Source organism: Streptomyces geranii (genome assembly GCF_002954775.1).
In the GTDB taxonomy this organism is placed as follows: Bacteria; Actinomycetota; Actinomycetes; order Streptomycetales; family Streptomycetaceae; genus Streptomyces; species Streptomyces geranii.
On record NZ_PJME01000021.1, the window covers coordinates 1 to 56,021 of the forward strand.

Genomic DNA, 56,021 nt, shown 5'->3' on the forward strand with positions numbered 1-56,021 from the left:
AGCGCTTCACACTGAACGCCGTGACCGCGCTGGGCAACAGCCACGACTACCAGCTCGTCGCCGTCAACAGCGGCAAGTGCGTGGACGTCAGCGGCATCTCCACCGCCACCGGCGCCAAGGTCCACCAATGGACCTGTGACACGGGATCCACGCTGACCACCAAGAAGAACCAGATCTGGCGGCTCGCCGGAAAGGACTGAACCACCGACACGAACATCACCTGAACGGGTGTGTACGGACTATGGCCGTGCACACCCGTTCAGAACTCACTGGGCGGATGGCTCAGCACCAGTCGGTGTAGAGACCGAAGTGGGTGATCTTGTCGTTGTAGTCGTTGCCCACGAACTTGAACGTGTAGCCGGGGGGCAGGCAGCGGTGCGCACCCGAGGCGTTCCAGATGTGGCCGTAGTACGGCGTGTTGTTGATGACCGACGAAGCGGTCCGTGAGACGTCGAACGATCTGACGTCCAGCTTCGTCGACAGCGGGACCCCGTTGTCCCACCAGAACGTCTTCTGCCCCTCGAAGTTCGAGTCGGCGAAGAAGCAGAACTGAGCCTGCTTGCAGTCGGACGCCTTGGCCTGGGCGGCGGGCGCGCCGAACCCAAGAACTGTCATGCACATGCCGAATGCGACAACGAGGGGGTACGCGAGCTTCTTCTTCATTGAGGTGCTCTCTGGGTCGGGGCGGATTCCTTGCGGACCTTCGGACGCAGGTCCCGTCACGCGGGACCGATGTCGCGGGGATTCCAGACCATGTCGTCCGTGGTGGCCACGTCACCCGTGACGCGGCGGGTGCTGTAGCTGCAGTTGCTGTTGCGGGTGGTCACCTCGCTCTCCACACGCCAGGTGCGGATGGAGCCCGTGACCGCGACCACTCGCCTGGCGGGCACCGAGATCCGGGCCTGCTGAACACCGCTGATGGTGTGCTCCTCGACAACCGACCTGGAGACGCCGGCCGTGAACGCGCCCTCGAAGAGCTTCCACTCGGTACGGAACTCCTTGCTCGTGGTGCGCTTGTCAATGATCGACCGTTCGATGACCAGCATCTGTGTCTCACTGGTTCCGTTGCGCAGCTCGCCGCTGGCGACGGGGTTGAGGATCTCGCGCTTGCTGATCACCGAGACCCGCTTGAAGCTGCTGCAGTCGGCCGTCGTGGCCGCCTGGGCGGGCACCGCCAGTCCTGTCAGGGCGACGCCGGTGAGAACACCGCCCGTCAGGACCACACGGAGGGCTTTGGGGACGTGGGGGGTCATGGCCTTCATTCATGTCTCCTGAGGAGTCGAAGGATGTGCATACGGGAGTGCGCTCCAGAGCGCTGTGACACGTCGCGGCGTCAGCAGGCCGGGAAGCCGCCGTTCCAGCTGGTCACGATGATTTCGCCGATGTTGTCGTTCACCGGGGCGCGCAGATCGGCCTCGCGGCCGATGCCGACGTAGCAGGCCTGGCCGCCGCCGTACGGCTTGACGTGAATGAAGCGCCCCGTGAAGTTGGTGATGCTCGAACCAGTCGTACGCGTGCGGTAGTTGATGCGGTAGGTGCCGTCCTCAGCAGCGGTCCACACGGCCTGCCCACCGTGGCCCGGGTGCTCGAAGACACAGACCAGACGCAGGCCTTTGCAGTCGTCGTAGGGGGCGGCGGAAGCAGGGGCCGCGGCGAGCCCGACCAGACCGGCCACGGCTATGAAGCCCGCGAGCGCAGTGCGCACCCGCAGTCTCCGCGAACCGCTTCGCGAGATGTGTCCCATGGTCATCGGCCTCAGAAGGTGTAGTCGCAGGTGGAACTGGCGGGCGGATCGATCTCGATGACACTCAGCTTGTCGTCGAAGCCGTCCGGCAGGTCACGGACCGCCTTGCCCCGGCTGATGCAGTAACCCAGGAACTGGTTGGACCCGACGATCCGGATCTTGTACGCGGTTCGGTTGATGACCGAGGTGGTTCCCCGGATCGAACCGGTGAAGCTGTAGTAGCCGGGGCGGCTCTCGGTCCACACCGGCTTTCCTCCGTAGTTGACGTCCTTGAAGGCGCAGACGACGCCGAAGTCGGGGCAGTCGGACACTGCCGCGGCGGACGGCGTCGCCGTACCCGCGATCAGGGCGGCCGCGGCGATGACGGTTCCGGCGGCCGCGGTCAGGGCTCTAGTGGGTCTCACAGAGCTGGCTCCTTTCGATGCCTGGTTGACGTGAGTACTCCAACACGCTGCGAGGCGAGAACCCTTAAAGGAGGATTAAGGGATATCTGACGAGCCATCGGGAAGGACGCGGAACCAGCCGGTCAGGACTGCTCGTCACAGGCCAGCCGGTAGCCGATGCCTCGCACGGTGACGATGAGCGTGCGGGACGAGTCCGTGAGCTTGCGGCGCAGGTTGCAGATGTACGCCTCGACGATGTTCGATTCGCCATTGAAATCGTGGTGCCAGACACAGTCCAGGATCTCCCCCTTCGACACCACCTGACCTGCGCGTTCCATCAGTACGTGGAGGATGTCGAACTCCGTCGCGGTGAGCTGGACATCCTGACCGTGGAGCAGGACTCGCCGGTGGTCCGCCAGAACCTGGAACCCTGGTGGGAGAGGTCTTCGTCCGGGTGCACGAGACACCTCTGGCGACTGCCTGGCCAGCATCACCTCGATACGGAGGGCCAGCTCGCCGGGCGAACAGCCCTCGTGCGCGTGGTCGTCGCCGAGGCTGAGATCCGCGGCCCGGCACGGGCCGTCGACCAGAAAGAGGATGCCGGGCCGGAGTGGCTCACTCCGTAGACCCTGCGCCAGCGTGACAGCGCTGGACGTGCTCCTGGACGACTCGACCGCCAGGAGCACCACATCCGGCGTGCAATCGTGAATCTGCCGCAGCAGGTAGGCATCGTCTCCGGAACGGAGTGCCGCGACCCGCAGGCCCTGAGATCGAAGCTGCCGGCACAAAAGCGTCTCCTGAGAGCGCTTGTGGTGAGCTACGAAGACCAGTGCTGGCTTGTGGCCGCTGGACGTCGAAGCGGGGGTTGTACCCATCTGGTTCACCGGTTCATGTCGAGATGGCCCCGGCGAGACGCCGACAAGGAGAAGGACCGCTCGCGTGGGGGGGCGGGACATTGGGGGACTCAATCGATCGGATCAGCACCACAATGGCGCTCACCGCGCCCAGCGAAGCCGTAACGCTTCAAAGGCGCTTCACAGGATTATCAGACGGGGATCAAAAAAATCTACAGCGAGAATCCGTGAGATCGCCGACCCTGCCGTCTGCCGCTGAGCCGACTTGAGTAAAGACTTCACAAGAGTTCCTCTGGTCGGGGTACTTCACCAGGGCTTGAGGTATCGGACCAGGGACCGGGCGCGGACCCGGTCGACGGAAATTCGCGTGTCGGACACGTACCCGTACGGCTGGCCGCCGGGCGACGTCGCCCGGCGGGCGCAGGGTATTGCCTCGTGCTTTTCGCGAGACTCAAGATGAGTTCGGACGCCCAGAGCTTCGGGTGCCCACTGGACGATATCGAGAGGGAGCGATGGCAGCCCTACCCTCGATGCGGATCCTCTTCTTCATGGGAAGCGGTACAACTCCCCTCAAGCACATGGCCTTGGCCGAACACCGCACTGGTACCGCAGTACCACTTCCGCACCCAACAAAGTCCCCCTTGGCCCCAGGGAGCCCGCCCGATCCGCGCCTAGCTTGGTGCCACGGCCGAGCAGTGGCCGTGACGCGAAGGCGGACCGCCCGTCGATTCGCGCGGACAGATCGGCGCCCTGGAGGACCGGCACCCGTGATCGAAGTACAGCAACTCACCAAGCGCTACGGCGACAAGACAGCCGTCGACAACCTGACCTTCACCGTCCGTCCGGGCCGCGTGACCGGCTTCCTCGGACCCAACGGAGCCGGCAAGTCCACGACCATGCGCATGATCATCGGCCTGGACCGGCCCACCAGCGGAACAGTGACCGTGAACAGCAAGCGGTACGCCCAACACCGCGCGCCCCTGCAGGAGATCGGCTCACTGCTGGAGGCGCGCTCGGTCCACCCCGGCCGGACCGCCCTCGCCCACCTGATGGCCCTCGCCCACACCCACGGCATCCCGCGCCACCGCGTCGACGAGGTCATCGAACTGGCCGGCCTCACGAGCGTGGCCCACAAACGGGCCGGTGCCTTCTCCCTGGGCATGGGCCAGCGGCTCGGCATCGCCGCCGCGCTGCTCGGCGACCCGGAGATCATCATGCTCGACGAGCCGGTCAACGGGCTTGACCCGGAAGGGGTGTTGTGGGTGCGCAACCTGCTGTCCGGGCTCGCCGCGGAAGGCCGTACGGTCATGCTGTCCTCGCATCTGATGAGCGAGACCGCGCTGATCGCCGACCAGCTTGTCGTCATCGGCCGGGGCCGACTGCTCGCCGACACCACGGTCGAGGAGTTCATCCAGCGAGCCGGGGGACGGGGTGTGAAGGTCGCCACCACCGAGCCGGAGCGGTTGCGGGCCGCACTGTCCGGGCCGGAAGTCACCATCACGTCCACCGACGCGCAGGAGCTTGTGGTCGACGGCATGGACTCCCGCCGGATCGGCGTGACGGCCGCGCAGCATGGCATCCCCCTCTACGAACTCACCCCGCAGACCGTCTCCTTGGAGGAGGCGTTCATGGAACTGACCAGCGACGTGGTGGAGTACCAAAGCTCCACCGCCACCACCCTGAAGGCAGCCTGATGACCACCACGACCATCACCTCCCGCCAGGGCGATCGGGCCCCGTACAGGGTCACCGTGTGGCGGGTGCTGCGCTCGGAGTGGAGCAAGTTCTGGTCCGTACGCTCGAGTTGGGTCACCCTCGGCCTGTCCGTGGTCGTCCTGGTCGCGATCGGGACCATCGCGTCGGCGGCCTACAGCCCCGGCACCGCCGACACCGGCGGACCACCCCTCGGCGACAGCCCGGTCGCCCTCGCGCTGACCGGCATGACCTTCGCCGCCCTCGCCGTCGGAGTGCTCGGCGTCCTGGTCTCGGCCGGTGAGTACAGTACGGGCATGATCCGCTCCACGCTGGCGGCCGTACCGAAACGGCTTCCGGTGCTGTGGTCGAAGGGCCTCGTCCTCGGCGTCGTCACGGCCGGCGTGACCGCGGCGGGTGCCCTGGCCGCCTTCCAACTCGGCGGCCTCACCCTCAAGGACACTGACATCACGCTCGCCCTCGGGGACGACGGGGTGCTGCGCGCCCTCACCGGTGCCGGTCTCTACCTGGGGCTGATCGGCGTGTGGGGCGTGGCCCTGGGCGCGCTGCTTCGGTCCACCCCGTCCGGCATCGCCGTGCTGGTGTCCGTGCTGCTCATCGTGCCGGGCCTGACCTCGCTGCTGCCGGACTCGGTGGGCGACGCCGTCACCCCGTACCTGCCCAGCAAGGCCGGCGAGTCGCTGACGGCCCTGCACGGCTCGGCGGATCTGCTCGCCCCCGGTGCCGCTCTGGCCGCGCTCGCCGGATGGGCGGTGCTGACGCTGACCATGGCCGGCGTCCGGCTGACCCGGACCGACGCCTGACCCGAGTGGACGGTACGCAGATGACGAGCAGCACGCCGAGGACTCCGGGTCCGGCCGACCACTCCCCGGCCGGACCCGGGCAGCCCCCGCCCGCGGGCCTTGAGTCGGCCTGGCGGCTCCCCGTGGTGGGCCGCATGCTGCGGGCGCAGGCCCGGGTGCGCCGGATAGACCGGCGGCACCGATGGCTGTTCGACTCGCTGGTCCTGCCGGTCATCGTCGCCGTGACGCTGCTGGACGTGCTGTTCGGTGACGACAGCGGTCCGTTCGAGACCTCGGCGGCGCATGCGGCGCTGCCGGTCGGGCTGCTGGTGGTCGTCACCGCCGTCATGGTCGTACCGCTGTGGTGGCGGCGCCGGAAACCGGCCGTCGTGTTCGGTGTCGTCGCCGCGTTCGCCGTAGTGCCGTGGGCGCTGGATCTATGGCTGCTGGCCGCCGCCTGTCTGCTCGCCGCCCTGCACAACCTGGCGCTGCACGGGCCGCTGCGGATGCTGGGCCGGGCGACGGCGGTGGCGCTCGTCGAGATGTGCCTGGCGGTCTGGTTCCTGCTCCCCACCCAGCAGCCCTGGCTGGGGCTGCTGCTCCTGGTCAGCCAGGTGATCGCCGCGGTCGCCCTGGGGCTGGCGCTGCGTATCCAGCGGGTGTACCTGGCGGCGCTCAAGGAGCGGTCGGCCCGGCTGGAGATCGAGCGGGACCAACGCATGCAGATCACCGCGGCTGCCGAACGCTCCCGGGTGGCCCGGGAGATGCACGACATCGTCGGCCACAACCTCTCCGTCATCGTCGGCCTGGCCGACGGCGCCGCCTCGCTCAGCGCGCACCAAGACGACGACACCTCCGAGGCACTGCGCATGATCGGCGACACGGGCCGGCAGGCGATGGACGAACTCCGCCGAGTCCTGGGGGTGTTGGGTTCACGGCGGCAGGAAGAGCCGCCGCTCGGCCCGCAGCCCGGCCTCGGCGACCTGCATACGCTGCTGTCTCGGGTACGTGCCGCCGGAGTGGCCGTCTCCTACCGCACGGAGGGAGACCTCGCCCCGCTGGGAAGCGGAGTGCAACTGACCGTCTACCGCATCGTGCAGGAAGCGCTGACCAACACCCTCAAGCACGCCGGCCCGGGTACGAAGGCCGAGACGACCGTGGCCGCCGGCCCGGCCGGCATCCGCGTCCGGATCGCCGACACGGGCCCGCCCACGGGGGCGCCGTCGGCGCGCCCCGGCGGCGACGGGTCCGGGCACGGTCTGGTGGGCATCCACCAGCGGTCCGCGATGTACGGCGGTACGGTCACCGCGGGCCCTCGCACCGACCGGCCCGGCTGGCTCCTGGACGTCACGCTGGACGTACCGGAGTCCGAGGCTCCCGGCGAGTCCGCTGCTCTTGCCCCTGCTCCGGCCTCGGCCTCGGGAGGCCAGCCCTCATGACCACCGTCCTGATCGTCGACGACCAGCCCATGCAGCGCTTCGGCTTCCGGATGCTGCTCAGGAGCGCCCCCGGCATGGAGTGCGTCGGCGAGGCCGGACATGGCGCGGAAGCGGTCCGCATGGCCGCCGAACTACGCCCGGACGTCGCCCTGATGGACATCCGCATGCCCGGCATGGACGGCATAGAGGCCACCCGCCGCATCGTCGCCGCCGGCGGCCGCACCCGCGTCCTGATCCTCACCACCTTCGACCTCGACGAGTACGCGCACGCCGGCCTGCGGGCCGGAGCCAGCGGCTTCCTCCTCAAGGACGCCCGCCCTGAGGAACTCATCGCCGGCATCAACGCGGTGGCCACCGGGGACGCGGTGGTGGCCCCCCGCCTCACCCGGCGCCTCCTGGACGCCCACGCCCACCGGCTCTTCTCCCCCGGAACAGCGGCCGACCCTCGCCTGAGCGCGCTCAGCGAACGCGAGCACGAGGTGCTGCTCGCCATCGCCCGGGGCTGGACCAACACCGAGATCGCCGACCGGCTCGTGCTGACGGAATCGACGGTGAAGAAGCACGTCGGCCGGGTTCTCGCCAAACTCGGTGCCCGCGACCGCGTCCAGGCCGTGATCCTGGCATACGACGCCGGCCTGGTCCAGCCGCGGATCGACTGAACTCACCCCCGCACCAACCCCGTTCGCCGTCACTTCCCGCCGGGCCGTGGCGGAGCCATGCCCCTATTCACCCACCGACCCGCAAGGACCTCACATGAGCCTCGCCAGCCACGCTCTGCAACGCCTGCTCCACCTCTCCCCACCCCGCACCCGCCGCCTGACCGTCGAACGCGACCGCCCGGTGACAATGCGGGACGGCACCGTCCTGCTCGCGGACCGGTGGATCCCGAGCCTGGGCGGCGACGGCCTGCCCACCGCCCTGCTCCGCAGCCCATACGGCCGCACCGGCATGATCGCCACCCAGCTCGCCCGCCCGCTCGCCGAGCGCGGCTACCAGGTCGTCGTGCAGTCCACCCGCGGCACTTTCGGCTCCGGCGGCGACTTCGACCCGCTGCGCCGGGAGCGCGAGGACGGCCTCGACACCCTGGACTGGCTGCTCGCCCGGTCCTGGTGCGGCGAGGGGGTCGTCCTGTTCGGCGGCAGCTACCTCGGCTTCGTCCAGTGGGCGGTCGCCGACGCCGTACCGGACCGGGTGCGGGCGATCCTGCCGTCACTGTCAGAATCGGCTTTCACCCTGGAGCAGTTGAGGACCGACGGCTTCTCTCTGGAGGCGCCGTTCGGCTGGGGCGTGCAGGTGGCCGGCCAAGAACGGCAGAGCTCACGGCTGGGACAGTTTCTCGGCGCGGGGAAAGTGCGCCGGGCGATGACGACACTGCCGCTCACGGACGCCGACTCGGCCGTCCTCGGCCACCCGTCGCCCTACTTCCAGAACGTCCTGGCCCATGACGCCGACGCCCCCTTCTGGCAGCCGGCCGACCACCGCGCCCGGGTCTCCGACATCACGGTGCCGGTCAGCACGGTCGGCGGCTGGTACGACATCTTCCTGCCCGGCCAACTCCGCGACTTCCAGGAGCTCCAGAAGGCCGGGAGAAGAACGGCCCGGCTCACCGTCGGCCCGTGGTCCCACATCTCCATGGGCGCGAGCGCGGCGGCGACCGCCGAGGCCCTCGACTTCGCGCTGCCGCTCGCACGCGGCGAGCAGCCGGAGGAGAAAGCCGCCGTACGCCTGTACGTGATGGGCGAGGAGCGGTGGCGGGACTTCGCCTCCTGGCCGCCGCCCGGGTACGAGCCGAAGCGGCTGCGCCTCCACCCCGGCGGGGTGCTGTCCGCGGAGCCGCCCGTCTCCTCGGCAGCGGACGGCTACACCTACGACCCGGCCGACCCGACCCCGGCCGTCGGTGGTGTCCGGATGGCCGTCGGAGTCAGGGCGGGCCGGGTCGACAACCGTCAACTCGAAGCCAGAGAGGACGTGTTGACATACACCACCGAAGCACTGGAACAGGACGCGGAGGTGATCGGCGAGGTGAGCGCCGAGATCTGGTTCAGCTCCTCCCTGCCGTACTCCGATGTCTTCGTCCGCCTGTGCGACGTCGACGAGAAGGGCCGCTCGACCAATGTGTGCGACGGGCTGGTGAGCCTCACCGGCGCCGACACGCTCTCCCGGGCCGAGGTGCGGCTGTGGCCGACGGCGTACCGGTTCCGGCGCGGTCACCGCATCCGCGTCCAGGTCTCCAGCGGCGCCTTCCCGCGCTACAACCGCAACCCCGGCTCCGGCGAGCCGAGGGCGACGGCGACCGCCCTGGTCCCCGCCGACCAGTTGGTCTTCCATGACCCGGACCACCCTTCAGCAGTGGTCCTGCCGGTACGGCGGGGAGACTGACGTGACGTCAGAAGTCGGCGACGGCCTTCGCCTCCTGCCGGATCTCCCGCGCGTCGTCCGGCAGCAGCCAGCCCTGCCGCTCCAGCCGGTTCGCCTCCCGGACGACCTTCTTCACGTAGGACGCCTTACTCCCGTAGAGCGACTTCAACTGCTCCTGCGTGAGAGGCTCCTGGGCTCCCGCGCTGGCACAGATCGAGTAGCGCTGGTCGGTGGAGTTGGCGAAGTAGCGGGCGGTGGGCAGATCGGTATAGGTGGATCGGACACCACCGAGAGGAATGCCGTACGCGTCGAGCTTCGCGGTGCCGTCGGCGTTGCGCTCGAACTGCTGGGAGGGCGGCGGGGTTTCGCGCTTGTCGGACCAGTTCTCCAGACGGGTCAGCGAGGACTGGAAGAACTGGTTGAAGGGGAAGCGGCTGACGTCGTAGTCACAGGCGAAGGGGCCGGTGGTGAGGAAGGACTCCGGAGTCTGACCATAGGCGCGGGCCGCGCGCGGGGCTGCGGTCGAGGCGCCTGCGACCTCGTAGACCCGGTAGCCGGGGCCGTCCGGACGGCGGCGGTTGTCATCCTGGGGGCCGGTGAGGAGCACGACGACCGGGACGTCGAGATCGCGCACCTTCTGGCGTGGATCGTCCTTGGCGACGGCCGGTGCGGTCGAGTTGACCGGCTGGTAGTCGCCTGCGTTCCCGATCAGGTAGCCGTCGAAGATCGGACGGCCGCCGGGCATGCGCAGACGGTCGTGGAAGCCCTCGCCGGTGTACGTCAGCCAGACCGAGGCAGCGAAGGCCCAGCCGTTGGCGTACACCTTCCGAACCCCGTAGCCGTTCAGCGGGTTGTCGGCGGTACGGGTCTTCAGCAGCCGCCCCACCTGGCTGAGGATGTCCCAGTTCTGGCCGAACTCCGGGAGGCTCAGGGCGTCGTAGCGGACCGGGTCGGCCGTCTTCATGCGCTGCGTGGAGGAGGACAACGCATGGGTGAGGACGGTGACCCAGGCATCGCCGTCGGCGAACACCTTGTCGGCGGAGCGGGACAAGCCGTCCAGGCCGGAGGGTCCCGCCTCCAGGTGGACATTGCCGCTGAAGTCTCCGGGGTCCTTGGGCATCCGCACCAGCACCCGGGTCGTGTAGGGGACGTCGGACTCCTTGACGCGTACGTCACCGTCGGCGCCGTGCTCGTACACGTCGGCGGTGCCGGAGACCAGGAGCTCCTCCTCCGTGTAGTTCGCGGGGAGTTGGAGCTTGCCGCTGTAGTCGATGATCGGGTTGTGGTGGAAGGCCTTGCCGTTGCCCTCCGGGGGCGCCGTGACCGCCGTCGGCAGGGCGGCGGCCTTGTACGCGATCGCGCTCGCCACGGCGGACGGCGGCGCCGCCGACGCCGGTGCGGTCGGCAGGCCCACCGTCAGACAGGCCAGCCCGATCACCACGCACACGCTCTTCTTCCTGGACGTTCTCATGTCGTTCCCTTCCTCCAGTCCCCGAGGTCGTTACAAGTCAACACAGACCTGGATAACCGGGGCGTAACCACCGAAGAGGGAGGCACAAGGTGCGCGTCCTGATAGCCGAGGACGAGAGAGTCCTGGCCGACGCGGTCGCCGAATGGCTGCGGCGGAAGGCTTTCGCCGTCGACGTGGTGTACGACGGGGCTCAGGCGCTGGAACATCTCCAGGTGCACGCGTACGACGTCCTCGTGCTGGACCGGGATCTGCCCAGGGTGCACGGCGATGCGGTGTGCCGTGTGGTTGCCGACTCCATGGCCTCGACCCGGGTGCTGATGGTGACCGCTGCCGCGACGGTCGATGACCGGGTCAGCGGACTGGCCCTGGGCGCCGACGACTACCTGCCCAAGCCGTTCGCGCTCACGGAACTGACGGCCCGTGTGCACGCGCTCGCCCGACGCGCCCGGCCCGCCGCTCCCCCGGTACTGGAACGGTCGGGCCTGCGGGTCGATCCCGCCCAGCGGGAGGCCTTCCGGGACGGACAGCGGCTCCGCCTGGCGAACAAGGAGTTCGCCGTCCTCACCGAACTCCTGCTCGCCGAGGGCGCGGTGGTCTCCGCCGAACAACTGCTGGAGAAGGCATGGGACGAGAACATCGACCCGTTCACCAACACCGTCCGCGTCACCGTGATGAAGCTGCGCAAGAAGCTCGGGGAGCCGCAGGTGGTCGAGACAGTGGCCGGCGTCGGATATCGGGTGCGGTGAAGGCCGGTGCTTCAGTAGACAGCTCCGGACACATCCACCACAGCCGAACCGGAAGAACATCAACACCGATACTCAAAGCGAATTGGAGATGTCCTGGCCGTTGGTTGCATGCCTCTTGGACGGTCGCTAACCAGCCGCGGGTGATTCTGGAGTCACTTCCACCGCGGAGGACGCGAAGGGAGTAACCCGTTCCAACCGCAATGGAGTTGCGATGACCAACAAGACCCGCATACGCGCCGCTCTCGTCACAGCCGCTGCCGTCGCCACCGCGGCCACGGTGACCGCCGGTGTCAGCTCGGCCGGCCAAGAAGCCGGTTACTCCGCCAAGCCGACGAAGAAGCAGATCGCCGCTCTGTTCGACGGCTGGAACAAGGCCCTGCAGACGGGCGACCCGAAGAAGGTCGCGGACCGCTACGCCAAGGACGCGGTCCTCCTGCCCACGGTCTCGAACAAGGTCCGCACCGACCGCGCCGGCATCGTCGACTACTTCGAGCACTTCCTCCCGAACAAGCCGGTCGGCAAGAAGGTCCAGACGATCGTCAACGTGCTCGACAGCAACTCCGCGATCGACACCGGCGTCTACGAGTTCGCCCTGACCGACCCGGAGACGGGCGCGAAGCGCGTGGTCGAGGCCCGCTACACCTACGAGTACGAGAAGCGCAACGGGACGTGGCTGATCGTCAACCACCACTCCTCGGCGATGCCCGAGGGCTGATCAGCCACGCGTCTGCCAGGCCCCGACCCGCCGTCGTCCGGCACCAGTTGTCCGAGGACGGCGAGGTCGAAAGTACAGACAGCTCCCGCCCTTGCCGTTGAGCACTAGCACTACCCACGCGCGCCAACCCTGCTGAGGCAACCTCGTTGTGGATCATTGCCACCTCCGGACGCGCGCGCCGTCCGAGGAAGACAGGGTTCTGTCGAACCCCCACCGATGTCCGGAGGAACAGTGGATGTGTCTCTTGCCGCTTGGGCACTGACCGTCGGAGTGCTCTGCGTGCTCGTGGCAGTCGACTTCTTCATCGGCCGCAAGCCCCACGACGTGTCGATCAAGGAAGCCGGCATCTGGACGGTCGTCTGGGTCGTACTGGCCTGTCTCTTCGGTATCGGACTGCTGGTCTTCAGCGGCGGAAAACCGGCCGGTGAATTCTTCGCCGGGTTCATCACCGAGAAGTCGCTCAGCGTCGACAACCTCTTCGTCTTCGTCCTGATCATGGCGAAGTTCGCCGTGCCCACGCAGTACCAGCAGCGGGTCCTCATGGTCGGCGTGCTCCTGGCCCTGGTGCTGCGTGCCGGGTTCATCGCGGCCGGCGCGGCGATCATCTCCACGTTCTCCTGGGTCTTCTACCTCTTCGGCGCCTTCCTCATCTGGACCGCCTGGAAGCTCGTCCAGGACGCCAAGAAGGGCTCGCACGAGGAGGAGTATCAGGAGAACAAGCTCCTCAAGATGGCCGAGAAGCGCTTCGGCGTGGCCGACCGCTACCACGGCACCAAGCTGTTCATCGAGGAGAACGGCAAGCGGATCATGACCCCGATGCTGGTCGTCATGCTCGCGATCGGCTCCACCGACGTACTGTTCGCGCTCGACTCCATCCCCGCCATCTACGGCCTCACCGAGGACCCGTACATCGTCTTCACCGCCAACGCCTTCGCCCTGATGGGCCTGCGCCAGCTGTACTTCCTCATCGGCGGCCTGCTCAAGAGGCTCGTCCACCTCAGCTACGGCCTGTCGATCATCCTCGGCTTCATCGGCGTCAAACTGGTGCTGCACGCGCTGCACGAGTCCGGCGTCCATGTCCCCGAGATCGGCATCCCGTTCTCACTCGGCTTCATCGTGCTCGTGCTCGCCGTCACGACCTTCACGAGCCTCAGGGCCTCCAGCAAGCAGGAGGAGCGGGTCTCGTAGCTGATCATCTGCCGGAACCTCCGGACGGAGGACGCGCGTCCCGACGCTGAACGTGTTCAGCGTCTGCTCCAGGGAACGTGCCCGTCGGCAGGGGTGGGGCGAAGTCGGTGCGCAAGGGTGTCCTGCGTGGAAACCGGGGGCGGATCTGCCAGGCGGACCAGGCGGCGGGCCCTCTCTCTCCGTTGTTCCGGCCAGGCCAGTGTGCAAGGGACACAACCGGGTGACCTCAGTATCGACGAAGGCGGCATCGGCTGGGTACTGTCCGCGATCGCGCTCGGCACGGTGGGCCGGGTGCCGCCCCGCGCATAGCAGGCGGGGCCGGGTACGGTGCCCGCCGACTCCGGGCCGACACGAAGCCCGTCGGCCTCCGCATGGGCGATCGAACCACCGCCCGCGCCGATGGTGTGAAGGTTGACGAGGGGCACCAGGACCGGGAATCCCTCGGCGGTGCCCTCGTTGGAGATGTCCGGGCGCCCGTCGAGGACGAGGGAGACGTCGAAGGCCGCGGCCTCGCAGCGTTCGCATCGCGTGCGAAGTCCACTCGCACCCGGTACCGCAGCACGGCGAGATCACCGAAGACGTCCGGTACAGGCTCGGAGGCGTGGAGCTTCTCCTCGACCGGCCCGTCCCCCGCCGTCGGCCGCTCGTCCCGGAGCCGGTCCAGGTCCCCCTTCCCGAACAGCAGCGGCTCGGCGGCCGAATCCCGGACGGTCGCATCAGGATCGAGCCGTGCGTCGATCCCGGCCCGGTCGCCGGCCTCGTACTCCCGGTGATCACTTTCCAGACCGCCGAACCGTCTGCGGGCGATGCTCCGGGGCGGGCGGAAGGAGCGGACGAAGACGACACGATCCCCGGCGCGGACACGGCAACCCCCTGAAATGTGCAAGTGACTGGGCATGCTGATGAGTCAGCCCTTTACAGCATGGCAGCGGTCGTCGGCTGCCTCTCACCTCCGGAATCCTCTGTCCGCATGCCCGGGCACCGCGCGTGGAGACCGCGCAGGCCGGAAGGGCGGGATCAGCGCTCGTGGTTGTGCATGACGTGCTTGGTGCGCGAATAGTCGTCCAGGGCGTAGATCGACAGGTCCCGGCCGTATCCGGAACCCTTGAACCCGCCCCACGGGACTTCACCGGCCAGCACGAGATGGGAGTTGACCCAGACGGTTCCGAAGTCGAGGCGCGCAGCGATGTCGTGGCTGCGGCGCGCGTTCTCGGTCCACACGGACGCCGACAGACCGAGGGGGACATCGTTGGCGCGTCGCACGGCTTCCTCCTCGTCGGTGAAGGTCTCGACCGTGACGACCGGGCCGAAGATCTCCTCGCGTGCGGCTTCGGCGCCTTCGGGGACGTCGACCAGGACGGTCGGGGCCACGAAGTAGCCCGGGCCCTCGATCGCGCCGCCTCCGGTCACCACCCGGATACCTTCGGCCTTCGCGCGCTTCAAGTAGCCCGTGACGCGGTCGAAGTGAGCCTTCGAGACCATGGGGCCCACCTCGACGTCCTCGCCGGCAGCCGGTTCACCGACGAGCAGGGACTTGACCTCTCCGACCAGTTGCTCGATGAACTTCTCGGCGACCGACTCGTGGATGAGGACGCGGCAGGCAGCTCCGCATTCCTGGCCCGAGTTCCAGAAGCTCGCGGTGCGCAGGGACGAAGCGGCGGCCGTGAGGTCAGCGTCCTCGAAGATCACGACTGGAGCCTTGCCGCCGAGTTCTAGGTGGACCCGCTTGAGGGTGCCGGCGGCGGCCCGGGCGACAGCTCGGCCGCTGGGGACCGAGCCGGTCAGGGCGATCATGTCGACGTCCGGGTGTTCGGCGAGCCGGGCGCCCACGGTCGGGCCGTATCCGTTGACGACGTTCAGCACGCCGGGCGGCAGGAGATCGGCGACGATTTCGGCGAACTTCAGGGTGGTCAGCGGGGTCTGCTCGGAGGGCTTGAGGACGAGGGTGTTTCCGGCGGCGAGGATGGGTGCGATCTTCCAGGCCGCCATGAGCAGGGGGTAGTTCCACGGAGTGACGACACCGATCACGCCGAGCGGTTCGCGCAGGATGACCGAGAGGTGGTTCTCGGCGTAGTCGCCGGCGGCCATCGAGGTGGTCGCGCGCACGGCACCGGCCATGAAACGGAAGGTGTCGATGGTCATGGCGACGTCGTCCCGCGACACCGCGAGCGGCTTGCCGGTGTTGGCCGACTCCAGCCTGACCAGGACGTCGGTGTGCTCGGCGACTCGGTCGGCGATGGCGTGCAGCACTTCCGCCCGGTCCTTGGGGACTCGCCGCGCCCACTCCCCCTTGGCCGCGACCGCGGCATCGACCGCCCGGTCGACGTCCTCGACGGTGCCCTCGGGTATCCGGGCGATGACCTTCTCGGTGCTCGGGTCGACCACCTCGATGACGCGGTCGGTCGCGCCGTCGAGGAACTTCCCGTCGACGAAGTGCCGGGCCGGGGGCAGGTCGGCCTCGGTGATCAGAGGCGACGCCTTCGTGGCACGTCGCACACCGGACGTGCGGACGGTGGTGATGACCGGGGACTCCTTGCGGGCGGGGGGCTGCGGGAGCGTCTCGACCAGGGCGGCGATCCTGGCGGTCGTGGCGGCGTCGAGGCAGACCAACGGCTCGCGGGGCTCTCCGACGGGGATTCCTGCCGCGTTCAGCGCGGCCTTGACCGCCGGGATGAACGGGGCGGACATGATCGCGTCCATGAGCGGGTAGATCGCGGCCCATTCGGCGCGTGCCCGCACGAGGTCGCCGTCGAGCAATGCGCGGTGGATCGAGACCAGTTGAGCCGGCATCACGTTGGCGGTGCCGGCCATGACACCGGCGGCACCCTCGGTGATGGCCTGCAGCAGGAGGCTGTCCCAGCCGATGAAGGTGGAGATGACGTCGCCGTGGCCGTGGATGAGCTGCCCGGCCTGGGCCATGTCGGCGCTGGTGTCCTTGATGTACTGGATGTTCTCGACCTCACGGGCGAGCTGTCCGACGGTCTCCGGGGAGAGGTTGACGCCGGTGGCGCCCGGGAGGTTGTAGAGCATGATCGGGACGTCGACCGCGTCGGCGACGGTGCGCAGATAGCGCAGTGTCTCGTCGAGGGTGAGTGGCTCGTAGTACGGGGTGACCAGCATCAGCACCGATGCGCCGGCGTCCTGCGCGTGGCGGGAGAGTTCGATCGCCTCCCGGGTGCTCACCGCACCGGTCTGGGCGATGACCGGCACCCGTCCGGCCGCCTGGTCGATGACGGTCTCGACGACCAGTCGCCGTTCCGCCGCGCTCATCGCCGCGAACTCGCCCGTGGATCCGCAGGCGACGACGCCGTCGACCCCGCCCTCGATGCTGCGGTCGACCAGGCGCCGCAGGGTCTTCTCGTCCAGTTGCCCGTCCGCCGCGAAGGGCGAGGCGAGGGCGGTGAGGACACCGCTCAGTTGTGACGACATGCTGGGGACTCCTTCTGAGTCTGACGACTGGTTCCTACGACGCGACATGCGCCGACGTCAGGCCGTGCGGGGTGGTCTGCCGGTCGGTCGCCAGCAGGCTCCGGACCTCCTGAGCGGCGGACAGGCCGGTCTGGATCGCGGTCTCGGTGTAGAGGGTGCCGAGGTAGTCACCGGCCAGGAGGACGCGGCCGGTGCGGCGGGTCAGTGTCTGCTGCAGCCTGCCCCGTCCGGGAAAGCAGTACGGGGCACCCGTGGGCCAGCGCTGGATCTCGGCCTCGACGACGTTGCCGGTGAAGCCGGGCAGGACCTGGTCCAGGTCGTCGAGGTAGATCCGGCGGATCTTGTCGTCGTCGTGCTCCAGCAGTTCGCGCGCCAGACTGCCCGGGGAGAAGGTCATGATGCTGCTGCCGGCCCGGCGTTCGGCCTCGTAACCGTGCACGACGTTGGACATGTTCAGCGCGACGTTGAAGGACCGCTTCGGCGTCGCGATGCCGTAGGCGTCGTCCCAGACCTGGCGTCCGGTCTCGTCGGAGAGGAACGCGGCGCTCACGTAGGGGCCGTAGACGATCTTCGACAGGGCCTCGCGGACGTCGCGGTCGAGGTCGACGGCGACCCGGTGGCTGACGGTCGCGGGCGTGGCCAGGACCACGCAGCGGGCCGCGACCTCCTTGTCGACACCGCCCTCCCGGTAGCGGACCACGACGTGGTCGCCCTTCTGGACGACCTCGTCGACGGTCGCGTTCAGCCGCACCCGGTCCGACAGGGCCACGGCGATGCTCTCGGTGAGGGTCGACGGGCCACCGAGGATGCTCTCCGACAGCCCGGCACCGATGTTCCACACCAGGCTGAAGTAGCCGACGCCCGCGCCGGCCGACAGTTGGTCGATGTCGGCGGCGGAGCGGGTGACCGTCGGCTTGAACAGGGCTTCGGCGTCCTCGGGCAGGTCGCCGATGAAGTCCTTGAAGGAGCGGTCGTTCATGAAGTCGTAGATCCGCTGCTGGCGTTGGGCCTCGCTCTCGCCCCGCCGCCGCTGCACGATCCGGGCGTAGCGGGCCACCGACAGGGCGACCTTGGCACCTGCCCTGACCATGCCGACCCGCGCCGACATCGGCATCGGGATGCGGAACGGGTAGCTCTCCACGCGGCCCTTGAGCAGCAGTTTGCCGTTCATCGACAGTCCGGCCAGTGAGCCGGGCACCGGTATCGAGTCGACCCCGGTGCTGTTCAGCAGCCACGACGTCGCGGAGTTCCCGCCGGCGTAGACGTGCCCGCCCCAGTTGAGGAAGTACGGTCCACGGCGCTCCGAGCGGATACGTCCGCCGACGCGTCCCTCGGACTCCAGCAGGAGGGTGTCCCAGTGCCGTAGGCGCCAGCCGGCGGCCAGTCCGGCGATGCCGCCTCCGACGATCACTACGTCTTTCATCAGTGCCCTCCGGCAGAACGCAGAAATACGGGTGGGATTGGTGGTTCGTGGAGCCTCGTCACTCAGATGCGTGCCGGGCGACCTGCGGGGTGGGAAGTGCGCGGTGTCAGCGAGGCGGCTTCGTGCAGAGCCATGCCGCGGGTCTCGGGTGCCCACAGGACGGAGACGACGGCGCCGACGGCGTTGATGGCGGCGGCCGCGAGCATGGTGCCGCCTACGCCCCAGCCGGTCAGGGCCATGGGGACGAGGTAGGTACCGGCGGCGGCGCCGATCCGGCTGGCCGAGGAAGCCAGACCGACGGCGGAGCCACGTACTTCGGTCGGGAACAGTTCGTTCGGGTAGACCCACTGCAGGATCTGGGTGCCGCCGATGATGACCGCGTACAGGGCGAAGAGGGTGAGGATCACACCCGACGGGGCGTCGGGGAAGATGCCGAGCAGGAGCAGGGCGAGGCCCGACCAGATGAAGCTGTGGATGACGAGGGGGCGCCGGCCCATACGGTTGACGCAGAACAGGGCGACCACACAGCCGACGAGGAACATCACGGTGATCATGGCCTCACCGATGTTGGCCAGGCCGCCTTCGAGCCGGAGCGCGTCCAGGATCTTCGGGCCGAAGGCGTAGACGGCGAAGAGCGGGATGATCGAACAGGTCCAGAAGGTGGAGATGTAGAGCATCCGGCCGCCGTAGCCGGACCGCAGGATCGCCTTGAGGTCGACGTTCTCGCGCTCCTCCGCCTCCTCCGGCAGATCGGCGATCGTCACGTCGGGGCCGTACACCTTCTTGAGGACGGCTTCGGCCTCCCTGGTGCGGCCCTTGTTCGCCAGCCAGCGCGGGGACTCGGGGGTGCCCAGCCGGAGCAGCACGATGACCGTGGCGGGCAGGGCGGCGCTGGCCAGCATCCAACGCCATCCGTTGTCACCGATGTTCAGCAGGATCTCGCCGACGAGGTACGCGGTCGCGGCGCCCACGAACCACATGACGACCAGGCCGCCCAGGAGCGGGCCCCGGTAGCGGCGCGGGGTGAACTCGGCCAGCAGCGAGGTGGCGATGGGGTAGTCGGCGCCGACGGCCATGCCGATGAGCAGGCGCAGGATGAACAGCCAGACCGGATCGGTGGCCCAGAACTGCGCGACCGAGCAGACGATGATGGCGATCAGGTCGATGGTGTACAGGACCTGGCGGCCGAACCTGTCGGTGAGCCGGCCGCCCGCGAAGGCGCCGAAGAAGATACCGATGAGCGCGGACGCCCCGATGAGGCCCTCGGCGGAGTCTGAGAGGTTCATCTGCGGACTGATCTGCGTCATGGCGACACCGATGACGCTCAGCACGTATCCGTCGAGGAACGGGCCCCCGGAGGAGTACAGCGCCAGCTTCTTGTGGAACCGCGACAGGGGTGCGTCGTCCAGTCGGTTTCCTGTGTTCGCGGTCATCACGGCCTCCGGGAGCGGATCCCGGCTCGCTCTTCCAAGGGCGAGTCCGGGCCAGATGGGAGTTGATGTGTCAGCGGGGCGTGGGGACGCCGTCATGCGATGCCCGGAAGGGGGCTCCAGTCTCAGCCGGATTGCCCGCCACCTTAAGATGTGATCACAGATCACACAATAGGCTGAGAGTGGGAATCATGGGCGTTCGTCGAACCTCTGCCGCCGACCAGGCTGTTTATGATTCAGTCGTGCGTATGTCCAAACGTGTCGAGCCGTCGCCCTCCCTGACCGACAAGGTCTACGCGGTGCTCCACGAGGCGATCACGAGCGGCGAGTATCCGGCCGGCTACCGCCTGCGCATCCGGGACATCGCCGCCGAGGTCGGCACGAGTGTGATGCCGGTGCGCGAGGCCATCCGGCGCCTCGAAGAGGCGGGCTTCGCCGAACGCGTCCCGCACAAGGGCTCGGTGGTCAAGGGCCAGCACCTCGCCGAGCTGCTCCACATCTACGGCACCCGCCAGATCCTGGAGGTCGAGGCCGCACGCCGCGGTACCGCACAGATCGACGAGGCGGGCGTCGCCCGGATGCGCGAGGAGTTCGAGCTGATGCGGCGCGCGATCACCGAAGGCGCCGTCGTCCGGTACCTCGACCACGACGAGGCCCTCCTCACCGTCCTCTACGAAGCGGCCGGCAACCCGGTGCTCGTCAGCACGATCCGCACCCTGTGGCAGCATTGCCGGGCCTACAAGATCGTCGGAGCCCGGGCCTCCCTCGACACGCCCGGCGACGACTCCCTGTGGCGCTACCAGGAGGATCTGCTGAAGGCCGCCCAGTCGCACGACGCCGATGCTGCGGCCGCGATCAGCAACGAATCTCTCGCCAACGCCACCGACCGAATCAAGGCGCAGCTGGTTTCGCGGTAGACACCGCGATCGCGATTGGCATTGCCGACGCGTCACGGAGCACGATCGACCCCGCCGATTACCGGCCGGTTGCCGACACGCTACGAATCACTCCCGACGACCCGGCCGGGTCGGGCGGTCCCCGACCTTCCTGGTCGGCGCCTGTGATCACCCCCACGCGCTCGTCCAACTTGTTACTCGAATCTTTTTCCCAGGTCAGAGCTGTCCTCATACGCGACCGTTCGAAAAAGATCTGTGATCACATCTTGTCAGACCTCGACGAAGGTGCGAAGTTACCTGCCATCACCCAGCCCTGAAGACTTCCGAAACGGGGCCTATGCCGTGATTAACCGCTCGGGCATTTCAGCCACAGGGAGAGTCATGAAGCGTCTACGCGATTCACGTCCGGTCCGCTTCGGGGCCATCGCTGCTTCCGTCGCCGTCATCGGGTCGACAGCGGCGTGCGGTTCGTCCACCACCGATTCATCGACCACCGCGGCGGACGAGGTGTCGAAGAAAGTCGACGCCATCGCCGCGCTCGTACCCAAGTCGATCGCGGACAAGGGGACGTTGACGATCGCCGCCGCCACCTACCCGCCCGCGGTGATCGAGCCGGCCGACGGCGCGACCCCCACCGGCTGGGACATCGAGAACGTGCGGCAGATCGCCGCGGTCCTCGGCCTCAAGGTCAACATCAAGATCGCCCCGTTCAACGGCATCGTCGCCGGACTGCAGGCGGGCCGCTACGACGGCGCGACCGGGGAGATCTACGCGACGTCCGAGCGTACGGCCGTGGTCACGTTCGTGACCAACCACTCGTCGAGCGACGCCCTCATGGTGCCGGCCGGCAGCGAGATCACCAGCGCCGCCGCCGAGACGGACCTCTGCGGTCACACCCTGGCCGCCTCGCTCGGTTCCGCCGAGGCCGCGCTGGCCGCGAAGCTCGCGGACAAGTGCAAGAGCGCGGGCAAGGGCGCGATCACGGTCAAGACCTTCGACTCCCAGGCCAACGTCAACCTCGCCCTGCGCGGCGGCCGGGTCGACGCGGCGGTGAGCAGCGCGAGCCAGGTGGCCTACGTCATGAGCCAGGCCAAGGGCCAGTTCAAGCTGGTCGAGCTGCCGTGGGCCCCCAAGTACAAGACCGGCTTCGTACTGGCGCGCAACAGTGACACCGAGAAGTTCGCCCAGGCGATCCAGGCGGCCACCGACCACCTGATCGAGAACGGCGAACTGCAGAAGATCCTCGACAAGTTCAACGCCGGCCAGGGGCTGATCGAGAAGGCCGAGATCCTCTCGTCCGCCGCCGACGGTTCGACGGGGAGCAACTGATGAAGGCAGCCACCGTCACGGACTCGACCCGGGTGGACCCGTCGGCCACCCCGCCCTCGGAACTCGTGCCGATGCGGCATCCCGGCCGACGTCTATCCGCCCTGCTCGTGCTCCTCGTCGCAGCGAATCTGGGCTACTCCGTGATGACCAACGACAACTTCGAGTGGCCGGTCGTCGGGGACTACCTCTTCAACCCCGAGATCATGGCGGGCCTGCGCACCACCTTGATCCTCACCGTGGTGTCCATGACTCTGGGCATCACCCTCGGCATCGTGCTGGCCGCCTGCCGGATGTCGGAGAACCGGGTGCTCTCCACGCTCTCGGGCGCCTACCTGTGGTTCTTCCGGGGCACGCCGCTCCTGGTCCAGCTGATCTTCTGGTTCAACCTGTCAGCTCTCTATCCCCGGCTGTCGCTCAGCGTGCCGTTCGGCGGTCCTGAACTCGCCGGCGCGGCGACCAACGGCGTACTGAACCTGTGGGCCGTGGCCGTCATCGGCCTGACCCTGAACGAATCGGCCTACATGGCGGAGATCGTTCGTGGTGGTCTTCTCTCGGTGCCCAGACACCAGAGCGAGGCGGCCATCGCGCTCGGGATGAACCGCTGGCTGACCTTCCGCAGAGTGGTCCTCCCCCAGGCCCTGCGGGTGATCGTGCCCCCGACCGGCAACCAGGTCATCGGCATGCTGAAGCACTCCTCCCTCGTGAGCATCATCGCGCTCGCCGACCTGCTGTACTCGGCGCAGCTGATCTACTCGCAGAACTTCCGTACGATCCCGCTGCTCGTCGTGATCTCTATCTGGTACCTGGTGTGCACGACGGTGCTGTCCTACGCCCAGAGCCACATCGAGCGTCACTACGGACGCGGTGTCCACGCCGGCGGACAGCGGCCCGGCGGACTCGCCAAGCTCCGCTCGCTCGGCTCCCGGCTCTCGCAGCGGTCCCGGCCGAACGACAACCCGAATCCGGCGTAACGAAAGGACTGGTGAGGATCCGATGAGCGCTACGACATCCGCGCCCGACGGCACCGACACCTCGACGGCCGATCCCGTCGTCCGGATCATCGACCTCCACAAGAGCTTCGGTGCGGTCGAGGTCCTCAAGGGCGTCGACCTGGAGGTGCACCGCGGCCAGGTGGTCGTCATCCTCGGGCGCTCCGGCTCGGGAAAAAGCACCATGCTGCGATGTGTCAATCACCTCGAACGCCCCTCCCGCGGCACCGTCGTCGTGGACGGCGAGGTGATCGGCTACCGCATCAAGGGCGACAAGCTGCACGAACTGTCTCCCTCGGCCATCGCGAAACAGCGCACCAGGACCGGCATGGTCTTCCAGGCCTACAACCTCTTTCCGCACATGACAGTGCTGGAGAACCTCATCGAGGCGCCGCGCCGCGTCAAGGGCGTGAACAGGGCCGAGGCCGTGGCCGACGCGATGCAGGCCCTGGAGGAGGTGGGCATGGCACACAAGGCCGACGTATACCCCAGCACCCTCTCGGGCGGCCAACAGCAGCGTGTGGCGATCGCGCGGGCCCTGGTCATGAAGCCCAGCGTCATGCTCTTCGACGAACCGACCTCGGCTCTGGACCCCGAACTGGTCGGCGAGGTACTGAATGTCATGAAGCGGCTGGCGACCAGCGGCATGACGATGATGGTCGTCACGCACGAGATCGGGTTCGCCCGCGGTGTCGCCGACGAGGTGGTCTTCATGTCCGAGGGCCGGCTCGTCGAGAAGGGCCCACCGTCCCAGGTGATCGACAGCCCCGTCCACGAGTCGACGCGCACGTTCATCGACAGCATCCTCTGACCCCTCCTCCGGCTGAGGCTGGGGAATTCAGATGGCGCCGCGAATGGCCTGTTCAAAGCCCTCGACGTGGCCGCGGGCGAGCTGGGCCGCCGTGTCGGCGTCACCCGCGACGATCGCCTCGATCAACGGGCCGTGCTCTTCGACGTGGCCCGCCATGTCGGACAGCCGGTCGACGAACAGGCACCAGATGCGGGTAGCCAGGTTGTCGTGGCGGACAAGGGTGTCCTCCAGGTACGGGTTGTGCGTGGCGGCGTAGATGGCGCGGTGGACCCGAAGGTCCAGGTGCATGAGTTCGGCGGCGTCGGGCCGGCGGGAATCCGCAGGCTCCAGCTGCCGGCGCAGTGCCGTCAGTGCCGCCCGGTCCGTGGCCGTGGCGCGCCGCGCCGCCTGGGCGGCGGCCAGGGGTTCCAGTTCTTGGCGAACCTCCGAGATATGGGCCAGGTCGGTGATGTTCACGTCAGTGGCGAAGGTCCCGCGCCGGGGATAGGCCGTGATGAGCCGCTCGTACTGAAGCCGCTTGAGTGCCTCACGCACCGGCGTGCGTCCGACGCCGAGGGACTGTGCCAGTTGTTCTTCGTTGATCGGCGCGCCCGGGCGGATCTCGAGCATGACGAGCCGGTCGCGGATGGCACGGTAGGCGCGTTCCGCCAGCGAGACGTCCTCGCCGCTCCCGGGCTCGGTCGCCACGTTCTGCATAGGGCCCCCTTGACCTGTTCTGCAAGCTCGCATACTTTACCGCAGAAGCTAATATATCAGTTGCTCATTAGTTGGCTCTCAGGATGGTGCACAGATGGCAACACCCTCGTCGACCAGCACATTCACCCGCCTCTCCAGCCCTCTCAGCGAGCTCGACCCGGAAGTCGCGGCGGCGGTGGCGGCCGAACTCCACCGCCAGCAGTCCACCCTGGAGATGATCGCCTCGGAGAACTTCGCCCCGGCGGCGGTCATGGAGGCCCAGGGTTCGGTCCTCACGAACAAGTACGCCGAGGGCTACCCGGGCCGGCGCTACTACGGCGGCTGCGAACATGTCGACGTCGTCGAGCAGTTGGCCATCGACCGGGTGAAGGAACTCTTCGGCGCCGAGGCCGCGAACGTGCAGCCACACTCCGGCGCCCAGGCCAACGCGGCCGCGATGTTCGCGCTGCTGAAGCCCGGCGACACGATCCTCGGCCTGGACCTGGCACACGGCGGTCATCTGACCCACGGCATGCGCATCAATTTCTCCGGCAAGCTCTACAACGTCGTGCCTTACCACGTGCGCGAGTCCGATCTGCGGATCGACATGGACGAGGTCGAGCAGCTCGCCCTCGCCCATCGGCCCAAGTTGATCGTCGCCGGCTGGTCGGCGTACCCCCGGCAGCTGGACTTCGCCGAGTTCCGGCGGATCGCCGACGCGGTGGGCGCGTACCTGATGGTGGACATGGCGCACTTCGCCGGTCTGGTGGCCGCGGGCCTGCACCCGAACCCGGTGCCGTACGCCGATGTCGTGACGACCACGACGCACAAGACCCTCGGCGGTCCGCGCGGCGGGGTGATCCTCAGCCGGGCCGACCTGGCCAAGAAGATCAACTCAGCGGTCTTCCCGGGGCAGCAGGGCGGCCCGCTGGAGCATGTCATCGCGGCGAAGGCGGTGGCCTTCAAGGTGGCGGCGGGCGAGGAGTTCCGCGAGCGACAGCAGCGCACGCTCAAGGGCGCGAAGATCCTCGCCGGACGGCTGCTGGCCGACGACGTGGCCGAGGCCGGGATCACGGTCCTGACCGGTGGCACCGAGGTCCACCTGGTCCTCGTCGACCTGCGCGACTCCGCGCTCGACGGGCAGCAGGCCGAGGACCGGCTGCACCGCGTCGGCATCACCGTCAACCGCAACGCGGTGCCGTTCGACCCGCGCCCGCCGATGGTGTCCTCGGGACTGCGGATCGGCACTCCGGCCCTCGCCACCCGGGGCTTTGGCCAGGCCGAGTTCCGCGAGGTCGCCGACATCATCGCCCAGGCCCTGAAGGGCGAACAGCCCGACGACGAACTGCGCGCCCGGGTCGGGAAACTCGCCGCCGCGTTCCCCCTCTACCCCCACCTGAAGGGAGGCGCGGCATGACCAGCACGCCGTTGCCGGAGCATCCGGACTTCCTCTGGCGCAATCCCGGGCCGAAGCGCTCGTACGACGTCGTCATCGTCGGCGGCGGAGGGCACGGACTGGCCACCGCCTACTACCTCGCCAAGAACCACGGCATCACCAACGTGGCGGTTCTGGAGAAGGGCTGGCTGGCCGGCGGCAACATGGCGCGCAACACCACGATCATCCGATCGAACTACCTGTGGGACGAGAGCGCCGCGATCTACGAGTACGCGCTCAAGCTGTGGGAGCGGCTCCCTGAGGAGCTGGACTACGACTTCCTGTTCAGCCAGCGCGGTGTCCTCAACCTCGCGCACACTCTCCAGGACGTCCGCGAGAGTGTGCGCCGCGTCAACGCCAACCGTCTCAACGGAGTCGACGCCGAGTGGCTGGAGCCGGACGAGGTCGCCAAGGTCTGCCCCATCCTCAACGTCTCCTCCCGCACCCGGTATCCGGTCCTGGGCGGCACCTTCCAGCCGCGGGCCGGTATCGCCAAGCACGACCACGTCGCCTGGGCGCTGGCCCGCCGCGCCGACGAGCTGGGCGTGGACCTGATCCAGGGCTGCGAGGTCACCGGCTTCCTAAAGGACGGCGACCGGGTCGTGGGCGTCGACACCAACAAGGGCCGCATCCTCGTCGGCCGGGTCGGCCTGGCGGCCGCCGGACACAGCAGCGTGCTGGCCGAGCGGGCGGGCGTACGACTGCCGGTGCAGTCCCATCCGCTGCAGGCGCTGGTCTCCGAGCTGCACGAGCCGGTGCACCCGACGGTCGTCATGTCGAACCACGTGCACGTGTACGTCTCCCAGGCCCACAAGGGCGAGTTGGTGATGGGCGCGGGCGTCGACTCGTACAACGGCTACGGGCAGCGCGGCTCCTTCCATGTGATCGAGCAGCAGATGGCCGCCGCCGTCGAGCTGTTCCCCGTCTTCGCCCGCGCGCATGTGCTGCGGACCTGGGGCGGCATCGTGGATGTCAGCCCGGACGCCTCCCCCATCATCGGCACCACCCCCGTGGAGAACCTCTACGTCAACTGCGGCTGGGGCACCGGCGGTTTCAAGGCCACCCCGGCCGCCGGCTGGACCTTCGCCCACACCATCGCCACGGGCGAACCGCATCCGCTCAACGCCCCCTTCGCCCTCGACCGTTTCCGGACGGGCGCACTGATCGACGAGCACGGCGCCGCGGCCGTGGCCCACTGAGGAGGACACCATGCTGCTGATCGACTGCCCATGGTGCGGGCCACGGGACGAGACCGAGTACCACTACGGGGGACAGGCCCATGTCCCCTACCCCGAGACGCCCGCCGAGCTCACCGACGAGCAATGGGCCCGGTACGTCTTCTACCGCGACAACCCCAAGGGCCCCTTCGCCGAGCGGTGGATGCACAGCATCGGCTGCCGCCGCTGGTTCAACGTCCTGCGCGACACCGCCACCCACGAGGTACTGACCTCCTATCGGCTCGACGCACCCCGCCCCGGAGGCACCGATGTCTGACCAGCAGTTCCGGCTCCGGCAGGGTGGCCGTATCGACCGCGGCGCCCTGCTGCGATTCACCGTCGACGGACGGGAGTCGACCGGACACCCCGGCGACACCCTCGCCTCGGCGATGCTGGCGAACGGTCTCGTCGAGGTCGCCCCGTCGCTCTACCGAGGCCGTCCGCGCGGCATCGTGGCCGCAGGCGCCGAGGAGCCCAACGCCTTGGTGCAGCTGGACGGTCCGTGCTCGGAGGGCATGCTCCCGGCCACGACCGTGGAGCTGTACAACGGTCTGTCCGCCACCACGCTGTCCGGGATGGGCCGGCTCGACCCGACCCCCGACCCCGCCGTCTACGACAAGAAGTACGCCCACACCGACGTCCTGGTCATCGGCGCGGGACCGGCCGGACTGGCGGCCGCCGCCGCTGCCGCCGGCTCCGGAGCCCGCGTGATCCTCGTCGACGACCAGGCCGAGTCCGGCGGTTCGCTGCTCTCGGGTGCGCGGACGGACCTCCAGTGGGTCGCCGACGTCCGAGCAGCGCTCGACGCCGCCCCCGAGACGGTCGTACTACAGCGCACCACGGCCTTCGGGTCGTACGACGACAACTACGTGCTGGCCCTGCAGCGGCGCACCGACCACCTCGGGGCCGACGCCCCCGAAGGCATCTCGCGTCAGCGCCTGTGGCACATACGAGCCCGGCAGGTGGTCCTCGCGACCGGTGCGCACGAGCGTCCGCTGATCTTCGCCGGCAACGACCGCCCCGGGGTCATGCTCGCCGGGGCCGTGCGCTCGTACCTCAACCGGTACGGCGTGGCCGCGGGTTCACGGGCCGTGGTGAGCACGACCAACGACAGTGCGTACGACACGGTCGTGGACCTACATGCCGCGGGGATCGACATCGCCGCCGTTGTGGACGCGCGCGCCGAGCTGTCCGACCGGGCCGCCGAGGTCGCCGTGGCGACCGGAAGGCGCGTGCTGACGGGCAGTGCGGTGGTCGGCACCGAGGGGGACGGCCGGGTCACCGGTGTCACTGTCCAGAATCTCGACGCGGACGGCCGACTCGTCGGTGAAGCGCAGTCGTTCGACGCCGACCTGCTCGCGGTCTCGGGCGGCTGGAGCCCGGTGGTGCATCTGCACAGCCAGCGGCAGGGGCGGCTGCGGTGGGACGAGGACCTGGTCGCCTTCGTTCCCGAGGGCAGTGTGCGGAACCAGCAGGTCGTAGGTGCGGCGCGGGGGACGTACGATCTCGACGGTTGTCTGTCCGAAGGGGCGAGGGCCGGAGCGCGAGCGGCGACGGACGCCGGATTCCCGGTTCCCGTGCCGGCGCTCCGCAACACGCGCTTCGTCGGCGGCCCGACGCGGGCACTGTGGCTGGTGCCCGCCCCCGACGGCGAACCCGGCGGCTGGGACACGCACTTCGTCGACCTGCAGCGTGACGTCTCGGTCGGCGACGTCTGGCGGTCCACCGGCGCGGGCATGCACAGCGTCGAGCACGTCAAGCGCTACACCTCGCTCGGCACGGCCAACGACCAGGGCAAGACGTCCGGCGTCAACGCGATCGGCGTGATCGCCGAAGCCCTCGGCGGATCGCTGGGCGAGCTCGGCACCACGGCCTATCGGGCGCCCTACACGCCGATCGCCTTCGCCGCCCTGGCGGGTCGGGAACGCGGCGAGCTGTTCGATCCGGAGCGGACCACATCCATCCACAGCTGGCATGTGGCGCACGGCGCGGAGTTCGAGGACGTCGGGCAGTGGAAGCGGCCCTGGTACTTCCCCCGGCCCGGTGAGGACATGGACCAGGCCGTGGCCCGCGAGTGCCGCGCGGCCCGTGAGGGGGTGGCGTTCATGGACGCCTCCACCCTGGGCAAGATCGAGATCTGGGGTACGGACGCGGGCGAGTTCCTCAACCGCATCTACACGAACGCCTTCAAGAAGCTGAAGCCCGGCATGGCCCGTTACGGCGTCATGTGCAAGCCCGACGGCATGATCTTCGACGACGGTGTGACACTCCGCCTCGACGACAACCGCTACTTCATGACCACCACGACCGGCGGCGCCGCGAACGTCCTGGACTGGCTGGAGGAGTGGCTGCAGACCGAGTGGCCAGAACTCGACGTCCACTGCACCTCGGTGACCGAGCAGTGGTCGACGATCGCGGTCGTCGGCCCGAAGTCACGCGAGGTCGTCGCGCAACTGGCGCCCGGCGTCGATCTGTCCGCCGAAGCGTTCCCTTTCATGGCCTTCCGCGAGACCACCCTGGCCTCCGGCATCCCGGCCCGTATCTGCCGAATCTCCTTCTCCGGCGAACTCGCCTACGAGATCAACGTCTCCGCGTGGTACGGCCTGTCCGTCTGGGAGCAGGTCCACGAGGCCGGGCGCTCGTACGCCATCACCCCGTACGGCACCGAGGCCATGCACGTGCTGCGGGCCGAGAAGGGCTACATCATCGTCGGCCAGGACACCGACGGCACCGTCACCCCGCAGGACGCGGGCATGTCCTGGGTGGTCTCGAAGCAGAAGGACTTCGTCGGAAAGCGGTCCCACTCGCGTCCCGACACCGCCCGCGCCGACCGCAAGCAGCTCGTCGGCCTGCTGCCGGCCGACCGCACGACCCGGCTGCCCGAGGGCACCCAACTCGTCGCGCCGGACGTGCCGTTGACGCCCGAGGCCGGGCCGGTGCCGATGCTCGGCCATGTCACCTCCAGCTACCACAGTCCGGCCCTCGGCCGCCCCTTCGCCCTCGCGCTCGTCGCTGGCGGGCAGGCAAGGATCGGCGAGACCCTGCTCGCCCCCGTGGGTGAGGAACTGGTGCCCGTCGAGGTGGCCGACTTCGTCCTCTACGACCCCGAAGGGACCAGGCGAGATGGCTGAGTCGATCGCCGCACTGCGTACCAGCCCCGTCGCGCATCTGGCGGAACGGATGCGTGACGCCACCGTCACCGGTGCCCGCGGCGTCACGCTGACCGAGTGGCCGTACATCACGATGGTGAACCTGCGGGTCGATCCCTCGTCGGAAGCGGCCGACCGCATCGAGAAGACCCTGGGGACACCACTCCCCCAGCGCTGCGGCCACACCGCCGCGTCCGGCCCCCACACGGTCGTCTGGCTCGGCCCCGACGAGTGGCTCCTGCTGTCCCAGGCCGAAACGGCCGCAGTGGCAGCCGAGTTGCAGGAGGCGCTCGCCGGTGACCCGGGCTCGGTCGTGGACGTCTCGGCCAACCGCACCACGCTGGAGCTGAGCGGCCCGGCCGCCCGGCAGGTGCTGGAAAAGGGCTGCCCGCTGGACCTGCACCCCCGGGCCTTCGGTCCCGGCCAGGCGGTGTCGACCACGGTCGGCCCGGTCGCGGTACTGCTCTGGCAGATCGACGACGCTCCGACGTACCGCCTCCTGCCCCGCTCCTCGTTCGCCGACTACCTGGCCCGCTGGCTCATCGACGCAATGAGTGAGTACCGCGGCCCGGCGATCCCCTGATGGCGTTGAGCGCGTTCGACCTGTATCCGGTCGGTATCGGCCCTTCCTCCTCCCACGCGGTGGGGCCGATGCGGGTGTCAAGGCGCTTTGTCAGGCTGCTTGACGAGGAAGACATGCTGCCCTTCGTCAGCCGGGTGCGGGCCGAACTGTTCGGGTCGCTGGGCGCGACCGGTCACGGCCATGGCTCGGGCAAGGCGGTCGTACTCGGCCTTGAGGACAGGGACCCCGCCACGGTCGACACCGACCGGGCCGACGGCCGGGTCGCGCAGGTCCGGGAGAGCAGAACGCCGCTTCTGGCCGGCAAGCATCGGATCGGCTTCGACTGCCCACGGTGCGGTGACTTCCGGTCCCTCAGAACCCCTGCACACAGCGGAACGTCCCGCCCGTCATCGCGAAGGCCACGCCCGGACCGGAGCAGCTCCCCGTGTCGGTGTCCGCGTCGTGGGTCGCGGTGGCGGTGGTCCCGGCGCCGGAGGCGAAAGCGTACGCGGTGAAGCCCTTGCCCGTCGCCGTGGCAGTCGCGGTGGCGCCCAGGCTCGCGAACGCCCTTACCACGGCGGCGAGTCGGGCGATGGCGCTGGCCGTGCTGCCCGCGTCCTCGGCGCGAGCGAGGGCGAAGCTGTCGCCGCCGGTGGCCTGGGCCGAGGCGAACGCGCCCTTGCCCGTGGCCTGGGAGTCGGCGGAGTTGCCGTCACCGCCCTGCGCACTGCCGGAAGCGCGGGCGCCTGACCTGCTCCTGACGGAGGCGGTGTTCCGGTCCCCGTCGAGCGCGCCGGCCTGCGCGACCGAGTCCTTGCCGCCGGAGTCCGCGGTGGCGCTGTTGCGGTCGCCGTTGCCCGCGGCGGAGAAGGCGCAGGCGTTGTCGGGTGTGCCGACACAGCCGTCGGCGTCGGCGGTCGCGGAGTTGTCGTCGCCGTTGGCGGCGCTGGCGTTGGCGAAGGCATCGGGCCCGTCGGCGCGTGCCACGGCCGAGTTGCTCCTGGTGCCCTGTTCGCCCTCGTCGTTGACGCCGGAGCGGGCCAGGGCGCCGGCGCCGCGGGTCGCCGTGGCGAAGGAGGAGTTGTCGTCGCTGGTGAGCTTGGATTTGCCGTCGTCGAAGAGGGCGAGCGAACCGGCCACCGCGCCCGCGGTCGAGCCGTCGCCGTTCGCGTCGGCGGACGCTCGATTACGTGTGCCGCCGAGGGCGTAGGCCTCGCAGGAGGCGTTGCCCTTCTGGCGGACGTCGGCTCCGTCGGCCTGTGCGCATGCGTGGGTTTCCTGCTTCTCGGGCACCGTCTGAGGCGCCCCCGTGTTGCATGCGGCGAGCAGGGCCGCGCCGAGGACGGCCGTGGCACATCTGAGGAATCGGGACGTGACTCGGTTCGTCCGCATGGCGCGGTCCTCTCTCGTGGGGGGCTTCAGGAAGTGCTGGTCAGAATCCGCTGCCGCAGCTCTGGCCGGTGCCGATCAGGGCGTAGGTCACGCTCGCGTCGGAGCAGGTCACGCCGGTAGTCAGGTTGACGCCCAGGAAGCCTGCGGTGGTGGTGGTGTTGTGCACCGCGCTCACCGTGCCGCCCTTGCCGGCCGTGGCGGTGGCCTGTGCGTGCGGGCCCGCAGCGGTGGCGTTGGCCACGGAACCGGCGCCGTCCGCGTTGGAGATCGCCACGTTCTCGTAACCGATGACCGCCAGCGAGTCAGCCTTGCCGCCGCCGGTGGCCGCCGCCTTCGCGGTTCCGTAGTTGTTGTAGATGGCGCGGGAGCGGGCCTGTGAGTCCTTGCCCTCGCCGGTGGCCAAGGTCTGGTTGTAGCTGCCGCCGGACGCCTCGGACCAGGTGAAGACATGGTCCCCGTCGGGCACCGCGACCGCCAGGTTGCCGTCGCCGTAGGATGCCTTGGCCGTGGCGTTGCCGCAGGGCTGCTGGGCCTGCGGGAGCGGGGGCAGCGGCCACGGGCAGTCGGCCGTCATGCCCTCGTGCGGGTTGGCGGGCTGGCCCGCCGCCGGCTTGGCCGTGTTCCAGACGATGTCCCCACCGTTGCTCGCCTTGGTGATCGCGGTGTTGTACTTGCCGCGCTCCGCGACCGAGTACGCCTTGGCCTGGTCCACCGTCGAGATCGCGGTGTTGGACTCCCCGTCCACCGCACGGGCGTTGGCGCTGGCGCACGCGTCAATCGGGTAGGTGGTCTCGCCGGAGTTCGTCACCTGCCCGATGGGGGTGCAGGCGCCGGTCGAGCCGTCGCCCTTGGAGGTGGCGATGGCCAGCATGTCATCGCCGTAGCTGTCGTAGGCGAGCGCGTGGCCCCGCTCGGTGGCGTCGGCGAAGGCCTCGCTGTCCTCACCCTGGGCTGCGTCCGCGCGGGCGTGGGAGTTGGCGCCGGAGGTGGCGGCCGCGCGGTGGCCGTCGCCGTAGCCGGCGTTGGTGACGGCCGAAGAATTCTGGCCGTCGGCGATCGAGAGGGCCTTGTTCTTGAAGCCGATGAGCGTGGTGGCCCGGGCACCGAAGGGGCCGCTGCCGTCGTTGTTGCCGTGGTAGCCGAGGGCGATGGAACTGTTGTCGTCGCCGTACCGGGACACAGCGGTGGCCTCGCCGTCTTCCGAGGCACCGGCGAAGGAGTCATTGCGGTCGCCGGCCACGCTGTCGGCGGCGGCGAGGGAGCCTTCGTCCGCCACCGCCGTCGACCTGTCGCGCTGGTCGTGGTCGGCGCTACCGGAGGTGGCCTTGGCGTTGGAGCCGGCCGAGGAGATCGCGTCCGACTCATTGCCCTTCTGGCCGACCCGGGCCGCGTCACCGGATTTGGCGGTGGCGGCCGAACCGTCGCCCTGCGCCTTCGCGTCGGCGTCCCCTTCGTGTACGCCGTTGGCGGTGGCGGCTGCCTTGTCGCCGTCGGCGCGGGCGCGGGCCCGCCGGTCACGGTCGCTGTTGGTGCTGCACACCGCCGTGCCGGACTTGGCCCTGTCGGTACCGTCCTGTTGCAGGCAGGCATTTGAGGCACCGGCCTGCCAGGCGGGGTCGATGCTCCCCGCCGCGGGTAGGGCGTTCTCTGTTGTCTTCAGGAGGCCGTGGATCTCCCGTTCGAGCTTCGCCTGGGCTTCGACGCCGACCGTTTTCATCTGTTTGCCGTCGGCGATGTCGGCCTCGGCCATGAACTTCTCCAGGCCCCCGACCGACGTGCCGGTGGAGGCGGAGAGCCGACTCGCCGAGGTGTCGATGATCGCCTCGATCGTGGCGAGCGCCTCCGCCGGCACGGCCGGGCGGACGGCCTTCGCCACCGGGGCCGCCTCGGCCACCGTCTGCTGCGGCCCGTCAGGGGCCGCTCCGAGCGTGACGCCGATGAGCAGCGCCGCGGAGGCGCTGTGACGGATACGGCTGCCTGTACTTCTCTTCACGGTCTCGCCCTTCTGGAATGAGCGGATGGGGGGTGCTCAGACGCGCGGCACGTCCAGCGGCTGGAACTCCGAGCCGCCGACGAGCAGGTCGGGATAGGGCTTCCACTGCCGGATCAGGGTGCCGCCGAGGCCGTTCGTCAGCGTCTGCTGGCGGCCGTCGGAGTGGGTGAAGGTGCCCTCGATGCGGGGCCAGTCCAGCAGGATGGTCGGGGAGTCCGGGGACTCACCGACGCTGCTGGCGGCGTGGCTGCCCACCGCGCTGCCGGTGAACTGCAGGACGCCCGCCTCGGTCTCCATGGTCACCTGGTAGCGGGTGGGGACAAAAGTACCGGTCGCCGGGTTGTAGGCCCAGTCGTGGTGGTCGATGCGGAAGTCGCCGGCCTGGACGTACCGCTTCTCCTCGTTGAGGTACAGCGCCATGTCCTTGTGGCGGCTGAGCTTCATCTCGTCGAGGTTCCCGGACAGTTCGTCGAAGTGGAACCACAGCCAGTCGTGCCAGGCGCCGACCTCGGCGGGGCAGGCGTCGACGGCGTAGTAGCGCTCCCGTTGTCCGGCGCCGCGGATCTCGACCTTCTTCCCCTGGACGGTGAGCGTGCCTTCGACCTTCCCGGCCCAGATGTAGCCGTACGAGATGCTGTGCGGGACGTACGTCTGCGGGGTCTCCTTGCCGTACCACATGGGGAAGCCGTTGCCGGTGTGGGTCCACTCCCCCGCGATCCCCGAGGCCTCGTCCTCGACGGAGAAGTGCCAGGTCCCGTCAGGTGTACACACGATATGAGCGCTCTCCATGTCGACCGCCACCTGGTCGTCGGTCCTGGTCACGGTGAGGGCGCCACGGGGTTTGACGTGCCACTCGGTGGCCAACCCGGGCGGGAACTGGGCCACCCGGTGCACCGATCCGGCGGGCTGCACGACCTGCCCCGGAGTGGTGCGGACGCACATCTGCCAGAAGTCGAGGTTGCCCCAGCCCTCCGCCAGGGACATCAGACCCGTGTTGAACCAGTACGGGTTGCCGTCCTCGTCGTGGGCGGTGGCGACCAGGTTCCAGCCGATCATCGCCGTGTTGCGGGCCTCCTTGGGGAAGCCATGGCCTTCCTCGTCGAGCGTGACTTCGGGGTTCGCCACCTTCATCGGGCCGTACTCCTTGTCTGTGACGGGATGTTGCAGGGGGTTCAGCCCAAGTGGGCGATGATCTGGGGCAGTTCGAATGACGTGACGATGCCGGGAGGGGCCGCGCACACGTACGGGACCGCGTTGACAGGGCGGCTGGCGTTGCCGTAGCCGACGAGGGAGCGCTCATCTTCGGTGGGCCAGGTGAAGCGGATGGTGGTGTCCAGGGGAACGTCGCCGTCGACCACGACCCGCCAGCCCTGCCCGGTGAAGGGGAAGTCCCAGGCAGGGTCGAGGTCGGTGCCGATGTACCAGGTGGGGATCATCCGCAGGACGGGGTCGCCCGCCCTCATGCCCTGGATCTCGATCCGCCACGCGGCGACGGTCCCGGCGTCGAAGGTGCCCACGGGGGTGGTCACCGGTTGCTTCGACACCGCCACCTCAGCGCTCGCCGTGACTTCGTCGAGGGGCATGCCGAGGGTCTTCGCCAGGCGGCGCAGGGAGGCGCCGTAGTGCTCTTTCGTGGACGCGGCGACACCGGTGACGTGGGCGGCCGCCGGGTCGCCGCCGAACAGCATGGACATCATCTCGGGTGAGTTGCGCTCCGAGATGTCGGCATACTCGTGGATGGTCAAGGAGTCCAGGCGGCGCTGGAGCGAGGTCAGGGCGACGGGCAGGGCCTCGGTGACGAACCCGGGGCTGGTTCCCGCGCTCAGCAGGGAGGTCCCGCCGCGCCCGCACGCCTCCTCGATCCTCCGTCGCACCTCGGGATCGAGCCCCGATGGGTCGTGGAAATGTTCCAGCAGGGTCGAGACGTTCACCCCGGATTCCAGGAGCCGGCACAGCTCGTCGAGGTCGTAGGTCACCGGCATGTAGACGACGCAGTCCGGCGCGGCCGCGAGGATGTCGTCGATGCTCTGCGTGGCCAGGACTCCCGTGCTGTCCCTTCCGCTCAGCTCGCCCGCATCGCGGCCGGCTTTGACGTCGGAGTGGACGTGTACACCGACGAGGTCGTAGTGCGGGTGGTCGATCAGGGCGCGGAGGGCGGCCATTCCGCTGTGTCCGGTGCCCCACTGCGCCACGCGAAATCTCTTGTCGTTCATCACTCACCTCGGTCACCCGGTCGTGGAGGCCGTGCTTCCCCGCTTCGCGAGACATAGGAGACGGGCCTGCCCATGTCCCACCGCCCGGCGGGCGGCGTCGATGGGCTCGGCTCGGCGGACCGACGTCCCTGGTCGGAGCCGCACGAAGAGATATACGATCGACTAGGTACTGGATAGTCGATCGACTACTTTGAAGTTAGTCTTCCGGCTATCCAGGGGTCAACCCGTCGGTATGCTTTCTCCCGTGAGTACGACCGACGACCCCCGCCACCGGCAGGCTCCCCCGTCCGCGGCACGGGCCCGGATCATCTCGGCCGCACTGGAACTCTTCGCCAGGCACGGTGTCGGCGGCACGTCGCTGGGGATGATCGCCGACGAACTCGGCGTCACCAAGGCGGCGGTGTACCACCAGTACAGGACCCGTGACGAGATCGTCCTGGCGGTCGCCGAGGCCGAACTCGCCCGCATGGAGGCGACGATCGACGACGCCGAGGAGGAACAGTCCTGGGCGAAGGCGCGGGAGAGGCTGCTCAACAACATGGTCAGCCTGGCTGTCCAGCGACGCCGCACGATGAGGGCGGTCCTGATGGATCCCGAGATCGTGCGCTTCGCTCCCCGGACCACGTCCTACCGCCGGGTCATGAGCCGGATGAACCGCCTGCTCATCGGAAATTCCGCCGGTCCGGAGACGGCCGCCCGGACCGCGACCCTCATCGCGGTGATCAGCGGAACCGCCGTGCACCCCTTGGTCGCGGATCTCGATGACGAGGACCTTCGGGCCCAACTACTGCCCATCGTGCAGCGTTTTCTCGAAGAGAACTGAGGGGACGTCGCGCCCCACCGTCCGGTCGCCACGCCGTCCTGCCGCTCCGCGACAGAAGTGATTGCACGGGGGTTGTGCACTGCGCAACGGGTGACACACTCGACCACAGACCCGCATCGCATGTGGTGGCAGATTGCATCGATCACCAGGGTTGCTGGTCGGCCTCGGTGAGTTTCAGCAGAAGCGGCCGCATCCGAGCCAGATTGCGGCGCACGGTGTCTTCGTTCTGTGCCGCGATGCCGGTCAATCCATCTGCCGCGAGCTGGACGAGTACGACCCGGTCCGGATCCAGCCCGTCTGCGGCGAGATCGGTCTCCCATCGTTCGGCATCGGCGCGGACCAGCTCGGCGACCCCGGGCGAGGAGCGGAAGATCTCCAGCGCTTGCCATCCCACGTAGTCGGTGTCACGCCGTGGTTTGTCCGAGTCGACATCGTCACAGATAGTACGGACGTAGGCCCGCAGGAGCTTGCCGGGGCGGTTCTCGGACAGGTCGAGGTGATCGAAGACGCTGCGCCGAAATCCCTCGAGCAGATCGATCGCGACTGCCTCGAACAATGCTTCCCGGGTGGGGAAGTGGTGCAGCACGCCGCCTTTGGAGACTCCCGCCTCCCGGGCGATCGTCACGATCGAGACGCCGGCACCCTCGCGAGATACCACCCGGGCGGTGGCTCCAAGAATGGCGTGGCGGGTGCGCTCGGTGTTACGGATCTGCGAGCGCGCGGCATCGGGCGAGCTTGTCATGGCATCGAGTCCAGTATCTGCATGGTCTGCTGTACCGACCATATGGTCTGCATGGCGAGGTGCTCTGATCGCTTCCTTACCGAAGAGGGTTGTTGTGGGAGTAGAGGAATCGTGCTGGTCGGGCGGCGGGGTCGGCGGATGAGTTCGGTTTCGTGTCAGGTGTGGATCGCGGACACCGCCTCCGTTCGGGATGATCACCAGGGTTTGCTGGACGCTACTGAGCGCAAGCGGATGCTGGCACAGGTCCAGTTCGCCGATCGTGCACGTTTCGTTGCTGCTACCGCCCTGCTGCGTCTGCTGGTCGCCGGGCGCGTCGGCGTGGACCCGCGTGCGGTTCAGGTCGACCGCGGGTGTGACAGCTGCGCGGTGTCGCACGGCAGGCCACGGCTACCCGGCACGGGGCTGCATGTTTCTCTCTCGCACAGCGGGAGTCGTGTCGCCGTGGCATTGACGACTGCGGGGCCGGTGGGAGTCGACATCGAGCAGGTCCTGTCGGCCAACGTCCGCGACATGGCTCCGCTCTGTCTGGCGCCCACAGAAACCGTGTATCGCGACGGAGACTTCTTCACATACTGGGTCCGAAAGGAGTCGGTGGTGAAGGCCACTGGGGATGGCTTACGTGTGCCGCTCTCACAGGTAGTGGTCAGCTCGGCGGGTGAGCCGGCCCGGCTACGGCGCTATCCCGGTGGGTCACCAACGGCGAGCATGGCGGATCTCGAGGTGCCGCCGGGCTACCACGGTGCCGTCACGGTACTCACAGCCGAGCCGCTGCGGGTCACGGTGAACCGCTCCGGGTCTGATGGAGGTGGTATGCCCCGGTTCTGATGGAGTCGGGTTGCTGGACAATTGACGATCCAGCAGCGTTCGGAGGCCGTGATGCCCCGCAGCTATCCACCCGAGTTCCGACGCAAGGTCCTCGATCTCGTCGCGTCCGGAAGGAAGGTCGCCGAGGTCGCTCAGCTCCTCGGCATCAGCGACCAGACGATCTATGTCTGGCGGCGCCAACACCTCATCGATACGGGGCAGTTGCCCGGCACGAACAGTACCGACCAGTCCGAACTTGCTGCGGCCCGCAAACGCATCGCGGAGCTGGAGGCCGAGTTGGCCATCCACCGGCGTGCTGCTGAGCGGCTGGGTGAGGTGATGTCCCCAAAAGGCGGTTCGAAGCCATCCGCGTGATGGCCGGTGAGCATCTGCCGGTGCAGCTGGCCTGCCGGGTGCTGCACGTCGCCGAGTCCGGGTACTACGCCTGGCGCAGCCGTCCGCCGTCGAACCGCCTGGTCAAGCATGCCTGGCTGACCGAGGCCATCGTGGGCATCCACACCGCCTCCCGCGGCACCTTCGGCTCCCGCCGGGTCCACGCTGAGCTCGGTCTGGGCCTGCGCATCCATGTGAGCCACGGCACCGTGGAGCCGCTGATGCAGCGCGCCGGCCTGCATGGCCTGCCCGGCAACCGGCGCCCCCGGGCCAAGCACGTCACCCCGTCCGTCACGGACCTGGTGGAGCGGAACTTCACCCGTCACGCTCGGGACCAGTTATGGGTCACCGACATCACCGAGCACCCCACCTTTGAGGGCAAGGTGTACTGCGCGGTCGTCCTCGACACGTTCTCGCGACGCGTGGTGGGCTGGTCGATCGACGCCTCACCCACTGCGGCGCTGACCACCAACGCCCTGGCCATGGCCATCGGAAATCGCTCCCCGCGGCCGGGCGGCACCATCATCCACTCCGACGACGGAGTGCAGTTCGGGTCCTGGGCATTCACCCAGCGCGCGAGAACCTCCGGCCTGCTGCCCTCGATGGGCTCCATCGGGGACTGTGTGGACAACGCGATGATGGAGTCCTTCTGGGCGCGGGTCCAGGTCGAACTACTCAACCGCAGACGGTGGCGGACCCGCCTAGAGCTGTCCACCGCGCTCTTCGAGTATCTGGAAATCTTCCATAACCGACAGCACAGGCACTCCGCGCTGGGCATGCTCAGCCCGGTCGAGTACAAACTCCACCCCCCACCGGTGGCCTGAAACCAGGCAACGCGACTCCACCCGACTCGGGACAGTCCGGAGCCTCCACCGATCCCGGAGCGGTTCAGACGAATGCCGGGTGCTTGGTGTGGTCTGTCTGGGGCTGCCATTGCAGGACCTCCACGGATCGACCCACCGGATGCGGGCTCTCACCTCGTAGTCGTTGGTGGCAGCCCGTCCGCAACCCCCTGCACGCAAGAATTTTTCAAGCCGAATCGGTGGTGGCGTACGTCAGCTCCACGACGTCCGGTGCGGCGCGGGCCAGCACCCTGCGGATCACCTCATCTATGGATGTATTGGCTGGCCAGAGAAGCGTGAGGCGTGTACCACCAGCAGACGAAGAACCTACTGGCGAGCTTCCTCCCCGTCTCCGCTTTGGAGTTCTCGCGCCGACACAGCTCGCCGAGCCGACCGGCTGCGGCATCACAGTTGCCCCTCACTCTCGTACGGACCTCCTCCACCGCGCGGCATCGGGTTCCGTGGGTCACAAACCGACCTGGCCCCAAGCACTGCCTCAGGGAAACCGATGACCGTGCAACCTGCCCCCTCTCGTTCGCGTCCGCACACGTGACCACCACTCACTCAGCGTCGATACTTTCGGGAGAAGGCTTCCAGAGCCGCCCAACTGCACGCCAGCCACACCTGACGAACCGTCACCAAAGTCAGCATTGAGTCAGCATCAGTACCGCCAGAACCCGCTTCAGACCGCCGCGAACCGCCAAGATCGACAACTGAACAGTCTTAGTCTGACCTGCGAAGACACAGGCCAGAGGCTCATCTGTTAACCTGACCAGGAGGTACTCATGAAGATGCTCATCAACGTTCCGGAGGCCGTGGTCGCCGACGCGCTGCGGGGCATGGCGGCGGCGCATCCCGAGCTGATCGTCGACGTGGAGAACCGGGTGATCGTACGGCGGGACGCTCCCGTCGCCGGGAAAGTGGCCCTCGTCTCCGGTGGCGGTTCGGGGCACGAGCCGCTGCACGGCGGGTTCGTGGGACCGGGGATGCTGTCGGCGGCCTGTCCTGGCGAGGTGTTCACGTCTCCCGTGCCCGACCAGATGGTGCGGGCCGCCGCTGCCGTGGACAGCGGTGCGGGCGTGCTGTTCATCGTGAAGAACTACACCGGTGACGTCCTCAACTTCGACATGGCGGCCGAACTCGCCGAGGACGAGGGCATCCAGGTCGCGAAGGTCCTGGTCAACGACGACGTCGCCGTCACCGACAGCCTCTACACCGCCGGGCGGCGAGGCACGGGCGGCACGCTGTTCGTGGAGAAGATCGCCGGTGCGGCGGCGGACGAGGGGCGCCCCTTGGAGCAGGTGCGCGCCATCGCCCAGCGGGTCAACGACGGTTCCCGCAGCTTCGGTGTCGCCCTCGCCGCCTGCACCACCCCGGCCAAGGGCAGCCCGACCTTCGATCTGCCGCCGGGCGAGCTGGAGTTGGGCGTCGGTATTCACGGCGAGCCGGGCCGGGAGCGGCGGCCGATGATGACCTCGGGCGAGATCGCGGACTTCGCGGTGGAGGCGGTGCTGGAGGATCTCGACCCGCGCAATCCCGTACTGCTCCTGGTCAACGGCATGGGCGCGACCCCGCTGCTGGAGCTGTACGGCTTCAACGCGGAGGTGCACCGGGTGCTGGCCGCGCGCGGGGTCGCCGTGGCCCGCACGCTGGTCGGCAACTACGTCACCTCGCTCGACATGGCCGGCGCCTCGGTGACCCTGTGCGAGATCGACGAGGAGCTGCTGGGCCTGTGGGACGCGCCGGTGCGCACGGCGGGGCTGCGCTGGGGCAGCTGAGCCCCAGGTAGCCGACGTACCCATCACGCACCTACCACCCACACGCACCCACGCACCCACGCAAGGAGATCCCGTGCTCGATGCCGACTTCTTCCGCCGCTGGATGGCGGCGACCGCCGTGTCCGTCGGCCATGAGGCGGAGCGGCTCACCGCCCTGGACTCGCCGATCGGCGACGCCGATCACGGCAGCAATCTACGGCGCGGCTTCAACGCCGTGGCCGACGTCGTGGAGAAGGAGGCGCCGGACACGCCCGGCGCCGTCCTCGTCCTCGCCGGACGCCAGCTCATCTCGACGGTCGGCGGTGCCTCGGGACCCCTGTACGGCACCCTGCTGCGGCGTACGGGCAAGGCGCTCGGCGAGGCGGCCGAGGTGAGCGTGGAGCAGTTCACGGACGCGCTGCGCACCGGGGTGGACGCGGTGATGGCGCTCGGCGGTGCGGCGCCCGGCGACAAGACGATGATCGACGCGCTGGTGCCCGCCGTGGACGCCCTCGCCGACTCGTTCGCCGCCGCACGGACGGCCGCCGAGCAGGGCGCTCTCGCGACCGTGCCGTTGCAGGCCCACAAGGGCAGGGCGAGTTATCTCGGTGAGCGCAGCATCGGCCACCAGGACCCGGGGGCGACCTCGGCGGCGCTGCTGATCGCGGCGCTAGCGGAGACCGCCGGTGAGTGACGGGAGCGGCCCCGACGGCAGGGGCGAGCGGCTGGTCGGGGTCGTACTGGTGTCGCACAGCGCTGCGGTGGCCGCCTCGGTGGCGGAGCTGGCCCGGGGGCTCGTCGGTGCCGGTGTCACGGTCCCCGTCGCGGCGGCGGGCGGCACGGAGTCCGGGGAGCTGGGCACGGGCGCGGAGCTGATCGGCGCGGCGGCCCGTGCCGTGGACCGGGGCGCCGGGATCGCCGTCCTGGCGGACCTGGGCAGCGCGGTCCTCACGGTGAAGGCGCTGCTGGCGGAGGGCGACGAACTCCCGGACGGAACCCGCTTGTTGGACGCCCCCTTCGTCGAGGGAGCGGTCGCGGCGGTCGTCACCGCGTCGACGGGAGCCGACCTCGCGGCGGTGGAAGCGGCGGCAGCGGAGGCGTACACCTACCGCAAGGTCTGAGAGAAGGCCGCCACCGCAAAGTCCGCGGAGGCCATGAGGTAGTCGGCGGGCGGCGGTCCGAGGGGGTCGGCCCGCCGCTCCCACCCTCACCCTCAGCCGCCGTTCACTACCTGGCCCACGAACCGCTTCGCCAGCCGCTCCCCCGTCTCCACCGCCGCCGCGTGGTCCTCGATCGGCGACACCTTCGAGTTCTTGAAGACGATGTACGTGACTCCGGAGGGCGTTCCGCCGCCGTGCGGGTCGGGGTTGATGCCCAGCGCGTCGGCGGTGGCGTAGGAGGCCTCGCCGATGATGTCGCGCGGGCCGGTGTCGCCGACGACCGCGTACTGCACCCGGTCCTTGTAGACGACGGCGGCCACCGAGCCGCCCCGGATGCCGTAGTCGCGGTAGTTCCAGATGCTGCTGGCGACCGGGACGACGATGAACGGCAGCCGTTCGGCGTCCAGTTGGCGGCCGTCGGACTGCTGGTAGGCGGTGGTGTCGGCGAAGTACGGGTCGGTCCCGCTGTTGCAGCGCGGGCCCGCCTGGCCGTCGCAGTCGATGTCCATGTCGGCCGTCCAGTAGACGACGTCCTCGTTGCCGCAGACCGGGATGTCCGCGCGGGTGCCGGCGTCGCTGCGGTAGTGGCCGTTGGACACGGGCGTGCAGCCCTGCACCTTGGCCAGCAGGTCGCCGGCGCGGACGCTGCCCTCGTACCGCACCGGCGCGTTCGAGTGGACGGCGGCGGGCAGTGTGGTCGGGGCGAGCAGGGCGGCGCCTGCCGCGGCGAGCGTCAGCGTGTGGACACGCACGATAGGAGCCCTCTCCTGGGGGATCTGACGGACACTCGGCCCAATCTGGTGCCGGTCCGATCACGCGTCCACCGTTAGGGGGCCGTACGGTGCACGCCCCGAACTCGCGACAGGGGCCGGGCACCTGAGCCCGTGTCGGCTCCGGCCGCCCGGCCACCCATGCCGGCGCGGGTCCTGCGACGACAGCGGTTCCGCGCCACTGACATGAACTGCCCTGACAGCGGGGCGAGTTCAGCCTTGACGTGGCTCAGCATACGTAATCACGCCGAGCAGAGAGCAACCGCACCCCTCTTGATGCGCACGCCCCACCGGGTCCATATTGGTCCGGACCAATACCGTGCGGGAGGGACGGAGGAGGGGACAGCTGTGCGACGCGTCGCCCGGTACGTCACGTCCGTCTGCGGAGCGCTGCTGCTCACCGCCTCCTGCACCTGGACCGGGGACTCGGGCGGGAGCGGCAAGGACGGTGGGCTCCCGCCCGCCCCGGCCGGGGTCATGGCCGCCGCCGGCAGCGCGACCAGCGTGCACGTGATGTGGAACCGTGCGCCGGAGGGGCCGCCGGTCGCCGCGTACGAGGTGTACCGGGGCTCGGCGAAGGTGCGGGAGGTCCCCGGTTCGGAGCACATGGTGGACGTCGTCGGACTCGCCCCGTCCACGACGTACGTCTTCGCCGTGCGGGCGCGGAACACGGCCGGGCAGTCCGGTCCCCGCAGCGCGGGCGTCAGCGCGACCACCCCGGCGGCGTCCGCGACGGACACCTCCGCCCCGACCCGACCCGGCCGCACCCGGGGCGAGGCCACCGGCAGCCGATCGGTGCGGCTGACCTGGGACGCGTCGGCGGACGACCGGGACGTGGCCTCGTACGACATCCACCAGGGCGCGGCGCGGATCCACACGGTGGCCGGGGACCTGACGACGACCCTGGTCACCGGGTTGCGGCCGGGCACCCGCTACACCTTCACCGTCCGCGCCCGCGACGCCGCCGACAACGTCTCGCCCGCGAGCGCGCCCGTACGGCTCACCACCCGCCCGGGCACCGACCCGGGCCGGGCCACCGCTCCCACCGGCTTTCGGGCGGCGACGCATCGCACCGACGGGGCGTACTACCTGGACCTGTCCTGGATCCCGCCGCATGCCGACGGGGTGATCACGGAGTACGAGATCCAGCTGGACGGGCGTACGGCGACCTCCCTCGTCTGGGGCGGGCCCGTGCCGCGCGGGCGGGCGTCGTACAGCTTCTACGTGGGCCGGGAGGCGGGGACCGCGTACCGGGTGCGGATCAGGGCGCGGCTGCCGGACGGGACGTGGGGCGGGTTCTCGGCGGAGCGGACGGCGGTGACGGCGCCGTAGCGGCGTGGTCCGGTGGCGGAGCGGGACCACCCTGACGGCCCCTCACCGGTCCGCCGTACGAACGAATCCGTCACCTGCCCGGTGGCCGTCCGGGTGCGGGCCGGGGAAAGGGCACGTTGGCTGGGCCCGAGGCAGCACGGGCGATCCCCGACCCTCGGCGGCGCATGGGACGTACCGCCAACCGTGCCGCCGGAGGGCAGTCCAATGCGAACCGTTCCACTCCTCCTCCGATCCGGTACGACCGTGGCAGCCGCCACCGTGCTCGCGCTCGCCCTGGCCGCCCAGACCGCTTCGGCGGCCGGGATCTCCGTGAGCACCAGCGGGTCCACGGTCTCGGTGACCACCAGCGCGTGCCCCACCAGCAGCGGCAGCGGCTACGGCAGCGCCTCGCTCCTCAACAGCAGCCAGCGGTCCTTCGACGAGGGGCGCGTGGTGACGCTCTCCGGCAGCAGCACCAGCCAGTCCGCCGTCTGGTCCGACGTCGGCGTCGGCACGTACACGGTCACCGTGCGGTGCGCGAACGGTGCCATCGCCGGCTCGCAGGCGGTCATCGTCAGCGCCTCCTCGACACCCACCATCTCGGCCACGGCCTCCCCCTCCCGGGGCGTCCTGGGCGGCCTCGGCGGCGCCACCAAGGACTACGGCACCCTCACCTTCGCGGCGGGCGGCGCACTGGTCGCCTCCGGCGTGGTGGCGACGGCATGGGTACTGCGCCGCCGCGCGAAGCCGTACCGCCTCTGAGCCAGGCCTTTTGGAGGGGGCGGCGCCCCCTCCAAGGGGAGCGCTCAGCCCCGGACCCCGATCACCACGTTCGCGTACAGCTCCTCCGACACCGCGAGCCGGGTGATCAGCCCACCCGACTCGAACGCCGTCACCGCCGAACGCGCCTGACGTTCACTCGTCTCGACCAGCAGGCAGCCCCCGGGAGCCAACCACTCCGAGGCCCGAGCGGCGACCCTGCGCAACACGTCGAGACCATCGCCCCCGCCGTCCAGCGCGACCAGCGGTTCGTGCTCACGCGCCTCCGCCGGCAGGAGTCCGACCTCGCCGGTCGGGACGTACGGCACGTTGGCGGCGAGGATCCCGACCCGCCCGCGCAACCCGGAGGGCAGCGCGTCGAACAGATCACCCTGGTGGGCGTGGCCGTCGTACGCGGCGACATTGCGGCGGGCGCACTCCACGGCCACGGGGTCGATGTCGGCGGCGTGTAGCTCGACGCCGGTGAGCACGGCGGCCAGCGCGGCGCCGACCGCGCCCGAGCCACAGCACAGGTCGACGACGACGGAGGCGTCCGGGGCCTGGGCGAGGGCCTCGGCGACCAGGAACTCGGTGCGTCTGCGCGGCACGAAGACCCCCGGCTCGACGGCGATACGCAGTCCGCTGAACTCGGCCCAGCCGAGGACGTGTTCGAGCGGCAGACCGGAGACACGGCGGGCGACCATGGCGGCCAGCTCGTCCGGGCCGGAGGCGGCGGAGAGCATCAGCCGGGCCTCGTCCTCGGCGAAGACACACCCGGCGGCGCGCAGGGCGGCGACGACGGAGTCCGGGGAGAAACGAGAGGGTCTCGAAGAACAGGAAGAACCGAAAGAACCGGGAGAACTCGACGAACTGGGACACATGGAGCAGAGAGCCTTTCGGAAGCCGAAGGGCACTCTCACGGTCGCCTAGCGGAGGCGGTCCGCGTTCCCCTGAGGTGAGAGCACCCGACCTGACACAGCGGTAATGGGTCTCACCTCCCAGGTGGAGTCCGGCCGGGACGTTCCACAGCCGGACGGCACATTACCCGAACAGTCGGTCCTACGCCCTCCCACTCCCGACTCTCCCGCTACGGAACCGCCAACTCCCGCTCGTCGCCCAGGCGTTCGGGTACGCGGGCGGCCAGGAACACCGTCCCACGGCGCAACCGGAAACCGAGGGACTCGTACAACCGGATGGCGTTGACGTTCCTGGCAGCGGTGTGCAGGAAGGGCGTCTCGCCACGTTCGCGGATGCCGTGGGCGACGGCGCGGATCAGCCGGGTCGCCAGGCCCTGGCCGCGGACCGCGGGGTCGGTGCAGACCGCGCTGATCTCGGTCCAGCCCGGCGGGTGCAGCCGCTCCCCCGCCATCGCGACGAGGGCGCCGTCCCGGCGGATGCCCAGATACGTGCCCATCTCGACGGTGCGGGGCAGGAAGGGGCCGGGCTGTGTCCGTTCCACCAGGTCGAGCATTTCGGGCACGTCCGCGGGGCCGAGGCGGACCGCCTCCGCATCCGGCCCGGCGACCAGACCGTCGTCAACCAGTTGCACGCCCTCCACCTCGAACGTGATCGCCCAGCCCGCCGGGAGCCGTCCCGCGTAGCCCGCCAGCGGGACCTCGGCGCCGGGGCCGGCGAGCACCGCGACATCGGCCCAGTCGTCGGCGCCGGGCTCGTCGGGCAGCGCCAGCCACGGCGACACGTCGACGGGGTACCGCAGCACCCGGCCGCGCCGCTCGGCGAAGTGGCTGTGCGGGCCGGTCAGCGAGGCCAGCGCGGGATTGTCCAGGACGTGCGGCCTGCCCGCGCTCATCGGGTGCCCTCGATCACGATGACCGTCTTCCCGCGCGCGTGCCCCTCCTCGACCGTCCGCAGCGCCTCGGCGGCCCGGTCGAGCGGGAAGGTGGCGGTGACGTGCGGGGTCAGGTCGCCGCGTACGACGAGGTCGGCGACGGCGTCGAGGACGGCGGCGTCGCGGGCGCGGAGGACCCGGGCGCCGCCCAGCAGCTCCACGTCCTCGGCGGACGCGCCTGCCGTGATCAGCTTCGTGCGGTCGGTCAGCAGGGTCGCGGCCTCGGCGAGCACGTCGCCGCCGACCAGGTCGTAGACGCCGTCGACGCCCTCCGGGGCCGCCGCACGCGCGCGTGCGGCCAGATCGGGCCCCGAGGGCACGTGCACGGCGCCCAGCGACTCGACGAAGTCCTTCTTGGCGTCGCTCGCGACCCCGACGGCCCGCAGCCCCCGGATCCGGGCGATCTGCAGGATCGCGGCACCGACGCCGCCGCCCGCGCCGGTGACCAGCAGGGTCGCGCCCTCGGGCAGGGCGAGCTGGACGATGCCGTCGTACGCGGTCGCCGCCGCGACCGGGAGGGCCGCCGCGTCCGTGAAGGACAGCCCGGCGGGCTTGTGGGCGGTCACGGTGACGGGCAGCAGGGTGTACTCGGCATAGCCGCCGGCGACCGGGTTGCCGAAGACCTCGTCCCCGACGGCGAAGCCGGTGACGTCGGGGCCGACCTCCGCGACGACACCGGCGACCTCGTTGCCGAAGACGGCGGGCAGCTCACGGGCGCCGCCGCCCGCGCGCGCGTAGCCGGTGCGCTGCTTCCAGTCGACGGGGTTCACCCCGGCCGCGCGGACCGCCACGAGCAGTTGGCCGGGGCCTGGACGCGGCCGGTCCACGTCGACCAGGGCCTCGGTCTCGGGACCGCCGAACCGGGTGAAGACGTACGCCTTGGGCATCTGCCCCACTCTCCTTCGCTCACCACCGCGTGGACCGGATCACCCGGCACTGAGGGCAAGCCACGGCGCCGGAACGCTATTCCCGGGGCTGCGGGGACCCGCGGAGAGTTCATACGCCCGCAATGATCATCGCGGGCCCGGGGTCGGGGGCGGGTGCGGCGACCCCGTACGGTGGTACGCGTACCGACTGACCAGGCCTGACCGTGAGGCGCCCACCCTATGAACGTCACCCGAGGCTTCACCGGACGCCCGCGCGTCCAGAACGCCGGACTGCCACCCGGCCAGTACGACGCGGGCGACGACTGGCCCGTCCTGTCCGCCGAGGTCACCCCCGATCTGGCGCCCGCGGACTGGTCCTTCCGGATCGACGGCCTGGTGGCCGAGCCGCGCACCTGGGACTGGTCGGAGGCCCACGCGCTGCCCGCGTCGGCGTACGAGGGGGACATCCACTGTGTGACGAGCTGGTCGAAGTTCGGCGTGCGCTTCGGGGGCGTGTCCCTGGACGCCTTCCTCGACGCGGTACGGCCCGACACGTCCGCGACGCACGCGGTCGCCTATTCGCACACCGGGTACACGACGAACCTGCCGCTCGCCGACCTCACGGGTGGCCGGGCATGGATCGCCTGGGAGTACGGGGGCCGGCCGCTGCCCGCCGAGCACGGTGGCCCGGCGCGGCTGCTGGTGCCGCACCTGTACTTCTGGAAGAGCGCCAAGTGGATCGCGGGCCTGCGGCTCCTGGACCACGACGAGCCGGGGTTCTGGGAGCAGAACGGCTACCACGCGCGCGGGAACCCCTGGGAGGAGCAGAGGTACTCCGGTGACTGAGCGCTCCACTGAGAGTTCCACGGCAGGCCGTCGGGCGTCCGCGGCGGCGTCGTGGCCGGTCGCGCCGTTCCCCGCGCCCCTTCAGGGCGCGGACACGACCCGGGTGGCCGAACCGGACTTCGTGCCGGAGACGCGGTTCGCGGTGCCCGGCCGGATCGCCGTCAGCAACCGTGCGGCGGCCCTGTGGCAGACGGCCACGCTCACCGAGGTCCGGCGGGAGACGCCCGACGCGGCCACGTTCCGGTTCGCGGTGCCCGGCTGGGCGGGTCACCTGCCCGGCCAGCACCTGATGCTGCGGCTGACCGCCGACGACGGCTACACGGCCCAGCGGCACTACTCGATCGCCTCGCCCCCGGACGACGCCGGGCACGTCGAACTGACCCTGGACCACGTCGAGGACGGCGAGGTCTCCGGCTGGTTCCACACGATTGCCAAGCCGGGCGACGAGGTGGAGGTGCGCGGCCCGCTGAGCGGCTTCTTCGCCTGGCCCGGCGACCGCCCCGCACTGCTGATCGGCGCGGGCTCCGGCGTCGTACCCCTGATGTCGATGGTCCGGCACCACCGCGCGCGTGACCTGTCCGTGCCGCTGCGGCTTCTGGTGTCCGCGCGCGGGCCCGAGGAGCTGATCTACGCGCGCGAGTACGGCTCCGAGACCACTCCCGTCTTCACCCGCCAGGCCCCCGAGGGCACGCCGGTCGGGCGCCTGGCGGCCTCCCATGTGGCGCCGCTGCTGGGCGCCGGGCAGCCGCCGGACGGCTGGGAGGCGTACGTGTGCGGCTCCAACGCCTTCGCCGAGCACGCCTCGCGGCTGCTGGTGGCGGCGGGCCAGCCCGTGGACCGGATCCGCATCGAACGCTTCGGCTGACGGCCCGCCCCTGGGTCGTGCGCCGGACCGGCGGGGGCGCGGGCCGGTCGTGCGCCCTGTGCCCCTCGTACGCGACTCCCGTCCGGTCGTCGTCGCGCGCGAGGATGGCCGGGTGGGGGTACGAAGGCGAACGCGGGTGTACGGCTGGCGCTGGCGGCGCAATCCGCTGCGCCGCCGGACGGACGTCGTGGAGGCGTGGACGGTGCTCGGCGTCGCCGTGGTGCTGTGCGTGGGCGCACCGCTGGTCGGTACGGTGGCGGCCCGGTGGGCGCACGACGAGGCGCGGGAGACAGCCACGCAGCAGCGGGCGGAGCGGCATCGGGTGCGCGCGGTGGCCGTGGCCGGGCCCGGGTCGGCTTCGGTGCTCGCCGGGCGGCAGCACCTGTACCGCGTACGTGTGCTGTGGACCGAGCCGGGCGCGGGGGCGCGTACGGCGACGGCGCACGTCCCGGCCGGTACGCGGCGCGGTGACACCGTCGACCTGTGGCTGGACGCGCGCGGGAGGCCCGTCGCGCCGCCGCCCGGTGCAGCCGCCGTCCGGCAGCACACGGTCGCGGTGTGGATCTGTGCCACGGGGGTGACCGCCGGTGTCGTGCTCCTCGCCCGAACCGCCTTTCACCGTACGGTCGTTCGGCGCAGGCTCGTCGAGTGGGAGCGCGCGTGGGCGCGCACGGAGCCGGAGTGGACGCGGCGTAGGGCGTGACAGCCGCTAGGCCATTGCCTGGATACGGCGGGCGATCCTGCCGTGGTCGGTGAGCGCGTCCCGCAGGCCGGGCAGGACGGGTTCGCCCCGGTCGACGAGGACGCGTCCGGCGACGATCGTCGTCCACGCGCGCGCGGGACCGCAGCGCAGCCAGGCCTCCACGGGGTCGCTGAGCGCACCGGCGAGCGCGACCTCGTGCAGGTCCCAGACGACCAGGTCGGCGCAGGCGCCGGGCCGCAGGTGGCCGATCTCGTCGGCGCGGCCCAGACAGCGCGCCGAACCCCGGGTGGCGATGTCGAGGGCGTCCCGCGCGGTCATCGCACCGGGGCCGCCCCGGTAGCGGCCGAGGAGCAGGGCACCGCGGGTCTCCATCCAGAGCGAGGCGTGGTCGGTGGAGGCAGAGCCGTCGCAGCCGATGCCGACGGGCAGGCCCAGTTCGCGCATCTCCTGCACGCGCGCGGTGCCGCCGCCGATGAGCATGTTGGAGCTGGGACAGTGCGCGACGCCGACGCCCGCCGCTGCCAGGCGGCGCAGTTCGGCGTCGTTCGGGTAGATGCAGTGGGCGACCCAGGTACGGTCGCTCATCCACCCGGCCTCCTCGAAGTACTCGACGGGCCGGCAGCCGTAGGTCTCCAGGCAGTACGTGTCCTCGTCGTGGTCCTCGGCGAGGTGGGTGTGCAGGCGTACGTCATGGCGCTCGGCGAGTTCGGCGGTGGCCGTCATCAGCTCCTTCGTCACCGAGAAGGGTGAGCAGGGCGCGAGGGCGACCCGGATCAGTGCCCCGGGGTGCGGGTCGTGGTGGGCCTTGATCAGCCGCTCGCTGTCGGCGAGCACCTCGTCCTCGGTCTGCGTGACGCTCCTCGGCGGCAGGCCGCCGTCCTCCACGGAGCGGGTCATGGAGCCGCGCGTGGCGTGGAAGCGGAAGCCGATGTCGCGGGCGGCACGGATCTCGGCGTCGACGAGTCCGGGGCGCGGATGGACGTACAGGTGGTCGGAGGAGGTGGTGCAGCCGCCCATGAGGAGCTCGGCCATGCCGACGTACGCGGAGACGTAGGCCGCCTCCTCGTCGAGCGCCGCCCACAGGGGGTAGAGCGTGGTGAGCCAGTCGAAGAGGGTGCCGTTGACGGCGGGCGCGTAGGACCGGGTGAGGTTCTGGTAGATGTGGTGGTGCGTGTTGATCAGGCCCGGGGTGATGAGCCGTCCGGCCGCCGAGAGGGTCGCCCGGGCCTCGGGTTCGGTCCCGGCGGCGCCCACGGCGGTGACGCGCCCGCCGTCGACGGCGACCCAGCCGCCGGGGATCTCGCGCGCGCCGTCCACGACGAGCAGTTCGGCGTCCCTGACCAGCAGTTCCACAGCAGTCGACATGGGCGTCATGGTAGAGGCGGGCGGGCCCTTACGGGCTTCGTCAGGGCCAGGTCAGGGGCTCGTCGGGGGCTGGAGGCCTGGCGGGGGGTCGGTTCTGCCACGTACGGTGTGATCACCCGCAATCGCTTGCTGTCACCCCACAAAGGCGGTCCTGCATGGCACAGTTCGACCTCCCCCTCGACGAACTCCAGGAGTACCGCAGCGCGTCCGCCGAGCCCGAGGGCTTCGACGCCTTCTGGTCCAAGACGCTGCAGGAGGCCCGGGAGCACGACCTGGACGCCCGTTTCGAACCGGTGGACACGGGTCTGGTCACGGTCGAGGTGTACGACGTGACGTTCGCCGGATTCGGCGGTCATCCGGTGAAGGGCTGGCTGCGGCTGCCCGCCGGTGCCTCGGAGCCGCTGCCGGTGGTCGTGGAGTTCATCGGGTACGGCGGCGGGCGCGGCCTGCCGCACGGGGACCTGCTGTGGGCGTCGACCGGCCGCGCCCACTTCGTCATGGACACCCGTGGCCAGGGCAGCGCGTGGGGCGGCGGCGGTGGCACGGCGGACCCGGTGGGCAACGCGCCCGCGTTCCCCGGCTTCATGACCCGAGGTGTCGACGCCCCCGAGAACTACTACTACCGGCGGGTGTTCACGGACGCGGTGCGCGCGGTGGAGGCGGCCCGTTCGCATCCCCTGGTCGATCCGGCGCGCACGGTGGCCATCGGCAGCAGTCAGGGCGGCGGGATCACGATCGCGGTCGGCGGGCTGGTCCCGGACCTGGTGGCGATCGCCCCGGACGTGCCGTTCCTGTGCGACTTCCCGCGCGCGGCGACCCTCACGGACCGCCAGCCGTACCGCGAGATCGGCAGCTACCTCAAGACCCACCGGGGCCGCACCGCCGACGTCCTGAACACGCTCGCCTACTTCGACGGCGTGCACTTCGCGGCACGCGGCCGGGCCCCGGCGCTCTTCTCGACGGCCCTGGAGGACCAGACGTGCCCGCCGTCGACGGTCTTCGCGGCGTTCAACGCCTGGGCGCACGACAACAAGCAGATCGAGGTGTACGACTTCAACGACCACGAGGGGGGCGGCCCGTTCCAGGAGGCGACGAAGGTGAGCTGGCTGCGCGCGTACGCCTGACGGGCCTGCGGGGGTCCCTGGCACCCGGGGACCTGATGCCCTGATGGCGGGGGCGGCAGCACAACTGGTCGATTCGGTTCTTCCCCTCCCTTCCCCGCGATCCGACCAGTCGGTATGTTCGGCGGTGCCGGGTCACAGTGTCGTGGCCCGGTGTTCCGGCGGACGACGGAGGGCCCATGTCCGAGCACGTGCCAGACGTTCACGGTGACTGCGACGCACGCTTCTCGGCGGTGCGGACGGCGTTCGAGGAGAACTTCCGCGAACGCGGGGAGCTGGGCGCCGCCGTGAGCGTCACGGTCGGCGGCGAGACGGTGGTCGACCTGTGGGGCGGCTTCGCCGACCCGGGGCGCACCCGCGCATGGGAGCGGGACACGCTCGTCAACGTGTGGTCGACGACCAAGGGCGCGACGGCCCTGTGCGCGCACATCCTCGCCGACCGGGGGCTGCTCGACCTCGACGCCCCGGTGGCGACCTACTGGCCGGAGTTCGCGGCGGCCGGCAAGGAAGGCGTGCTCGTACGGCATCTGCTGTCGCACCGCTCGGGACTGTCCGGTCTGCGGGAGCCGCACTCGCTCACCGAGTTCTACGACTGGGAGTTGACGGCCCGGCGGCTGGCGGCGACGGAGCCCTGGTGGGAGCCGGGGACGCGGTCCGGGTATCACGCGTTCACTTACGGCTTCCTGGTCGGCGAGGTGGTCCGGCGGGTGTCGGGGCTGCTGCCGAGCACCTTCCTGGAGCGGGAGGTGACCGGGCCGCTGGGCATCGACTTCACCATCGGGCTGCCGGAGAAGGAGGCGGGGCGGGCCGCCGAGCTGGTGCAGCCGCCGGCCGCCTCGTCCAGTGAACAGGCCGCGATATTCGCCCAGTTGACACCCGCCGCCATCGCCGCCCTGGCCAACCCCCTGCTGGGCGCGGCCGAGGCGAACAGTCCCGGCTGGCGGGCCGCCGAGATCCCGGCCGCCAACGGCCACGGCACGGCGCGCGGGGTCGCCGCGCTGTACGGCGTCTTCGCGGGGCAGGGCACGTACGGCGGACAGCGCGTCCTCTCCCCCGAGGCGGCCGAGCGGGTGCGCGAGGGGCAGGGCAGTTGCCGCGACCTGGTGCTCGGCGCGGGGCTCGGTCATGACACGGAGATCGGCCTGGGGCTGTGGCTGAGTGGGCCGAACGGCTCGTACGGGCCCAATCCGCGGGCGTACGGGCATGACGGTTTCGGGGGTTCCTGCGGGTTGGCCGATCCGGAGGCGGGCGTGTCGCTCGGGTACGTCATGAACCGCATGGGCCCCCAGATCGCCGACGACCCGCGGAAGATGGCGCTGATCGAGGCGCTGTACGGCGCACTCTGAGGTCAGTAAGGACTGCAAGCGGATGGTGAGCCGTACAGGGTGGGCGGCAGGTGCAGTCAGATGACAGATTCCCCGGGCGCCGTCTGCGCATAGCGTCGGGGCATGGCATCCGATGGGCGCACAGCGGTTCGAGTCTGTGCCGGTCGAGTGTTCGTCGGATGATGTCCCACCTCTCGAAAGGCACAACCCCATGAGCACGTTCACCACCTCCGACGGCACCGAGATCTTCTTCAAGGACTGGGGCACGGGGCAGCCGGTGGTGTTCAGCCACGGCTGGCCGCTGAACGCGGACGCGTGGGACGGGCAGGCGCGGCTGGTCGCCGACCATGGTTTCCGGGCGGTCGCGCACGACCGGCGCGGGCACGGCCGCTCGGCGCAGCCGTGGCAGGGCAACCACATGGACCAGTACGCGGACGACCTGGCCGAGCTGATCGAGTCGCTCGACCTGAACGACGTGGTCCTCGTCGGTCACTCGACCGGCGGTGGCGAGGTGACCCGCTACATCGGCCGCCACGGCACGGCGCGGGTCGCCAAGGTCGTGCTGCTGGGCGCGGTGCCGCCGCTGATGCTGAAGACGGACACCAACCCCGAGGGCACACCGCTGGAGGCCTTCGACGGCATCCGCGCGGGCGTCGAGGCGGACCGTTCGCAGTTCTACTGGGACCTCAGCGAGGCCTTCTTCGGCTTCAACCGGCCGGACGCGACCCCGTCCGAGGGTCTGCGCCGCTCGTTCTGGCTGTGGAGCATGCAGGTCGGGCTCAAGGCGGCGTACGACTGCGTCAAGCAGTTCTCGGAGTCCGACTTCACCGAGGACCTCGGCCGGATCGACGTACCGACGCTGATCGCGCACGGCGCCGACGACCAGATCGTGCCGATCGCCGCCTCGGCTGAGAAGGCCGCCCAGCTGGTCAAGGACTCGACGCTGAAGGTCTACCCGGGCGCCCCGCACGGCCTGGTGGGCGACTTCGAGAAGGCGTTCAACGCCGATCTGCTGGAGTTCATCCAGAGCTGACGGCCGGCTCGGCGGGTGTCCGCGTCGCCACCACCAGCCGGCAGCGCGGACTGCCGTCCGGCCGCTGCCCGAACTCGGGCAGAGCACGGGTCTCCACATCGAAACCGGCGTACGTCAGCTCCCTGCGTACGTCGGCCAGCCGGAAGGCCCGGTAGTACATGACGAACGGCGGCTTCCACACGGCGTTGCGCACCCGCATCACCGCGTCGAAGCCGAGCAGCGCCCAGTAGGCACGCGTGCCCGGGCGGGCCGGTGCCACGACGGGGAACGCGAAGCGTCCGCCCGGCCGCAGTACGCAGTGGACCTGGGCGAACAGCCCCGGCAGCTCGTCCGGCAGGAAGTGCCCGAAGGC

The 56,021-nt window shown here is 69.8% G+C and carries 53 protein-coding genes and 3 pseudogenes (1 of these 56 running past the window's edge); 34 read left to right on the top strand and 22 right to left on the bottom strand.

The genetic code is table 11. The features are described 5' to 3' along the window. Window positions 1-200, top strand: a 200-nt coding sequence (locus CW359_RS25655; RefSeq protein ID WP_198655385.1) for an RICIN domain-containing protein, incomplete at its 5' end; no start/stop codon positions are given. 82 nt (window positions 201-282) lie between these two features. Here CW359_RS25655 and CW359_RS25660 read toward each other — a convergent pair. The 5 genes from CW359_RS25660 to CW359_RS25680 form a co-directional block, all read right to left on the bottom strand. Further along, window positions 283-615: a peptidase inhibitor family I36 protein gene (locus CW359_RS25660; RefSeq protein ID WP_157968636.1), complete on the bottom strand. Its 333-nt coding sequence runs from the start codon at window positions 613-615 to the stop codon at window positions 283-285. A gap of 104 nt (window positions 616-719) precedes the next feature. Beyond that, window positions 720-1,262 carry a hypothetical protein gene (locus CW359_RS25665; protein ID WP_105972489.1) on the bottom strand — a complete coding sequence of 181 codons (543 nt, stop codon included), beginning with the start codon at window positions 1,260-1,262 and terminating at the stop codon, window positions 720-722. 71 nt (window positions 1,263-1,333) lie between these two features. Further along, on the bottom strand, window positions 1,334-1,705 hold the full coding sequence (locus CW359_RS25670) for a hypothetical protein (RefSeq protein ID WP_105972490.1): 372 nt from the start codon (window positions 1,703-1,705) through the stop codon (window positions 1,334-1,336). 50 nt (window positions 1,706-1,755) lie between these two features. Next, window positions 1,756-2,148 carry a peptidase inhibitor family I36 protein gene (locus CW359_RS25675; RefSeq protein ID WP_105972491.1) on the bottom strand — a complete coding sequence of 131 codons (393 nt, stop codon included), beginning with the start codon at window positions 2,146-2,148 and terminating at the stop codon, window positions 1,756-1,758. A gap of 122 nt (window positions 2,149-2,270) precedes the next feature. Further along, on the bottom strand, window positions 2,271-3,002 hold the full coding sequence (locus CW359_RS25680; RefSeq protein ID WP_157968637.1) for a winged helix-turn-helix transcriptional regulator: 732 nt from the start codon (window positions 3,000-3,002) through the stop codon (window positions 2,271-2,273). A 746-nt stretch (window positions 3,003-3,748) separates the two neighbouring features. On the opposite strand from CW359_RS25680, the gene CW359_RS25685 reads away from it, so the two are divergent. The 5 genes from CW359_RS25685 to CW359_RS25705 all read left to right on the top strand — a co-directional run bounded on the left by CW359_RS25685 (window position 3,749) and on the right by CW359_RS25705 (window position 9,293). Beyond that, window positions 3,749-4,675: an ABC transporter ATP-binding protein gene (locus tag CW359_RS25685; protein WP_105972493.1), complete on the top strand. Its 927-nt coding sequence runs from the start codon at window positions 3,749-3,751 to the stop codon at window positions 4,673-4,675. Next, window positions 4,675-5,496: a hypothetical protein gene (locus CW359_RS25690; protein ID WP_105972494.1), complete on the top strand. Its 822-nt coding sequence runs from the start codon at window positions 4,675-4,677 to the stop codon at window positions 5,494-5,496. The genes CW359_RS25685 and CW359_RS25690 overlap by 1 nt, the downstream gene beginning before the upstream one ends. A 20-nt stretch (window positions 5,497-5,516) precedes the next feature. Then, window positions 5,517-6,914, top strand: coding sequence for a sensor histidine kinase (locus CW359_RS25695; RefSeq protein WP_198655386.1), 1,398 nt, complete (start codon window positions 5,517-5,519; stop codon window positions 6,912-6,914). Further along, a complete protein-coding gene (locus CW359_RS25700; RefSeq protein WP_105972495.1) occupies window positions 6,911-7,573 on the top strand; it encodes a response regulator in 663 nt (220 codons plus the stop codon). The genes CW359_RS25695 and CW359_RS25700 overlap by 4 nt, the downstream gene beginning before the upstream one ends. 94 nt (window positions 7,574-7,667) lie before the next feature. Beyond that, window positions 7,668-9,293, top strand: coding sequence for a CocE/NonD family hydrolase (locus CW359_RS25705; protein WP_105972496.1), 1,626 nt, complete (start codon window positions 7,668-7,670; stop codon window positions 9,291-9,293). A gap of 7 nt (window positions 9,294-9,300) precedes the next feature. On the opposite strand, the gene CW359_RS25710 is transcribed toward CW359_RS25705, so the two are convergent. Then, window positions 9,301-10,743 carry an alpha/beta hydrolase domain-containing protein gene (locus tag CW359_RS25710; RefSeq protein WP_157968638.1) on the bottom strand — a complete coding sequence of 481 codons (1,443 nt, stop codon included), beginning with the start codon at window positions 10,741-10,743 and terminating at the stop codon, window positions 9,301-9,303. Between the two features lie 89 nt (window positions 10,744-10,832). On the opposite strand from CW359_RS25710, the gene CW359_RS25715 reads away from it, so the two are divergent. The 3 genes from CW359_RS25715 (at window position 10,833) to CW359_RS25725 (ending at window position 13,392) form a co-directional block, all read left to right on the top strand. Further along, window positions 10,833-11,489: a response regulator transcription factor gene (locus CW359_RS25715; protein ID WP_105972498.1), complete on the top strand. Its 657-nt coding sequence runs from the start codon at window positions 10,833-10,835 to the stop codon at window positions 11,487-11,489. A gap of 211 nt (window positions 11,490-11,700) precedes the next feature. Further along, entirely contained in the window at window positions 11,701-12,204 is a 504-nt protein-coding gene (locus CW359_RS25720) for an SgcJ/EcaC family oxidoreductase (RefSeq protein WP_105972499.1), read from the top strand. Between the two features lie 231 nt (window positions 12,205-12,435). After that, window positions 12,436-13,392, top strand: a complete 957-nt coding sequence (locus CW359_RS25725; RefSeq protein WP_105972500.1) for a TerC family protein — start codon at window positions 12,436-12,438, stop codon at window positions 13,390-13,392. A gap of 56 nt (window positions 13,393-13,448) precedes the next feature. Here the strand turns inward: CW359_RS25725 and CW359_RS47405 are convergent. Continuing rightward, window positions 13,449-13,880: pseudogene (locus CW359_RS47405) on the bottom strand (hydantoinase/oxoprolinase family protein); the annotation flags it as partial. A 113-nt stretch (window positions 13,881-13,993) separates the two neighbouring features. Here CW359_RS47405 and CW359_RS25735 point away from each other — a divergent pair. Beyond that, window positions 13,994-14,269 (top strand): hypothetical protein, encoded by a 276-nt coding sequence (locus CW359_RS25735; protein WP_105972501.1) that lies wholly within the window; start codon window positions 13,994-13,996, stop codon window positions 14,267-14,269. Between the two features lie 140 nt (window positions 14,270-14,409). Here CW359_RS25735 and dapA read toward each other — a convergent pair whose 3' ends face one another. The 3 genes from dapA to CW359_RS25755 form a co-directional block, all read right to left on the bottom strand. Further along, window positions 14,410-16,821, bottom strand: coding sequence for a 4-hydroxy-tetrahydrodipicolinate synthase (gene dapA / locus CW359_RS46680; protein WP_232838594.1), 2,412 nt, complete (start codon window positions 16,819-16,821; stop codon window positions 14,410-14,412). Window positions 16,822-16,855: 34 nt separating this feature from the next. Then, window positions 16,856-18,244 carry a flavin monoamine oxidase family protein gene (locus CW359_RS25750; protein ID WP_105972502.1) on the bottom strand — a complete coding sequence of 463 codons (1,389 nt, stop codon included), beginning with the start codon at window positions 18,242-18,244 and terminating at the stop codon, window positions 16,856-16,858. A 62-nt stretch (window positions 18,245-18,306) separates the two neighbouring features. Continuing rightward, entirely contained in the window at window positions 18,307-19,677 is a 1,371-nt protein-coding gene (locus CW359_RS25755) for an MFS transporter (RefSeq protein ID WP_105972503.1), read from the bottom strand. A gap of 245 nt (window positions 19,678-19,922) precedes the next feature. Between CW359_RS25755 and CW359_RS25760 the strand changes: the two genes are divergently transcribed. The 4 genes from CW359_RS25760 to CW359_RS25775 all read left to right on the top strand — a co-directional run bounded on the left by CW359_RS25760 (window position 19,923) and on the right by CW359_RS25775 (window position 23,699). After that, window positions 19,923-20,591 carry a GntR family transcriptional regulator gene (locus CW359_RS25760; protein ID WP_105972504.1) on the top strand — a complete coding sequence of 223 codons (669 nt, stop codon included), beginning with the start codon at window positions 19,923-19,925 and terminating at the stop codon, window positions 20,589-20,591. Between the two features lie 360 nt (window positions 20,592-20,951). Beyond that, entirely contained in the window at window positions 20,952-21,899 is a 948-nt protein-coding gene (locus tag CW359_RS25765; protein WP_105972505.1) for a transporter substrate-binding domain-containing protein, read from the top strand. Then, the gene (locus CW359_RS25770) at window positions 21,899-22,870 is read left to right on the top strand and encodes an amino acid ABC transporter permease (protein ID WP_105972506.1); all 972 of its coding nucleotides are present in this window, start codon (window positions 21,899-21,901) and stop codon (window positions 22,868-22,870) included. The genes CW359_RS25765 and CW359_RS25770 overlap by 1 nt, the downstream gene beginning before the upstream one ends. 22 nt (window positions 22,871-22,892) lie before the next feature. Continuing rightward, window positions 22,893-23,699 carry an amino acid ABC transporter ATP-binding protein gene (locus CW359_RS25775; RefSeq protein WP_105972507.1) on the top strand — a complete coding sequence of 269 codons (807 nt, stop codon included), beginning with the start codon at window positions 22,893-22,895 and terminating at the stop codon, window positions 23,697-23,699. Window positions 23,700-23,726: 27 nt separating this feature from the next. Here CW359_RS25775 and CW359_RS25780 read toward each other — a convergent pair whose 3' ends face one another. Then, entirely contained in the window at window positions 23,727-24,395 is a 669-nt protein-coding gene (locus tag CW359_RS25780; RefSeq protein WP_105972508.1) for a GntR family transcriptional regulator, read from the bottom strand. A 94-nt stretch (window positions 24,396-24,489) separates the two neighbouring features. Here CW359_RS25780 and glyA point away from each other — a divergent pair, with 94 nt between their 5' ends. The 6 genes and pseudogenes from glyA to CW359_RS46685 all read left to right on the top strand — a co-directional run. Then, window positions 24,490-25,791 (top strand): serine hydroxymethyltransferase, encoded by a 1,302-nt coding sequence (gene glyA / locus CW359_RS25785; protein ID WP_105972509.1) that lies wholly within the window; start codon window positions 24,490-24,492, stop codon window positions 25,789-25,791. Further along, the gene (locus CW359_RS25790) at window positions 25,788-27,008 is read left to right on the top strand and encodes a sarcosine oxidase subunit beta family protein (protein ID WP_105972510.1); all 1,221 of its coding nucleotides are present in this window, start codon (window positions 25,788-25,790) and stop codon (window positions 27,006-27,008) included. Before glyA ends, CW359_RS25790 begins: the two co-directional genes overlap by 4 nt. A gap of 10 nt (window positions 27,009-27,018) precedes the next feature. Continuing rightward, the gene (locus CW359_RS25795; RefSeq protein WP_105972511.1) at window positions 27,019-27,303 is read left to right on the top strand and encodes a sarcosine oxidase subunit delta; all 285 of its coding nucleotides are present in this window, start codon (window positions 27,019-27,021) and stop codon (window positions 27,301-27,303) included. Next, window positions 27,296-30,157, top strand: coding sequence for a sarcosine oxidase subunit alpha family protein (locus CW359_RS25800; RefSeq protein WP_105972512.1), 2,862 nt, complete (start codon window positions 27,296-27,298; stop codon window positions 30,155-30,157). The genes CW359_RS25795 and CW359_RS25800 overlap by 8 nt, the downstream gene beginning before the upstream one ends. Beyond that, window positions 30,150-30,758, top strand: a complete 609-nt coding sequence (locus CW359_RS25805; RefSeq protein WP_105972513.1) for a sarcosine oxidase subunit gamma — start codon at window positions 30,150-30,152, stop codon at window positions 30,756-30,758. The genes CW359_RS25800 and CW359_RS25805 overlap by 8 nt, the downstream gene beginning before the upstream one ends. Window positions 30,759-30,826: 68 nt before the next feature. Next, window positions 30,827-31,045, top strand: a pseudogene (locus tag CW359_RS46685) (serine dehydratase beta chain); the annotation flags it as partial. Window positions 31,046-31,109: 64 nt separating this feature from the next. Here the strand turns inward: CW359_RS46685 and CW359_RS46690 are convergent. The 4 genes from CW359_RS46690 to CW359_RS25825 are packed head-to-tail and all read right to left on the bottom strand — an operon-like array spanning window position 31,110 to window position 36,335. After that, the gene (locus tag CW359_RS46690) at window positions 31,110-32,129 is read right to left on the bottom strand and encodes a hypothetical protein (RefSeq protein ID WP_232838595.1); all 1,020 of its coding nucleotides are present in this window, start codon (window positions 32,127-32,129) and stop codon (window positions 31,110-31,112) included. 40 nt (window positions 32,130-32,169) lie between these two features. Beyond that, window positions 32,170-34,122 (bottom strand): hypothetical protein, encoded by a 1,953-nt coding sequence (locus CW359_RS25815; RefSeq protein WP_105972515.1) that lies wholly within the window; start codon window positions 34,120-34,122, stop codon window positions 32,170-32,172. Window positions 34,123-34,158: 36 nt separating this feature from the next. Beyond that, complete coding sequence (locus tag CW359_RS25820) at window positions 34,159-35,253, bottom strand: hypothetical protein (RefSeq protein ID WP_105972516.1); 1,095 nt, start codon at window positions 35,251-35,253, stop codon at window positions 34,159-34,161. Window positions 35,254-35,294: 41 nt separating this feature from the next. Beyond that, entirely contained in the window at window positions 35,295-36,335 is a 1,041-nt protein-coding gene (locus tag CW359_RS25825) for an NAD(P)H-dependent amine dehydrogenase family protein (protein WP_105972517.1), read from the bottom strand. 244 nt (window positions 36,336-36,579) lie between these two features. Between CW359_RS25825 and CW359_RS25830 the strand changes: the two genes are divergently transcribed. Next, on the top strand, window positions 36,580-37,158 hold the full coding sequence (locus CW359_RS25830) for a TetR/AcrR family transcriptional regulator (protein ID WP_198655387.1): 579 nt from the start codon (window positions 36,580-36,582) through the stop codon (window positions 37,156-37,158). Window positions 37,159-37,300: 142 nt separating this feature from the next. Here CW359_RS25830 and CW359_RS25835 read toward each other — a convergent pair whose 3' ends face one another. Next, on the bottom strand, window positions 37,301-37,900 hold the full coding sequence (locus tag CW359_RS25835) for a TetR/AcrR family transcriptional regulator (protein ID WP_198655388.1): 600 nt from the start codon (window positions 37,898-37,900) through the stop codon (window positions 37,301-37,303). Between the two features lie 138 nt (window positions 37,901-38,038). Between CW359_RS25835 and CW359_RS25840 the strand changes: the two genes are divergently transcribed. The 5 genes and pseudogenes from CW359_RS25840 to CW359_RS25865 all read left to right on the top strand — a co-directional run bounded on the left by CW359_RS25840 (window position 38,039) and on the right by CW359_RS25865 (window position 42,817). Continuing rightward, window positions 38,039-38,725 carry a 4'-phosphopantetheinyl transferase family protein gene (locus CW359_RS25840; RefSeq protein ID WP_105972520.1) on the top strand — a complete coding sequence of 229 codons (687 nt, stop codon included), beginning with the start codon at window positions 38,039-38,041 and terminating at the stop codon, window positions 38,723-38,725. A 51-nt stretch (window positions 38,726-38,776) separates the two neighbouring features. Beyond that, window positions 38,777-39,921, top strand: a pseudogene (locus CW359_RS25850) (IS3 family transposase). A gap of 803 nt (window positions 39,922-40,724) precedes the next feature. Continuing rightward, window positions 40,725-41,717, top strand: coding sequence for a dihydroxyacetone kinase subunit DhaK (dhaK, locus tag CW359_RS25855; RefSeq protein ID WP_105972522.1), 993 nt, complete (start codon window positions 40,725-40,727; stop codon window positions 41,715-41,717). A 73-nt stretch (window positions 41,718-41,790) separates the two neighbouring features. Continuing rightward, window positions 41,791-42,390 carry a dihydroxyacetone kinase subunit DhaL gene (dhaL, locus tag CW359_RS25860; RefSeq protein WP_105972523.1) on the top strand — a complete coding sequence of 200 codons (600 nt, stop codon included), beginning with the start codon at window positions 41,791-41,793 and terminating at the stop codon, window positions 42,388-42,390. After that, on the top strand, window positions 42,383-42,817 hold the full coding sequence (locus tag CW359_RS25865; RefSeq protein WP_105972524.1) for a PTS-dependent dihydroxyacetone kinase phosphotransferase subunit DhaM: 435 nt from the start codon (window positions 42,383-42,385) through the stop codon (window positions 42,815-42,817). Before dhaL ends, CW359_RS25865 begins: the two co-directional genes overlap by 8 nt. Before the next feature lie 92 nt (window positions 42,818-42,909). Here the strand turns inward: CW359_RS25865 and CW359_RS25870 are convergent, their stop codons facing one another. Further along, on the bottom strand, window positions 42,910-43,608 hold the full coding sequence (locus tag CW359_RS25870; RefSeq protein WP_105972525.1) for a glycoside hydrolase family 75 protein: 699 nt from the start codon (window positions 43,606-43,608) through the stop codon (window positions 42,910-42,912). A 366-nt stretch (window positions 43,609-43,974) separates the two neighbouring features. Between CW359_RS25870 and CW359_RS25875 the strand changes: the two genes are divergently transcribed. Further along, entirely contained in the window at window positions 43,975-44,958 is a 984-nt protein-coding gene (locus tag CW359_RS25875) for a fibronectin type III domain-containing protein (RefSeq protein WP_232838597.1), read from the top strand. Between the two features lie 204 nt (window positions 44,959-45,162). Beyond that, the gene (locus CW359_RS25880; RefSeq protein WP_105972527.1) at window positions 45,163-45,699 is read left to right on the top strand and encodes a hypothetical protein; all 537 of its coding nucleotides are present in this window, start codon (window positions 45,163-45,165) and stop codon (window positions 45,697-45,699) included. A gap of 44 nt (window positions 45,700-45,743) precedes the next feature. Here the strand turns inward: CW359_RS25880 and CW359_RS25885 are convergent, their stop codons facing one another. The 3 genes from CW359_RS25885 to CW359_RS25895 all read right to left on the bottom strand — a co-directional run bounded on the left by CW359_RS25885 (window position 45,744) and on the right by CW359_RS25895 (window position 48,432). Next, complete coding sequence (locus CW359_RS25885) at window positions 45,744-46,577, bottom strand: putative protein N(5)-glutamine methyltransferase (protein WP_105972528.1); 834 nt, start codon at window positions 46,575-46,577, stop codon at window positions 45,744-45,746. Window positions 46,578-46,783: 206 nt separating this feature from the next. Beyond that, window positions 46,784-47,506, bottom strand: a complete 723-nt coding sequence (locus CW359_RS25890; RefSeq protein WP_105972529.1) for a GNAT family N-acetyltransferase — start codon at window positions 47,504-47,506, stop codon at window positions 46,784-46,786. Continuing rightward, on the bottom strand, window positions 47,503-48,432 hold the full coding sequence (locus CW359_RS25895) for an NADP-dependent oxidoreductase (protein WP_105972530.1): 930 nt from the start codon (window positions 48,430-48,432) through the stop codon (window positions 47,503-47,505). Before CW359_RS25895 ends, CW359_RS25890 begins: the two co-directional genes overlap by 4 nt. A 219-nt stretch (window positions 48,433-48,651) precedes the next feature. Between CW359_RS25895 and CW359_RS25900 the strand changes: the two genes are divergently transcribed. The 3 genes from CW359_RS25900 to CW359_RS25910 all read left to right on the top strand — a co-directional run bounded on the left by CW359_RS25900 (window position 48,652) and on the right by CW359_RS25910 (window position 50,825). Next, window positions 48,652-49,257 carry a sulfite oxidase-like oxidoreductase gene (locus tag CW359_RS25900; protein ID WP_105972531.1) on the top strand — a complete coding sequence of 202 codons (606 nt, stop codon included), beginning with the start codon at window positions 48,652-48,654 and terminating at the stop codon, window positions 49,255-49,257. Between the two features lie 103 nt (window positions 49,258-49,360). Further along, window positions 49,361-50,122 (top strand): ferredoxin reductase, encoded by a 762-nt coding sequence (locus CW359_RS25905; RefSeq protein ID WP_198655393.1) that lies wholly within the window; start codon window positions 49,361-49,363, stop codon window positions 50,120-50,122. A 112-nt stretch (window positions 50,123-50,234) separates the two neighbouring features. Beyond that, on the top strand, window positions 50,235-50,825 hold the full coding sequence (locus CW359_RS25910; RefSeq protein ID WP_105972618.1) for an Rv1733c family protein: 591 nt from the start codon (window positions 50,235-50,237) through the stop codon (window positions 50,823-50,825). 6 nt (window positions 50,826-50,831) lie between these two features. Here CW359_RS25910 and CW359_RS25915 read toward each other — a convergent pair whose 3' ends face one another. Next, the gene (locus CW359_RS25915; RefSeq protein ID WP_105972532.1) at window positions 50,832-52,190 is read right to left on the bottom strand and encodes an 8-oxoguanine deaminase; all 1,359 of its coding nucleotides are present in this window, start codon (window positions 52,188-52,190) and stop codon (window positions 50,832-50,834) included. Window positions 52,191-52,345: 155 nt separating this feature from the next. On the opposite strand from CW359_RS25915, the gene CW359_RS25920 reads away from it, so the two are divergent. The 3 genes from CW359_RS25920 (at window position 52,346) to CW359_RS25930 (ending at window position 55,669) form a co-directional block, all read left to right on the top strand. Beyond that, window positions 52,346-53,314 carry an acetylxylan esterase gene (locus CW359_RS25920; RefSeq protein ID WP_105972533.1) on the top strand — a complete coding sequence of 323 codons (969 nt, stop codon included), beginning with the start codon at window positions 52,346-52,348 and terminating at the stop codon, window positions 53,312-53,314. Between the two features lie 176 nt (window positions 53,315-53,490). Then, window positions 53,491-54,657 carry a serine hydrolase domain-containing protein gene (locus CW359_RS25925; RefSeq protein WP_105972534.1) on the top strand — a complete coding sequence of 389 codons (1,167 nt, stop codon included), beginning with the start codon at window positions 53,491-53,493 and terminating at the stop codon, window positions 54,655-54,657. A gap of 190 nt (window positions 54,658-54,847) precedes the next feature. Next, window positions 54,848-55,669: an alpha/beta fold hydrolase gene (locus tag CW359_RS25930; RefSeq protein WP_105972535.1), complete on the top strand. Its 822-nt coding sequence runs from the start codon at window positions 54,848-54,850 to the stop codon at window positions 55,667-55,669. On the opposite strand, the gene CW359_RS25935 is transcribed toward CW359_RS25930, so the two are convergent. Then, a protein-coding gene (locus tag CW359_RS25935) for a class I SAM-dependent methyltransferase (protein ID WP_105972536.1) crosses the window boundary here: on the bottom strand, window positions 55,656-56,021 show its end. Its footprint extends 414 nt past the window's final position; only the last 366 of its 780 coding nucleotides appear in the window; its start codon lies off the right edge, out of view — the gene reads right to left on this strand; it ends in the stop codon at window positions 55,656-55,658. The genes CW359_RS25930 and CW359_RS25935 overlap by 14 nt on opposite strands.

Coding starts and splice junctions, on each gene's coding strand:
- CW359_RS25835 (WP_198655388.1), bottom strand. CDS start 37,900: ATGACAAGCTCGCCCGATGCCGCGCGCTCGCAGATCCGTAACACCGAG.
- CW359_RS25885 (WP_105972528.1), bottom strand. CDS start 46,577: ATGTGTCCCAGTTCGTCGAGTTCTCCCGGTTCTTTCGGTTCTTCCTGT.
- CW359_RS25695 (WP_198655386.1), top strand. CDS start 5,517: ATGACGAGCAGCACGCCGAGGACTCCGGGTCCGGCCGACCACTCCCCG.
- CW359_RS25800 (WP_105972512.1), top strand. CDS start 27,296: ATGTCTGACCAGCAGTTCCGGCTCCGGCAGGGTGGCCGTATCGACCGC.
- CW359_RS25790 (WP_105972510.1), top strand. CDS start 25,788: ATGACCAGCACGCCGTTGCCGGAGCATCCGGACTTCCTCTGGCGCAAT.
- CW359_RS25840 (WP_105972520.1), top strand. CDS start 38,039: ATGAGTTCGGTTTCGTGTCAGGTGTGGATCGCGGACACCGCCTCCGTT.
- CW359_RS25820 (WP_105972516.1), bottom strand. CDS start 35,253: ATGAAGGTGGCGAACCCCGAAGTCACGCTCGACGAGGAAGGCCATGGC.
- CW359_RS25890 (WP_105972529.1), bottom strand. CDS start 47,506: ATGAGCGCGGGCAGGCCGCACGTCCTGGACAATCCCGCGCTGGCCTCG.
- CW359_RS25775 (WP_105972507.1), top strand. CDS start 22,893: ATGAGCGCTACGACATCCGCGCCCGACGGCACCGACACCTCGACGGCC.
- CW359_RS25895 (WP_105972530.1), bottom strand. CDS start 48,432: ATGCCCAAGGCGTACGTCTTCACCCGGTTCGGCGGTCCCGAGACCGAG.
- CW359_RS25900 (WP_105972531.1), top strand. CDS start 48,652: ATGAACGTCACCCGAGGCTTCACCGGACGCCCGCGCGTCCAGAACGCC.
- CW359_RS25690 (WP_105972494.1), top strand. CDS start 4,675: ATGACCACCACGACCATCACCTCCCGCCAGGGCGATCGGGCCCCGTAC.
- CW359_RS25920 (WP_105972533.1), top strand. CDS start 52,346: ATGGCACAGTTCGACCTCCCCCTCGACGAACTCCAGGAGTACCGCAGC.
- CW359_RS25660 (WP_157968636.1), bottom strand. CDS start 615: ATGACAGTTCTTGGGTTCGGCGCGCCCGCCGCCCAGGCCAAGGCGTCC.
- CW359_RS25925 (WP_105972534.1), top strand. CDS start 53,491: ATGTCCGAGCACGTGCCAGACGTTCACGGTGACTGCGACGCACGCTTC.
- CW359_RS25750 (WP_105972502.1), bottom strand. CDS start 18,244: ATGAAAGACGTAGTGATCGTCGGAGGCGGCATCGCCGGACTGGCCGCC.
- dhaK (WP_105972522.1), top strand. CDS start 40,725: ATGAAGATGCTCATCAACGTTCCGGAGGCCGTGGTCGCCGACGCGCTG.
- CW359_RS25825 (WP_105972517.1), bottom strand. CDS start 36,335: ATGAACGACAAGAGATTTCGCGTGGCGCAGTGGGGCACCGGACACAGC.
- CW359_RS46690 (WP_232838595.1), bottom strand. CDS start 32,129: ATGCGGACGAACCGAGTCACGTCCCGATTCCTCAGATGTGCCACGGCC.
- CW359_RS25930 (WP_105972535.1), top strand. CDS start 54,848: ATGAGCACGTTCACCACCTCCGACGGCACCGAGATCTTCTTCAAGGAC.
- CW359_RS25665 (WP_105972489.1), bottom strand. CDS start 1,262: ATGAAGGCCATGACCCCCCACGTCCCCAAAGCCCTCCGTGTGGTCCTG.
- CW359_RS25705 (WP_105972496.1), top strand. CDS start 7,668: ATGAGCCTCGCCAGCCACGCTCTGCAACGCCTGCTCCACCTCTCCCCA.
- CW359_RS25710 (WP_157968638.1), bottom strand. CDS start 10,743: ATGAGAACGTCCAGGAAGAAGAGCGTGTGCGTGGTGATCGGGCTGGCC.
- glyA (WP_105972509.1), top strand. CDS start 24,490: ATGGCAACACCCTCGTCGACCAGCACATTCACCCGCCTCTCCAGCCCT.
- CW359_RS25770 (WP_105972506.1), top strand. CDS start 21,899: ATGAAGGCAGCCACCGTCACGGACTCGACCCGGGTGGACCCGTCGGCC.
- CW359_RS25780 (WP_105972508.1), bottom strand. CDS start 24,395: ATGCAGAACGTGGCGACCGAGCCCGGGAGCGGCGAGGACGTCTCGCTG.
- CW359_RS25915 (WP_105972532.1), bottom strand. CDS start 52,190: ATGTCGACTGCTGTGGAACTGCTGGTCAGGGACGCCGAACTGCTCGTC.
- CW359_RS25700 (WP_105972495.1), top strand. CDS start 6,911: ATGACCACCGTCCTGATCGTCGACGACCAGCCCATGCAGCGCTTCGGC.
- CW359_RS25755 (WP_105972503.1), bottom strand. CDS start 19,677: ATGACCGCGAACACAGGAAACCGACTGGACGACGCACCCCTGTCGCGG.
- CW359_RS25765 (WP_105972505.1), top strand. CDS start 20,952: ATGAAGCGTCTACGCGATTCACGTCCGGTCCGCTTCGGGGCCATCGCT.
- CW359_RS25760 (WP_105972504.1), top strand. CDS start 19,923: ATGTCCAAACGTGTCGAGCCGTCGCCCTCCCTGACCGACAAGGTCTAC.
- dapA (WP_232838594.1), bottom strand. CDS start 16,821: ATGTCGTCACAACTGAGCGGTGTCCTCACCGCCCTCGCCTCGCCCTTC.
- CW359_RS25795 (WP_105972511.1), top strand. CDS start 27,019: ATGCTGCTGATCGACTGCCCATGGTGCGGGCCACGGGACGAGACCGAG.
- CW359_RS25720 (WP_105972499.1), top strand. CDS start 11,701: ATGACCAACAAGACCCGCATACGCGCCGCTCTCGTCACAGCCGCTGCC.
- CW359_RS25880 (WP_105972527.1), top strand. CDS start 45,163: ATGCGAACCGTTCCACTCCTCCTCCGATCCGGTACGACCGTGGCAGCC.
- CW359_RS25680 (WP_157968637.1), bottom strand. CDS start 3,002: ATGGGTACAACCCCCGCTTCGACGTCCAGCGGCCACAAGCCAGCACTG.
- CW359_RS25805 (WP_105972513.1), top strand. CDS start 30,150: ATGGCTGAGTCGATCGCCGCACTGCGTACCAGCCCCGTCGCGCATCTG.